At 32.2% G+C, this 57,671-nt stretch carries 56 protein-coding genes and 2 tRNA genes (1 of these 58 running past the window's edge); 34 read left to right on the top strand and 24 right to left on the bottom strand.

All coding sequences use genetic code 11. From position 1 onward, the window contains the following. The 3 genes in view from JBL43_RS17395 to nagB are tightly spaced (at most 42 nt apart) and all read left to right on the top strand, a layout consistent with a single transcriptional unit that may run on beyond the window. Positions 1–782, top strand: partial view of a LacI family DNA-binding transcriptional regulator gene (locus JBL43_RS17395; protein ID WP_198842668.1) — the 3' portion only. The gene continues 238 nt to the left of window position 1, outside the view; only the last 782 of its 1,020 coding nucleotides appear in the window; its start codon lies off the left edge, out of view; the stop codon is at positions 780–782. A gap of 42 nt (positions 783–824) precedes the next feature. Further along, positions 825–1,895 carry a phosphotransferase enzyme family protein gene (locus tag JBL43_RS17390; RefSeq protein WP_233098820.1) on the top strand — a complete coding sequence of 357 codons (1,071 nt, stop codon included), beginning with the start codon at positions 825–827 and terminating at the stop codon, positions 1,893–1,895. A gap of 36 nt (positions 1,896–1,931) precedes the next feature. Beyond that, positions 1,932–3,860 (top strand): glucosamine-6-phosphate deaminase, encoded by a 1,929-nt coding sequence (nagB, locus tag JBL43_RS17385; protein WP_198842667.1) that lies wholly within the window; start codon positions 1,932–1,934, stop codon positions 3,858–3,860. An 87-nt stretch (positions 3,861–3,947) separates the two neighbouring features. On the opposite strand, the gene JBL43_RS17380 is transcribed toward nagB, so the two are convergent. The 6 genes from JBL43_RS17380 to JBL43_RS17355 form a co-directional block, all read right to left on the bottom strand. Further along, complete coding sequence (locus JBL43_RS17380) at positions 3,948–4,451, bottom strand: hypothetical protein (protein WP_198842666.1); 504 nt, start codon at positions 4,449–4,451, stop codon at positions 3,948–3,950. A gap of 266 nt (positions 4,452–4,717) precedes the next feature. Further along, on the bottom strand, positions 4,718–6,178 hold the full coding sequence (locus JBL43_RS17375; protein WP_198842665.1) for a DUF3570 domain-containing protein: 1,461 nt from the start codon (positions 6,176–6,178) through the stop codon (positions 4,718–4,720). A gap of 9 nt (positions 6,179–6,187) precedes the next feature. Beyond that, entirely contained in the window at positions 6,188–6,400 is a 213-nt protein-coding gene (locus JBL43_RS17370; protein WP_117882006.1) for a DUF4266 domain-containing protein, read from the bottom strand. Beyond that, positions 6,400–7,380 (bottom strand): FAD:protein FMN transferase, encoded by a 981-nt coding sequence (locus JBL43_RS17365; RefSeq protein ID WP_198842664.1) that lies wholly within the window; start codon positions 7,378–7,380, stop codon positions 6,400–6,402. The genes JBL43_RS17370 and JBL43_RS17365 overlap by 1 nt, the downstream gene beginning before the upstream one ends. 8 nt (positions 7,381–7,388) lie before the next feature. Beyond that, positions 7,389–7,823, bottom strand: coding sequence for a thioredoxin family protein (locus JBL43_RS17360; RefSeq protein WP_198842663.1), 435 nt, complete (start codon positions 7,821–7,823; stop codon positions 7,389–7,391). A gap of 99 nt (positions 7,824–7,922) precedes the next feature. After that, entirely contained in the window at positions 7,923–9,140 is a 1,218-nt protein-coding gene (locus JBL43_RS17355; RefSeq protein ID WP_198842662.1) for a 3-phosphoshikimate 1-carboxyvinyltransferase, read from the bottom strand. 62 nt (positions 9,141–9,202) lie between these two features. On the opposite strand from JBL43_RS17355, the gene JBL43_RS17350 reads away from it, so the two are divergent. Both JBL43_RS17350 and deoC read left to right on the top strand, forming a co-directional pair. Next, positions 9,203–12,361 (top strand): VPS10 domain-containing protein, encoded by a 3,159-nt coding sequence (locus tag JBL43_RS17350; RefSeq protein WP_198842661.1) that lies wholly within the window; start codon positions 9,203–9,205, stop codon positions 12,359–12,361. 39 nt (positions 12,362–12,400) lie between these two features. Then, entirely contained in the window at positions 12,401–13,108 is a 708-nt protein-coding gene (gene deoC, locus JBL43_RS17345) for a deoxyribose-phosphate aldolase (RefSeq protein ID WP_198842660.1), read from the top strand. 64 nt (positions 13,109–13,172) lie between these two features. Here deoC and JBL43_RS17340 read toward each other — a convergent pair whose 3' ends face one another. The 3 genes from JBL43_RS17340 to aat form a co-directional block, all read right to left on the bottom strand. After that, positions 13,173–13,421 (bottom strand): hypothetical protein, encoded by a 249-nt coding sequence (locus tag JBL43_RS17340; RefSeq protein ID WP_117882018.1) that lies wholly within the window; start codon positions 13,419–13,421, stop codon positions 13,173–13,175. Continuing rightward, positions 13,421–13,747 (bottom strand): nucleotide pyrophosphohydrolase, encoded by a 327-nt coding sequence (locus JBL43_RS17335; protein ID WP_117882019.1) that lies wholly within the window; start codon positions 13,745–13,747, stop codon positions 13,421–13,423. Before JBL43_RS17335 ends, JBL43_RS17340 begins: the two co-directional genes overlap by 1 nt. A 91-nt stretch (positions 13,748–13,838) precedes the next feature. Further along, positions 13,839–14,468, bottom strand: coding sequence for a leucyl/phenylalanyl-tRNA--protein transferase (gene aat / locus JBL43_RS17330; RefSeq protein ID WP_198842659.1), 630 nt, complete (start codon positions 14,466–14,468; stop codon positions 13,839–13,841). A gap of 153 nt (positions 14,469–14,621) precedes the next feature. Here aat and JBL43_RS17325 point away from each other — a divergent pair, with 153 nt between their 5' ends. Further along, positions 14,622–15,065, top strand: a complete 444-nt coding sequence (locus tag JBL43_RS17325; protein ID WP_117882023.1) for a hypothetical protein — start codon at positions 14,622–14,624, stop codon at positions 15,063–15,065. Positions 15,066–15,152: 87 nt separating this feature from the next. On the opposite strand, the gene JBL43_RS17320 is transcribed toward JBL43_RS17325, so the two are convergent. Continuing rightward, a complete protein-coding gene (locus tag JBL43_RS17320) occupies positions 15,153–15,527 on the bottom strand; it encodes a DUF3127 domain-containing protein (protein ID WP_117882025.1) in 375 nt (124 codons plus the stop codon). 11 nt (positions 15,528–15,538) lie between these two features. Then, a complete protein-coding gene (locus tag JBL43_RS17315) occupies positions 15,539–16,399 on the bottom strand; it encodes a flavin reductase family protein (protein WP_198842658.1) in 861 nt (286 codons plus the stop codon). A gap of 96 nt (positions 16,400–16,495) precedes the next feature. Between JBL43_RS17315 and JBL43_RS17310 the strand changes: the two genes are divergently transcribed. Beyond that, complete coding sequence (locus JBL43_RS17310) at positions 16,496–17,695, top strand: sensor histidine kinase (RefSeq protein ID WP_117882029.1); 1,200 nt, start codon at positions 16,496–16,498, stop codon at positions 17,693–17,695. Between the two features lie 39 nt (positions 17,696–17,734). Here the strand turns inward: JBL43_RS17310 and JBL43_RS17305 are convergent, their stop codons facing one another. Both JBL43_RS17305 and greA read right to left on the bottom strand, forming a co-directional pair. Beyond that, positions 17,735–18,124, bottom strand: a complete 390-nt coding sequence (locus JBL43_RS17305; RefSeq protein WP_198842657.1) for an HIT family protein — start codon at positions 18,122–18,124, stop codon at positions 17,735–17,737. A gap of 2 nt (positions 18,125–18,126) precedes the next feature. After that, positions 18,127–18,603 (bottom strand): transcription elongation factor GreA, encoded by a 477-nt coding sequence (greA, locus tag JBL43_RS17300; protein ID WP_198842656.1) that lies wholly within the window; start codon positions 18,601–18,603, stop codon positions 18,127–18,129. Between the two features lie 122 nt (positions 18,604–18,725). Here greA and JBL43_RS17295 point away from each other — a divergent pair, with 122 nt between their 5' ends. From JBL43_RS17295 to JBL43_RS17255, 9 genes are all read left to right on the top strand, one after another. Then, positions 18,726–19,160 carry a hypothetical protein gene (locus JBL43_RS17295; RefSeq protein WP_198842655.1) on the top strand — a complete coding sequence of 145 codons (435 nt, stop codon included), beginning with the start codon at positions 18,726–18,728 and terminating at the stop codon, positions 19,158–19,160. Beyond that, a complete protein-coding gene (locus tag JBL43_RS17290) occupies positions 19,161–20,336 on the top strand; it encodes a 5-(carboxyamino)imidazole ribonucleotide synthase (protein WP_198842654.1) in 1,176 nt (391 codons plus the stop codon). Positions 20,337–20,369: 33 nt separating this feature from the next. Further along, positions 20,370–21,167, top strand: coding sequence for a DUF2797 domain-containing protein (locus tag JBL43_RS17285; protein WP_198842653.1), 798 nt, complete (start codon positions 20,370–20,372; stop codon positions 21,165–21,167). Between the two features lie 20 nt (positions 21,168–21,187). Then, positions 21,188–22,009, top strand: a complete 822-nt coding sequence (locus tag JBL43_RS17280; protein WP_117882041.1) for an AraC family transcriptional regulator — start codon at positions 21,188–21,190, stop codon at positions 22,007–22,009. A gap of 109 nt (positions 22,010–22,118) precedes the next feature. After that, the gene (locus JBL43_RS17275; RefSeq protein ID WP_198842652.1) at positions 22,119–22,661 is read left to right on the top strand and encodes a carboxymuconolactone decarboxylase family protein; all 543 of its coding nucleotides are present in this window, start codon (positions 22,119–22,121) and stop codon (positions 22,659–22,661) included. Positions 22,662–22,677: 16 nt separating this feature from the next. Continuing rightward, on the top strand, positions 22,678–23,067 hold the full coding sequence (locus JBL43_RS17270; RefSeq protein WP_198842651.1) for a DoxX family membrane protein: 390 nt from the start codon (positions 22,678–22,680) through the stop codon (positions 23,065–23,067). Positions 23,068–23,571: 504 nt separating this feature from the next. After that, a complete protein-coding gene (locus JBL43_RS17265) occupies positions 23,572–24,210 on the top strand; it encodes a hypothetical protein (protein ID WP_198842650.1) in 639 nt (212 codons plus the stop codon). Between the two features lie 1,583 nt (positions 24,211–25,793). After that, a complete protein-coding gene (locus tag JBL43_RS17260; protein ID WP_198842649.1) occupies positions 25,794–26,579 on the top strand; it encodes a sensor histidine kinase in 786 nt (261 codons plus the stop codon). Beyond that, positions 26,572–27,207 carry a response regulator gene (locus JBL43_RS17255; RefSeq protein WP_198842648.1) on the top strand — a complete coding sequence of 212 codons (636 nt, stop codon included), beginning with the start codon at positions 26,572–26,574 and terminating at the stop codon, positions 27,205–27,207. The genes JBL43_RS17260 and JBL43_RS17255 overlap by 8 nt, the downstream gene beginning before the upstream one ends. Here JBL43_RS17255 and JBL43_RS17250 read toward each other — a convergent pair. Beyond that, positions 27,204–27,896, bottom strand: coding sequence for a queuosine precursor transporter (locus tag JBL43_RS17250; protein WP_198842647.1), 693 nt, complete (start codon positions 27,894–27,896; stop codon positions 27,204–27,206). The two genes, JBL43_RS17255 and JBL43_RS17250, sit on opposite strands and share 4 nt — an antisense overlap. Before the next feature lie 117 nt (positions 27,897–28,013). Here JBL43_RS17250 and fabD point away from each other — a divergent pair, with 117 nt between their 5' ends. From fabD to lgt, 5 genes are read left to right on the top strand one after another with little or no spacing between them, the layout of a single operon-like run. Beyond that, positions 28,014–28,907 (top strand): ACP S-malonyltransferase, encoded by an 894-nt coding sequence (gene fabD, locus JBL43_RS17245; RefSeq protein WP_198842646.1) that lies wholly within the window; start codon positions 28,014–28,016, stop codon positions 28,905–28,907. Beyond that, positions 28,907–29,659: an enoyl-CoA hydratase/isomerase family protein gene (locus JBL43_RS17240; RefSeq protein ID WP_198842645.1), complete on the top strand. Its 753-nt coding sequence runs from the start codon at positions 28,907–28,909 to the stop codon at positions 29,657–29,659. The genes fabD and JBL43_RS17240 overlap by 1 nt, the downstream gene beginning before the upstream one ends. A 22-nt stretch (positions 29,660–29,681) precedes the next feature. Next, positions 29,682–29,825 (top strand): hypothetical protein, encoded by a 144-nt coding sequence (locus JBL43_RS17235; protein ID WP_198842644.1) that lies wholly within the window; start codon positions 29,682–29,684, stop codon positions 29,823–29,825. 1 nt (position 29,826) lies between these two features. Next, on the top strand, positions 29,827–29,988 hold the full coding sequence (locus tag JBL43_RS17230) for a hypothetical protein (RefSeq protein WP_198842643.1): 162 nt from the start codon (positions 29,827–29,829) through the stop codon (positions 29,986–29,988). Positions 29,989–30,040: 52 nt separating this feature from the next. Then, complete coding sequence (gene lgt / locus JBL43_RS17225) at positions 30,041–30,874, top strand: prolipoprotein diacylglyceryl transferase (RefSeq protein ID WP_198842642.1); 834 nt, start codon at positions 30,041–30,043, stop codon at positions 30,872–30,874. 22 nt (positions 30,875–30,896) lie between these two features. Here lgt and JBL43_RS17220 read toward each other — a convergent pair whose 3' ends face one another. After that, positions 30,897–31,556: a hypothetical protein gene (locus tag JBL43_RS17220; RefSeq protein ID WP_198842641.1), complete on the bottom strand. Its 660-nt coding sequence runs from the start codon at positions 31,554–31,556 to the stop codon at positions 30,897–30,899. A 97-nt stretch (positions 31,557–31,653) separates the two neighbouring features. On the opposite strand from JBL43_RS17220, the gene JBL43_RS17215 reads away from it, so the two are divergent. Beyond that, a complete protein-coding gene (locus tag JBL43_RS17215) occupies positions 31,654–32,985 on the top strand; it encodes an aspartate kinase (protein WP_198842640.1) in 1,332 nt (443 codons plus the stop codon). 52 nt (positions 32,986–33,037) lie between these two features. Here the strand turns inward: JBL43_RS17215 and JBL43_RS17210 are convergent, their stop codons facing one another. The 4 genes from JBL43_RS17210 to JBL43_RS17195 are packed head-to-tail and all read right to left on the bottom strand — an operon-like array spanning position 33,038 to position 37,638. Continuing rightward, the gene (locus JBL43_RS17210; protein WP_198842639.1) at positions 33,038–34,036 is read right to left on the bottom strand and encodes an NAD(P)H-dependent glycerol-3-phosphate dehydrogenase; all 999 of its coding nucleotides are present in this window, start codon (positions 34,034–34,036) and stop codon (positions 33,038–33,040) included. Beyond that, on the bottom strand, positions 34,037–35,845 hold the full coding sequence (locus JBL43_RS17205) for a GNAT family N-acyltransferase (protein WP_198842638.1): 1,809 nt from the start codon (positions 35,843–35,845) through the stop codon (positions 34,037–34,039). A gap of 33 nt (positions 35,846–35,878) precedes the next feature. Next, complete coding sequence (locus tag JBL43_RS17200; RefSeq protein ID WP_198842637.1) at positions 35,879–37,129, bottom strand: aspartate kinase; 1,251 nt, start codon at positions 37,127–37,129, stop codon at positions 35,879–35,881. Positions 37,130–37,155: 26 nt separating this feature from the next. Further along, on the bottom strand, positions 37,156–37,638 hold the full coding sequence (locus JBL43_RS17195) for a GNAT family N-acetyltransferase (RefSeq protein WP_198842636.1): 483 nt from the start codon (positions 37,636–37,638) through the stop codon (positions 37,156–37,158). Positions 37,639–37,712: 74 nt separating this feature from the next. Between JBL43_RS17195 and fbp the strand changes: the two genes are divergently transcribed. Continuing rightward, positions 37,713–38,732 carry a class 1 fructose-bisphosphatase gene (fbp, locus tag JBL43_RS17190; protein ID WP_198842635.1) on the top strand — a complete coding sequence of 340 codons (1,020 nt, stop codon included), beginning with the start codon at positions 37,713–37,715 and terminating at the stop codon, positions 38,730–38,732. A gap of 62 nt (positions 38,733–38,794) precedes the next feature. Here fbp and JBL43_RS17185 read toward each other — a convergent pair whose 3' ends face one another. Beyond that, on the bottom strand, positions 38,795–40,381 hold the full coding sequence (locus JBL43_RS17185; RefSeq protein ID WP_198842634.1) for an FMN-binding glutamate synthase family protein: 1,587 nt from the start codon (positions 40,379–40,381) through the stop codon (positions 38,795–38,797). A gap of 84 nt (positions 40,382–40,465) precedes the next feature. Here JBL43_RS17185 and folB point away from each other — a divergent pair, with 84 nt between their 5' ends. From folB to JBL43_RS17145, 8 genes are all read left to right on the top strand, one after another. After that, complete coding sequence (gene folB / locus JBL43_RS17180) at positions 40,466–40,822, top strand: dihydroneopterin aldolase (protein WP_198842633.1); 357 nt, start codon at positions 40,466–40,468, stop codon at positions 40,820–40,822. Positions 40,823–40,877: 55 nt separating this feature from the next. Further along, positions 40,878–40,948, top strand: a tRNA-Cys gene (locus JBL43_RS17175). Between the two features lie 594 nt (positions 40,949–41,542). Next, positions 41,543–42,403 carry an MBL fold metallo-hydrolase gene (locus JBL43_RS17170; RefSeq protein ID WP_198842632.1) on the top strand — a complete coding sequence of 287 codons (861 nt, stop codon included), beginning with the start codon at positions 41,543–41,545 and terminating at the stop codon, positions 42,401–42,403. Between the two features lie 10 nt (positions 42,404–42,413). Beyond that, positions 42,414–44,105, top strand: coding sequence for a S8 family peptidase (locus JBL43_RS17165; RefSeq protein WP_198842631.1), 1,692 nt, complete (start codon positions 42,414–42,416; stop codon positions 44,103–44,105). A gap of 124 nt (positions 44,106–44,229) precedes the next feature. Further along, positions 44,230–46,056: a M1 family metallopeptidase gene (locus JBL43_RS17160; protein ID WP_198842630.1), complete on the top strand. Its 1,827-nt coding sequence runs from the start codon at positions 44,230–44,232 to the stop codon at positions 46,054–46,056. Between the two features lie 206 nt (positions 46,057–46,262). Beyond that, entirely contained in the window at positions 46,263–47,432 is a 1,170-nt protein-coding gene (locus JBL43_RS17155) for a T3SS (YopN, CesT) and YbjN peptide-binding chaperone 1 (RefSeq protein WP_198842629.1), read from the top strand. 18 nt (positions 47,433–47,450) lie between these two features. Beyond that, positions 47,451–48,518 (top strand): trypsin-like peptidase domain-containing protein, encoded by a 1,068-nt coding sequence (locus tag JBL43_RS17150; protein ID WP_198842628.1) that lies wholly within the window; start codon positions 47,451–47,453, stop codon positions 48,516–48,518. A gap of 168 nt (positions 48,519–48,686) precedes the next feature. Next, positions 48,687–49,337, top strand: coding sequence for a hypothetical protein (locus tag JBL43_RS17145; RefSeq protein ID WP_198842627.1), 651 nt, complete (start codon positions 48,687–48,689; stop codon positions 49,335–49,337). A gap of 81 nt (positions 49,338–49,418) precedes the next feature. Here JBL43_RS17145 and infB read toward each other — a convergent pair whose 3' ends face one another. From infB to rimP, 3 genes are all read right to left on the bottom strand, one after another. Next, the gene (infB, locus tag JBL43_RS17140) at positions 49,419–52,238 is read right to left on the bottom strand and encodes a translation initiation factor IF-2 (RefSeq protein ID WP_198842626.1); all 2,820 of its coding nucleotides are present in this window, start codon (positions 52,236–52,238) and stop codon (positions 49,419–49,421) included. A gap of 62 nt (positions 52,239–52,300) precedes the next feature. Further along, on the bottom strand, positions 52,301–53,548 hold the full coding sequence (nusA, locus tag JBL43_RS17135; protein ID WP_117882098.1) for a transcription termination factor NusA: 1,248 nt from the start codon (positions 53,546–53,548) through the stop codon (positions 52,301–52,303). 10 nt (positions 53,549–53,558) lie between these two features. Next, positions 53,559–54,017 (bottom strand): ribosome assembly cofactor RimP, encoded by a 459-nt coding sequence (gene rimP / locus JBL43_RS17130; protein ID WP_198842625.1) that lies wholly within the window; start codon positions 54,015–54,017, stop codon positions 53,559–53,561. 162 nt (positions 54,018–54,179) lie between these two features. Between rimP and JBL43_RS17125 the strand changes: the two genes are divergently transcribed. The 3 genes from JBL43_RS17125 (at position 54,180) to JBL43_RS17115 (ending at position 57,131) form a co-directional block, all read left to right on the top strand. Next, on the top strand, positions 54,180–55,010 hold the full coding sequence (locus JBL43_RS17125) for a universal stress protein (RefSeq protein WP_198842624.1): 831 nt from the start codon (positions 54,180–54,182) through the stop codon (positions 55,008–55,010). 111 nt (positions 55,011–55,121) lie between these two features. Then, positions 55,122–55,952: a universal stress protein gene (locus JBL43_RS17120; protein WP_198842623.1), complete on the top strand. Its 831-nt coding sequence runs from the start codon at positions 55,122–55,124 to the stop codon at positions 55,950–55,952. 165 nt (positions 55,953–56,117) lie between these two features. Then, complete coding sequence (locus tag JBL43_RS17115; RefSeq protein ID WP_198842622.1) at positions 56,118–57,131, top strand: LacI family DNA-binding transcriptional regulator; 1,014 nt, start codon at positions 56,118–56,120, stop codon at positions 57,129–57,131. A 106-nt stretch (positions 57,132–57,237) separates the two neighbouring features. Here the strand turns inward: JBL43_RS17115 and JBL43_RS17110 are convergent. Continuing rightward, positions 57,238–57,312 (bottom strand) — tRNA-Gln (locus tag JBL43_RS17110). Positions 57,313–57,671: the final 359 nt, after the last annotated feature.

Here is a 57,671-nt window from a genome sequence, read left to right as displayed (position 1 = left end):
CTGTAATTCAAGGTATCGAAGAAACGGCATACCAAGCCGGATTCAGTGTTATCATTTGTCAATCATTAGAACAATTAGAAAGAGAAAAAAACATTTTAGAAACCTTAGCTGCCAACAGAGTAGATGGCGTATTGATTTCAATTTCAATGGAAACAATGGACTATGAGCATTTAGAAGGTTTAAAAAATAGAGGAATTCCGTTGGTTTTTTTTGATAGACATTGTAATATTCCCGGCACTAACAATGTACTTATTGATGATTTTAAAGGCGGGTATGATGCCACTCAGCATTTAATTACCAAAGGATGTAAAAATATTGTACATTTTTCGGGGCCTCAAGAACTCGAAATTTACAAGAACCGTTTTAGAGGCTATAAAGAAGCTCTTAAGAAAAATGGTATTCCTTTTCGAGACGAATATTTAATAAGCTCTAGATTAATGGAGCAAGATGGCATTGATAATGTTAAAAAATTATTAGATAAAGGTGTCGTTTTTGATGCCATATTTTCTGCAAATGACGTCGCTGCGATAGGAGCAATAAAATGTTTAATTGAGAATGAAATTAAAATACCAGATGACGTAGCTATTGTGGGATTTAGCAATGAACCTATTTCAACAGTTATTAACCCCACCTTAACCACAATTAACCAACCCGGATTTGAAATGGGAAAAGCGGCAACAGATTTATTAATAAAAAATATAAAAAATGAAACTGGTTTGTTACGAGAGGAGACTCTAATAATGGACTCTAATTTAATAGAACGTCAATCTTCTCAAAAATAATCGCAATTTTACAGTACCACCTTTTATCTCTAAAACTAAAATATGTTGTTAGTCAAAAAAATAAAAAAAACCTTCGAACAATTTCAACATAATGGCGAATTTCAATCTTTTAAAGAATTAGCATCTGGTCACATCAATGACACTTATTTAGTGATAACTAAAGAGAAGCCATATTTTGTCTTACAACGTATCAATCATGGTGTTTTTAAAGATGTTCCAGGTCTTATTGAAAACAAAGTTGCCGTTAGTAATCATATTCAAGAAAAATTGAAAGACCTCTCTTCAAAAAAACGTAAACGTCGTGTGCTCACGTTCGCAAAAACTAAAACAGGAGGTTCTTACCTCAAAGATGAAGGAGGAAATTTCTGGAACTTGATGTATTTTATCGACAACAGCGTAACTCATGAAATAGTTACTAATAAAGAAATAGCCTATGAAGGCGGGCGTTTACTAGGAAAATTTCTGACACTTACAAGCGACTTTGATCCTTCAAAATTAGTGGAAGTCATTCCTAAATTTCATGATATGTCGTTTCGCTATGAACAGTTTAATGACGCTTTTAAAATAGCTTCATCAGAAAGGTTAGAAAATGCCAAAAAATATATAAAACTTGTTGAAGATTCAAAAGAAGAAATGCATGTTATTCAGAAGCTAAAAGAGTCTGGAGAAATTAAGCTTAGAGTTACTCATAATGACACAAAAATATCAAATGCTTTATTTAATAAAAAAAATAAAGGTTTATGTCTTATTGATACGGATACGGTAATGCCAGGTATTGTACATTATGACTTTGGAGATGCTATTAGAACCATTTGTAATACGGCTGCTGAAGATGAAACTAATTTAGATCTAGTTACGTTTAATCTAGACTATTATAATGCTTATAAAAAAGGCTTTTTAAAACAAATGAAAGCTTCTTTATCTGCAATAGAATTACGATATTTGCCTTTAAGTGCCAAAACTATGATGTTTATAATGGGCTTACGTTTTTTAACAGATTATCTAAATAATGATATCTATTACAAAACAAAATATCCCGAGCACAATTTAGATCGTGCTAAAAATCAATTTAAACTCATTCAAAGTTTTACCGAAAAAACAGAACAGTTATAAAACTAAAATTAATCTTTAAAAACAACCCACATTATTATGTTAAAAAGTAGTATCGACAAAGCAACAGGATTCGAAAAAAGATTTGAAAACATAGGCACCGTTGTTTACGAGAATTCTACTACTGCCTCTAAGGCAGTTGCTCAAGAAATAGCAGATCTAATTCGTGTTAAACAAGCTCAAAAGCAACCTTGTATTTTAGGACTAGCAACAGGTTCTTCACCAAAAAGTTTATATGCGGAATTAGTACGTTTGCATAAAGAAGAAGGCTTAAGTTTTAAAAATGTAGTTTCATTTAATTTAGATGAATACTACCCAATGGAACCTGATTCTGTAAATAGCTATGTCCGTTTTATGAAAGAGCACTTATTTAATCATGTAGATATTTTACCTGAAAATCATCATGTTCCAGATGGCACCTTGTCTAAAGCTGAAATTGCTAATTATTGTGATCAATATGAAAATAAAATTGAAGCTTTAGGTGGTCTTGATTTACAAATTTTAGGTATTGGTGGTAATGGGCATATCGGTTTTAATGAATCTGGATCGCTTCAGAATTCTAAAACACGTTTGGTTGCTTTAGACCATATTACAAGAGTTGCTGCTAGTGGCGATTTTTCTGGATTAGAAAACACACCTAGAACAGCAATTACACTAGGGGTTAAAAAAATAATGGAGGCCAAAAGAGTTATTCTTTTAGCTTGGGGTGAGAGAAAATCTAATATAATAAAGGCTTCTACGGAAAGTGAAGTGACCAGCAGTGTACCTGCATCATTTTTGCAAGAACATGATAATGCTACTTTTGTTTTAGACAAAGAAGCGGCTTCTAAATTAACAAGAATCAATACACCTTGGTTAGTTGAAAAAATTGTTTGGACGGATAGACTTATTAGAAAAGCAGTACTGAGTCTTGCTCTATACTTAAAGAAACCAATTTTAATGTTAACTGATGCCGATTATATAGAGAATGGTATGAGTGATTTATTAGCAGATTCTGGTCCTGCATATGATATCAACATTAAAATATTCAACAAACTACAAAACACCATTACTGGTTGGCCAGGTGGTAAACCCAATGCAGATGATAGCAAAAGACCCGAACGTGCTGAACCTGCTAAAAAACGTGTACTAATTTTTAGTCCACACCCTGATGATGATATTATTAGTATGGGTGGTACATTTAAAAGATTACATGAGCAAGGACACGAAGTTCATGTAGGTTACCAAACCTCAGGAAATATTGCTGTTGCAGATGATGAGGCATTACGTTTTGCTCGTTTTGTATGTGACTATAACGATACGTTTAATATTGAAAACAAAGAGGCGGAAAATATTTATAAAAAAGCTGCAGAATTTTTAAAAAATAAGAAATCTAGTGAAATAGACACGCCAGAAGTTAGATATATAAAAGGGATCATTAGAAAAGGTGAGGCACGAGCGACTTGTCATTTCATCGGTATTCCAGATGAGCAAATTCACTTTATGGAATTGCCTTTTTATGAAACAGGTACCGTAGAAAAAAATCCGCTAGGTAAAGCTGATATCAAAATTACTTCTGATTTAATTGAAAAAATTAAACCACATCAAATATATGCTGCTGGTGATTTAGCAGATCCACATGGCACTCATAAAGTATGTTTAGATTCTGTTTTTGCTGCCTTAAAAGAATTAAAACCTAAAAAATTCATGGAAGATTGTTGGGTTTGGTTATATAGAGGAGCATGGCAAGAATGGGGTATTGACGAGATAGAAATGGCTGTGCCTATGGGACCGGATCAGGTTTTAGAAAAACGTAAAGGTATCTTTAAACATCAATCTCAAAAAGATGGTGTGGTTTTCCAAGGAGCAGATAGTAGAGAGTTTTGGCAACGTGCAGAAGATAGAAATAAAGAGACTGCTAGCTTATACGATGTGCTCGGATTGTCACATTACGCAGCTATGGAAGCATTTGTTAGATATCATTTTTAACACGATCCTGAATAGAAACTTATAGCTTATTAGTAAAATACAAATAACAAAAGTCTTGTGGAGTTATATATCTTTAGATATATAACTCTACTTTCTTCTATAAATATTCTTTACATAAGGTCTCCAAGTCTTACCATTATTCTTGGTATAACCGACAATCAATTCATTTTCATTTTCTGAAAGTGGTTTATAAATCAATTTGAAAGAAACTTCTTCACCCACTTTATCTTTGACCTTAGTCTCCGATTCTAAGTTCGTAAATACTAAGCTTTCATTATCAAATTCGCCTTTATATATTTCTATACTACCCACAGGAATATCCAACGATAATAAACGAAATGCTTTATCACATTCATCACTACCAATAGTATTAGTTAAATTAATAACGTAATTTTCTTTATTCAACTTTACTTTTTCAGTAATAAATGTATCCTCGATTACAAATTCAGAATTTCCTTCTCCGGACTTCACCCAACCTTTTGCATGTATGTAACTAAAAACATCAATGCTATAACTACCTACTAAAAATTTAATAGCACTAAATCTATTAGATATTGCGTCTTCAGTAATAGTTGGCATGTATGATAGCATAATTGGATTTTTGATTAATAAACTCTTCTATGTATTATAGACGATGAAAATTGTAATGTGTTACAAACTTTAACATTTGAATCCATAGTTTTTAACACAAAGACCAAGTGTGTTATATTCAAATAAAATTACTAAAACCATCACTATTATCACCTCAAAGCGATGTTGATTAGAATTTTAATCAATAAAATCACTTATTAATACGAATTATATTTTTATTTAAAATTCAAAAAACACTAATAAATTACTTACAGACCAAACATTTTTTAATCCATCACAAATTTAAAACCTGCCGAAATTATACCAGATTGTAAACCTGTATTTCTTTCGTAATAACTATATCTCAAATCAATAGTTTTTAATCCAAATTTTTGAATTTTTAGTTTCGTGAAAATATCTGTGTATTTAATTCCGAAACTATACTGATTCGCATTAAACTCGGACAAATCATAGTCAGAAGTATAATAGGTTTGCGTAGAAAAATGCTCTTCATAAGGAGCAAAATAATCTGCTGCTGTTTGATTATAATACCTATATGCGGGGTACAGCGTAAACTTATCTCCAATTTTTATAGGCAACTCAACACTAGCCGTGTGAGATGAAACACCCCAATCATCAGAATAATAACGGTAATAAGTCCGTACTGTTAAAAATTCATTTAAGTAATAATTAAACCGCATTCCTATTGGGGTTTTAAATCGTGAATTGGGTAATCTTTCAATATCATCGGCCAACTGAAAAACATCTTTATTTGATTTAGAGGTATAATTATCAATACTACTGGCATTTCCGATATAATAATTGGCTCTATCACCAAAATAAACACGCTGCATTGGATTTGAAAGCCATCCTTCTTGCTTAACCACATCTACAAATACCGATAGTTGAGCATTTTTACTTAAAATTTGAGAAAAACTTAATGACAAGGAGTAGGTATTTCGTTTTTCATCATCGACTAATGTAGTGTTAAAAGCACTCCAACTGTTTGAACTATTTTTATCTATAACATCACCGAATTGATCTAAAATATCAATATTTGAGAAAAAACCATTATTTAGATTTTGATTTGCCTCATTATATGAATCAATTTCAGTTGGATAAACAGGTTTCCATGTATCGAAAAACGCATTTGCTTTGACACTAATTTCCGTATTTTTCTCATTAAAAAGTCGTGCATAACTCCCGCCAAACCCAATAGAGGAGTAATCATATTCTTTGGCCAAACTAACATTAGCTCCCCAAATTTTATTTCTATCATCAGAGCTATGACTATAGCTTGCATTAAGATTAATCCATGTGTCTTTTTGAGAAGCTCCTGATGAAGCAACCCATGGGCTACCATTCGCCTCTGTAGGAAAATTTTCATCATCGTCATCATCATCGTCGTCGTCATCACCTCCTTGTGAGGCTCCAGAACTATCAAAAGGATCTAAGTTACTTGAAGATGCCGACGTATAAGCTGAGATTCCAGCATCGATAGTCAACACATCGTCATCATTTAAAGGAATTGAAATTGTAATCGTTGGTGTAAAATCGGTCAATTTCTCCGTACCAATACCTCCAGTAACCGCAGCATTATCACCATCTTGACTATAATAACTAGATAAGATATCTACTTCAACGTTTTCTAACACCCTCTTTTTATAAGATGTTTCTGGTATTTTTTCTTGAGCAAAAACTAAAACGGATGCAAAGCAACTGACAACTAGTAAAACTATTTTTTTCATAAACTCAATTTAATTACAACCACAACCTCCACCTGTTTTTCCTCCGTTAGCACCAGAAGCCGACTCTCTATACAATTGAAAATTGGTTTCAAAACGGTCAATTTTATTAGCTGACAATACCATGTCAGGATCATTCAAATTGATTTTTTCATATTCCTTTACAGCAACACAAGAACTAAAAACCATCATTACTAAGACTAAAAGGGCAATTTTTTTTAACATTATTTATTGATATTTATATGGTTTGATTTATGAATACTTCCTTTATCATCTATGATGATACACTCTATTTTTGGCAATTGATTGATCCTATTTAACCCCACTTCAATACCCATTACAAAAACAGAAGTTGCCAATGCATCGGCTAATTCAGCTTTGGGTGCAAAAACAGTAACGCTAATTACGCCACTTGATGGATAACCAGTACGCGGATCAATAATATGCGAATATCTTTTACCATTTATAGCCACAAACTTTTCATAATTACCTGAAGTAACCACAGCTCCGTTTTTTATAGGTAATAAACCGAACGCATTTTTTTTATTTAACGGGTTTGTTATTGCAACCTTCCAATAATCACCATTAGGTTGTCTACCCCATGTGTTCATATCTCCAGAGGCATTGATAATACCACCTTTAACACCTTTGTCTATAAGTAATTGCTTGGCTTTATCAGCTGCATAACCTTTACCGATAGCACCAAAACCAATTTTCATTCCTTTTAATTTTAAATATACCGTTTGCTTATTTTTATCGAGTACAATATTCTGATACCCAACTTTCGCAACTGAAGCTTTGATACTCTCTTCGGAAGGCATTTTAGTCATTAGACCATCAAATTTCCATATATGATCCATAGACGCATAACTAATATCAAAAGCTCCATCAGTTAGTTTAGAAATTGCCAAAGCCCTTTCAATTAAATCAAATAATTCTTTATCAACTTTAACAGGATTAATTCCTGCATTTCTATTTATTTCAGAAGTTTGTGAATTAGCATCCCAAGAGGAAATTAATTGCTCAATACGTTTAATCTCTTTTATAGCGGTGGTAATGTAACTATTCCCTTCAAGGGAATCATTCGCGATGACAGAAATATCAAACCTACTACCCATTAATTTTAAGGTTTGTCGGTAAGCAGTCTGTGCCTCTAGCGTTGAAAACACCAGAAGAAAAATACCTATACAGATATACTTGGGCATGTATTATTTTAAATTGAATTAAGGATCTCGATATAATCGGTCACACTCACTTTTTTATAACCAGTTGAACCTAACAATACACCGTTCTTATCTAAAACAGCTACAAAAGGAAAAAAACCTTGTTTATTATATTCTTCGGCTAATTTGTTGTTTTTTTCTTGTTGAGATTTACTTAATTTATTCTTCTTTTTTCTAGGAAAATCAGCAAGTAACATTACGTAATGCCCTTTTGAATAGGCTTTGAATTCATCTGAACTCCAAATCTCATTATCTAATTTTATGCATGGGGCACACCAATCTGATCCTTGAAATACTAAAATTATTTTTTGATTTTCAACAGTGGCTATTTTTTTTGCTTCTTGCAAATCTGATTGCCACTCTTGAGCTGTAGCCTTGAAAGAAAGGCTAATTACCAGACAAACGAGTAGAATTTTTTTGGTCATAATAAAAGGAATACTATTTTAACGAAATATATTTAAGCAAATTGCTCGTAATTAATCAAATAGCCCTTATTTAACTTTACTTTAACTTTGTATCCATTCTTATTGGATACAGCTTTCAAAATCTTCCCAAAAGCTAACATAAGATTTAGTAACCACATCTGCATCTTCAACCGTAAAAGGAACTTTTAGTGCCAACGGAGCAAATGCCATTGCCATTCTGTGATCATTATATGTTTTTAAAGTAACATCTCTATTAAAGGGATTTGCTGAAGCGGTTAGTCGTAAACTTTTATCTGTAATTACAACGGCAGCACCAAACTTACCTAGTTCATTTTGCAGAGCAACTAAACGGTCCGTTTCCTTAATTTTCAGGGTGTGCAATCCAGATAAATCACAACCCATCCCTAAACCAAAACACGTTACTGCAATGGTTTGAGCAATATCTGGAGCTTCCTGCAAGTTTAGCGTTAAAATTTCAGAAGTAGGTGTATTTACCTTGGTTATTGTTATTGAATTATTTTCAAATTCCGTTAGTACACCCAATTTTTGGTATATAGCAGACAAACAACTATCGCCTTGAAGACTTTCTTTATTGTATGAAGATAACGTCAGGGATTTACCAACTTCACTCAACGCAACTAAACTATAAAAGTAAGATGCAGAACTCCAGTCAGATTCTACTGTAATTGTTTTATCTTTTATGGCTTTTTGTGGTTTTATTACAATGGTATTACCTTCCCAAATCGTTGAACCCCCCAATTGATTCAATAAATCTAACGTCATTTCTAAATAAGGTCTAGAAGTAATTTCTTCTAACAATTCTATTTCGAGTCCGTTTTCTAAACTAGGAGCAATCAATACCAAAGCAGAAATATATTGGCTACTTACATTCCCGTTAATAGCCACTTTATGCTTTGACAGTTTTTTCCCTTTAATTGCTATTGGTGGATAGCCCTCTTTATTAACATACGCAATATCTGCACCCAACATTTGCAATGCATCAACCAAAATTTTAATAGGTCTATTTTGCATACGTTCAGAACCCGTTAAAACCACTTCTCTACCCTCTTTTACAGCAAAATATGCTGTTAAAAAACGCATGGCAGTTCCAGCATGCCCAATATCTACTAACTTCTTTGTAGCATGCAAGGCATGTGTTAAATGGACAGAATCATCAGAGTCAGATACATTTTCTAATTCTAAATTAGGAAAAAATTGTTGTAAAATCAACAACCTGTTCGATTCACTTTTAGAACCTGAAATTTTAATTGAACTAGTAACTATTTGTTTATCAGTATAATCTAAAAATAAATCCATCTAACTCGTTTCTAATTTAATTTATTATCCTTAATTTTAGCTACTATCAACAAACCTAAACCATGAAAAAAATATTCTTCCTTGCACTTTGCTTATTATTTGTAACTGCTGACAAAGTTAACGCACAAAAAAGACAAAAAAAACAAAAAACGCAAGAACCTCTCTTTACTGAAAAATATTATGATGCTATGCAATGGCGAAATATAGGTCCATTTCGTGGCGGTAGAAGTGCTGCGGTAACTGGCGTTCCAGGTAAGGCCAACCTTTATTATTTTGGAGCTACAGGTGGCGGTGTTTGGCGTACTACCGATGCCGGTAATACTTGGGAGAACATTTCAGATGGTTTTTTTGGAGGTTCTGTTGGTGCTGTAGCTGTTTCTGAGTGGGATAATAATGTAATCTATGTGGGTATGGGCGAAAAAACTATTCGTGGTAATGTCTCCTCTGGTGATGGTATGTATAAATCTGTCGATGCTGGAAAAACATGGAAACATATGGGGTTAAAAAATTCGAGACACATACCTAGAGTAAGAATTCATCCAAAAAACCCTGATATTGTATATGCTGCTGTTTTGGGAGATTTATATAAGTCTTCCGAAGAACGTGGTGTTTATAAATCTACCGATGGTGGTGAAAATTGGAAAAAAGTACTTTTTGCCAATGCCGACGCTGGAGCAATAGATTTAATACTCGACCCTAACAATCCACGTATCATTTATGCTTCTACTTGGAATGCCAGACGAACACCTTACAGCTTATCTAGTGGAGGTGAAGGTTCTGCGTTGTATAAAAGTACAGATGAAGGCGAAACGTGGACCAACATCAGTGCAAATGAAGGATTACCAAAAGGGATATGGGGTATTAGTGGCGTAACAGTTTCTCCTGTAAATTCTGATATTGTTTGGGCGTTAATAGAAAACAAAGATGGCGGTGTTTATAAATCTACAGATGCTGGTAAAACATGGAAACTTATAAATAAAGAGCGAAAATTACGTCAACGTGCGTGGTATTATACGCGGATATATGCTGACACTCAAGATGAAAACGGATTATATGTCTTAAATGTAAGCTATCATCAATCTAAAGATGGCGGTAAAACATATAAAACCTATGGAGCTCCACACGGAGATCATCATGACTTATGGATGGATCCGAATGACAATCAACGTATGATTATTGGTGATGACGGTGGGGCACAAATTAGTTTTGATGCTGGCGAAAATTGGTCTACATATCACAATCAGCCTACGTCACAATTTTATAGAGTGGTTACAGATAATCACTTTCCGTATAGAATTTATGGTGCTCAACAAGATAATTCGACTGTACGTATTTCGCACAGAACCGACGGCAGATATATTACAGAAAGTGATTGGGAAAGTACTGCAGGTGGTGAAAGTGCTCATATCGCTGTTGATCCAACTAATGACGACATTGTTTATGGTGGAAGTTATGGTGCTTTTTTAACGAGAATTAACCATAAAACGAACGAACGAAGAGCCGTAAATGTTTGGCCAGACGACCCTATGGGACATGGTGCTGAAGATTTTAAATATCGTTTCCAATGGAATTTCCCAGTGTTGTTTTCTCCTAATAATCCTAAAAAATTATATGCAGCCTCAAATCACTTACATGCCACAACAAATGAAGGTCAATCATGGGAAATTATAAGTCCTGATTTAACCAGAAATGACCCTAAAACATTAGGCCCATCAGGCGGACCAATCACCAAAGACAATACAAGTGTAGAATATTATGCAACTATATTTGCCGTAGCAGAATCTCCAATAGAAAATGGATTGATTTGGACGGGTTCTGATGACGGATTGGTACATATTACCAAAGATGGTGGAGTAACTTGGAACAATGTTACGCCTAAGATTATGCCTGAATGGATGATGATAAACTGTATAGAAATTGACCCATTTAAAAAGGGTGGTGCTTACATCGTAGGTACAAAATACAAAACTGGAGATTACAGCCCTTATATCTATAAAACTACTGATTATGGGGTGACTTGGACAAAATTAACCCACGGAATTGGAAATGAATCTTTTACTAGAGCTTTACGTGCCGATCCTAAAAGAAAAGGATTGTTATATGCTGGTACCGAACGCGGAATGTATATCAGTTTTGATGATGGTAATAATTGGACTCAATTTCAATTGAATTTACCTATTGTTCCGATAACAGATTTAACCATTAAAAATGACAATTTAATTGCTGCTACACAAGGTCGTTCTTTTTGGATTATTGATGATTTAACACCGCTGCATCAATTAGATAAAAATATAATATCAAAAGATTTCTATCTATACAAACCAATGGACAGCTATAAAATGGGTGGCGGTAGAGGATCCAAATCTAAAACCAATGGGCAAAATCATTATGGAGGTGTCGCTATCAATTTTTATGTAAAAGATACAGCGAAAACAGATACCATTTCCTTATCATTCTTTGACAACAACAAGCAATTGATAAAAAAATACAGTACACACCCAGACAAAGAGAAAAAGGAAGAAACCTTAAAAGTTAACCCTGGTAACAACATCTTCAATTGGAATATGATGTATGCTGGTGCTGAAAAAGTAGACGGTATGATTTTATGGTGGGCATCTCTAAATGGACCACAAGCAATACCAGGAAATTACAATGTAGTATTGTCAAAAAATAATAAGACTGAAACCAAAGATTTTACAATTTTAAAAGATCCTAGAAGCGAATCTACTCAAGAAGATTTACAAGCTCAATTCGATTTTATTATTGAAGTCCGCGATAAATTGACTGAAATACATAAAGCCTTAAAAAATGTTAAGAAGGTAAAAGATCAGATTACTGTATTAAAAAAGTCAATTACTGATAAGGATAAGCATAAAGTACTTCTAGATTTTGCAAACAAAATTTCGAAAGAAGTAACAGTTATTGAAAATAATCTTTATCAAACAAAAAGCAAAAGCAATCAAGACCCTTTAAATTTTCCAATAAAGCTTAATAATAAGTTAGGACACTTAAACGCATTAACTTCTATGGGAAGTTACCGACCAACAGACCAAGAAGTTCAATTTAAAAAGGAAATTACAATAGCCATTGATAAGGAGTTAAACGCATTATATCAAATCTTTAAAAACGATGTATCTGAACTCAACAAAAAGGTGAAAACGAGCGAAATTGATTTAATTCAGCTTGCCTCACCTCAACCATCCACAGAAACAAGAGAATAAAACTTAACAAATACATATATCAATTAAAATAGTACAAAAATGATTAGCGTAACAAAATTAGAAATTGCCAAAATGATTGATCACTCTCTTTTACACCCCACCATGGATGATAAAATACTAATGGAGGGATGTGAAATTGCAAAAAAATATAATGTAGCTTCAGTTTGTATAAAGCCCTATGCTGTAAAAATGGCAACTGAAATTTTAAAAGGAACAGACGTAATGGTGGGAACGGTAATTGGTTTTCCTCATGGTAGTAATACTGTAAATGTAAAAGTATTTGAAACTGCAGAAGCAATCAAAGATGGAGCTGTAGAAATTGATATGGTTGTTAATATTGGCAAAGTATTGAGCGAAGACTGGACATATATAGAGAATGAAATAAAACAAATTCACACTACTTGCAAAAAAGGAAATGCTGCTTTAAAAGTAATTTTTGAAAATGACTTTTTACCAGAAGACCTTCATAAAATAAAGCTTTGTGAATTATGTAGTAAACTTAAAGTTGATTTTGTAAAAACTTCAACAGGATATGGTATGGTAAAACAACCTGATGGTAGTTACAATTACAAGGGAGCAACAGAGCATGATTTAAAATTAATGCGTAGACATACAGATACTTCAATTGAAGTAAAAGCAGCAGGTGGCGTGCGTACTTTAGAAGACACCTTAAAGGTTAAATCATGGGGCGTTACAAGAATAGGTGCTACAGCGACAGAAGCTATTGTTTCTGCTGTAAACGAATAAAAAATCAGCATTACTGATTCTCAGCGTATTTATTAATAGTCGGCTGTTAAAATATTATATCTAACTATTTAATATTTCTACTGGTAATCCACACGCCATATAAAACACTTACAAAAGATTTTGTTAAAAAGAAATCCTTCCATTTGCCTTGATTAAAATTTTGTTCCATAACCGTAGCTATGTCAGCATTAATGATTGCTGAAAAGCTATTAAACAACAATGATATAATTACCAAAACAATAAAGAAAGGAATTATTATCATTAACGCCCTTTTCCAAAAAAAAGCGGTTTTTATTTTTTCTAAGAATGTCATTATTTTAATTTTTTATTATTGTGGTGACGGTCATGGTCACGTTTTGTTTTAAAATCTAATTTTTTATCAAAAGAGGCTTGTAAATCAATACCTGTTTGGTTGGCCAAACATAATACCACAAACAAAACATCTGCCAGTTCTTCACCTAAATCCTTATTCTTATCTGATTCTTTTTCACTTTGCTCTCCATAACGCCTAGCAATAATACGAGCAACTTCACCAACCTCTTCAGTTAATTGGGCCATATTGGTAAGCTCATTAAAATAACGAACCCCATGTTCTTTTATCCAATTATCAACTTCTAGTTGTGCGTTTTGTATATCCATGACTTTTAATTCGAGATTGAAGATTCAAAATTAAACAATTTCTAGATGAATCTTCATTATTCTTAGAGCTTCTATACATATACAGTAAACATTATAAATACTTTAAAAATTCGTTTCTTGGTATTTCTCTCGCTCCTAAACTAGCTAAATGATCGTTATAGACTTGACAATCTATTAATTTATAATTTTCTCTTTTTAGCTTTTGAACCAAATGTATAAATGCAACTTTAGATGCGTTAGAAACAGTACTAAACATACTTTCACCACAAAAAACGTTACCCAAGTCTATACCGTAAAGTCCACCAACTAATTTGTGATCTAACCAAACTTCAACCGATTTTGCGTGCCCTAATTCATGAAGTTTATTATAAGCCTGTTCCATTTCATCTGTTATCCATGTTCCACCCTGCCCTTCTCTATAAATGGTTTTACAACAACGAATTACTTCCTTAAAATTTTGATTAAAAGTAACTTTGAAACGATCCTTTTTTAGAATTTGTTTCATACTTTTTGATATTTTCAATTCATTAGGAAATAAGACCATTCTTTCAACTGGACTATACCAAACCACTGGTTCTCCTTTATTGAACCAAGGAAAAATCCCACTATTATAAGCAAGCAATAATCGTTTTGGAGACAAATCGCCACCAAAAGCTAACACACCTTCGGTTGAAGCCGTTTCAACGGGTGGAAACCATAATTTATCTGATAATAAAATCATTAATGAGTTTTATATTTTTTTTAAAAATATAACAAAATCTAGATTAAAAATAAATATAGTTAAGAATATAAATTATAATACTTCAAGTATACCTATTGGCTAAATTTTAAGTTATCTTAGCTAGAGAAAAGTATATTTAAAAATGGTAACATAATGGCAAAAATACAATCTGTAGAATTATTATCAATACCCGAAGTTATTAATGCTGGAGACGACATTAGCGACTTAACTGTTATTTTAGATATTGAATTTCATGATTTAGATATTAAACTACAAATGGAATACTGTTTACATATTTTCATTTATGATATTCATGGCAAAGTAGATTCACCATTGGTTATTCCCAACTGGGATGAAAGTACTGTAATTTCGATCTCATCAGATAGGAAAGACGATTTTTTAGGTTCAGCCTCTAAAGTTATAGTTGCTGAAAACAAAAATGAAACTATGGAAATACCCTTGACCTTAAAATTGGGGAGATTTGAGCAAAGAAATACCTATAATTCAAGAAAGTTAGAAGTATTTGCCACCATTGCACCTGCAATTGGAAGAGCTTCAAAATGGTCAGCTCCTTTTGAGTCACGCATTGTTTTTTAAAATAAGAAAAGCCTTTTAGTAAAATACTAAAAGGCTTTTTTTTTAATAAAGTTGTAATGTCTTTATTATTAAAGAATCAATAACTCCTTAAAACGGTAAATCATCTGGTTCATCACTAGACACATTATCTGCTGGTTGAAAAGAATCAACAGCTTCAACTGGAGGAACTGCATTTGGAGCTCCTGCTTGTGCTTTTTCTATTCTCCATCCTACAATAGAGTTAAAATATTTCGCTTCTCCTTCTGGGTTAATCCACTCTCTACCTCGTAAATTGATATTTACTTTTACATCATCACCTTCATTATAAGCATCTAACAAACTGGTCTTATCTTGAACGAATTCAATCATTATCATCTGAGGATATTGCTCATCTGTTGTAACAACCATTTCACGTTTTCTGAAACCGCTAGATCCGAAAGTTTTTGTTTCGTCAATTTTTTTAATTTTTCCTGTAACCTCCATTTTTTTCGTAATTATTTAATTAAAAGTACTTTCCAAGCACTAAACACATCGTTTTTTTCTAAAAATTCTTGTGCAAATTTATGTTTTTCTTCTGTTTCTAAACCTATATAATTTGGATTATCGGCGACAAAGTTATCAACATCGTGTTGATTAGGTATGGATTCTACATTACCCAACATTCCCAAATTATTCCCTGTCAGGATGTTACTTTTTTTAACCTCATCAGGAATTTGATCTACCCCAATTCCTAAATTTTGTAACGGTTTGGGTATTTCAAAAAAACCATCTTTGGCTCTAGAATAATAACTCCCTCCTGCCCGAGCAATTAAATCAAGTTTTTCTTGATCAATCGCACCATCTTCATCCAAAACATTTTTGTCAATGTGTATTTTTAAAACTTCACAAATTATTAAGTTACCTGCTCCACCTTCAGAACCTAGCTCCACTATTTCATTCACCTTACATTCAAATTGCACCGGTGACTCTGCAACTCTAAATGGTTTTATTTCTTCGGATGGTAGCATTGTAAATCCCGCCTTTTCAAATTCATTTACTCCTTTTGCATATTCAGTACTTGATAAAGACATTTGCTGAGCAATAGCATAATTTACCACATTAATAACCACTTCTTTTACCTCTTTTAAATTCTCATACGTATGTTTGGTCGTATTGTCTCTTCCCCGTCGTGCAGGTGAAAAAATAAGTATTGGCGGATTAGCACTAAATACATTAAAAAAACTAAAAGGAGCCAAATTCGGATGGCCATCAGCATCAATGGTACTCGCAAAAGCTATGGGTCTAGGTGCAACCGCACTTAACAAGTATGCATGCAATTTAGCTGTTGGTATATTATTTACGTTTATAGTTATCATCACATTGTTAATAAAAAAACAAAAATACTCAATTAACAAACATAATAACAGTTAAATTTTTGAGTTATATCGACAGATAATTTTATCTTTGTTATAATGAATCTCCCCTTCAGTAAGAATATCATTCGATGGATATTAATAATAGCAGCCTTTTTATTGGTTGCTCTTATTTTATGGAACACTAATACTTTCTTCAAAAACTTTAAGCAAGAAGAGCGTAACAAGATGGAAATTTTGGCAATGGCTCTTGAGAAATTGAATGCAATGGATCTAGAGGATTTGGATGCAGATTTCTCTTTGGAAAATGAAATTATCCAAAGCAATAAGAACATTCCAATGATCTTTACCACAGAAGATAATCTGATAAAAGGTTGGGCAAATTTAAAGGTAGAAGATAAAAATACTTCATATAACGACTTACCAGACAAAGACAGAATGTACCTTGCCGATCAGCTGGCAACAATGAAACAAGAGAACAATCAGTTGATTGTACCTAGAATTTCTAATGAAGGTCCAGCAATTGATTATATTTATTATAGAAACTCTGACCTTTTATACAAATTAAGATATTACCCATTAGCTTTATTACTTATTTTATGTCTTTTTGGCATTGTTATTTATTTAGTATTTAAGTCATCCAAAGTAGCTGAACAAAATAAACTTTGGGCGGGTATGGCTAAAGAAACAGCACATCAAATAGGTACGCCACTTTCTTCATTATTAGGATGGGTAGAAATTCTAAGAATGGACAACACCGATGAAACAACGGTAACGGAAATTGAAAAGGATATTGAACGCCTAAACACTATTGCCAACAGATTTTCTAAAATTGGATCTATCCCTAAATTAACACGACACAACATCGTTTTAGAAACAAAAAAATCTTTTGACTACTACTCTTCAAGAAGCTCAAAACTGATTGATTATCATTTTGATACTGATGAAGATGAGAAAATTTATGCTATGATTAATCAGCAATTATTTTCATGGGTAATAGAAAATTTAGTAAAAAACGCTATTGATGCCATGCAAGGGAAAGGCACCTTGAGAATTAGAGTATTTTCGAAAGATGGTAAATATGTTCATGTTCAAGTAAGTGATACTGGTAAAGGAATACCAAAGAATATTTACCGTAAAATATTTGAACCGGGCTTCACTACAAAAAGACGTGGTTGGGGCTTAGGATTATCGCTCACCAAAAGAATTATGGAAGATTACCACGATGGTAGAATAATTGTGGAAAGGTCAGAAATTGGTGTGGGAACTACTATGACTGTGATGCTAAAAGAATTATAAACAATCCATTGTTTACTACATGTGACAGGACTAAAAAAATTAGTATAATTCTTGTCTTATTTTAGCGGCCACTTCTTCAAATTCTTCTTTACTTAAACTCACTTTATGCTGAAAAGTAGCATCTTTCATCTCATTCAAAGGAATCAAATGAACATGTGCGTGGGGCACTTCTAATCCAACTACAGTCATACCCACCCTTTTACAAGGAATTGCTTTTTCAATGGCAATAGCAATCTTTCTAGAAAATTGCATTAGTTTTCCATAAGTATCTTCATCTAAATCGAAGATTTTATCCACTACCTTTTTAGGCACAACCAATGTATGCCCTATCGTATTCGGGTTAATATCCAAAAACGCAAAATACTCTTCATTTTCAGCTACCTTATAACTTGGTATTTCACCGGCTATTATTTTCGAAAATATTGACATTTTTAAGACCTTGTAATTTCTAAAATTTCAAATTTCATAATACCATTAGGCACATTTACCTCAGCTATTTCACCAACCTTTTTACCTAACAATCCTTTACCTATAGGTGAATCTACAGATATTTTTCCTGATTTAAAATCAGCTTCAGAATTAGCAACCAATGTATAGCTAACTACCGTATTATTGGCAGTATTTTTTATTTTTACAGTAGACAATGCAAGCACCTTTGACGTATCTAATTGTGATTCATCAATCAATCGTGCAGATGCAACCACATTCTTTAATTGGGCAATTTTAAATTCCAACAACGACTGCTCTTCTTTTGCGGCATGATATTCCGCATTCTCACTTAAATCACCTTTATCTCTGGCCTCTGAAATATCATTAGTAACTCTTGGTCTTTCAACGCTTTCTAATTGATCTAGCTCTTCTCTTAATTTTTTTAATCCTTCTGCGGTGTAATAAGAAACTTTACTCATAACTTTATCATTTTTAATAAAATACAAAAATCCCAGCCCTATATAACGGAGTTGAGATTCAACTACAAACATACAAAATATTTATTATTTCAACATAGGATGCCTTATATTTGTATCCAATTATGAAAAATCATATTAAAAATATAGTTGTTGCTTTTTTATTAATATTCACATTAACAAACTGTACAGACTCTGGAACTGAAAGCAATCCTTATTTAGGAGATGTGGCCGTTAATCAAACGGTTTATTTAAATAATCCTTCTAACAATAGCCTTTTATTTACAGGTGGTTATGTAGAAATTCCTGGCGGTATTAAAGGTATTGTGGTTTATCGTGGCAATAGTGATTTGTATTATGCTTTCGATTTGGCCTGTCCCAATTCACCACTAGGTGATTGTTCGAAAATGACGGTGGATGGATTAAATATGATCTGCTCTTGCGATGACTCTAAATATGCTTTGGCTTTGGGAGGTGCTCCGCAAAGTGGCACTAGATACGGAGCAAAGGAATACAAAGTTGTGAATAATGGTCAAACCTTATTAATTCAAAATTTCTAAATGGTAAATTATTTTTCTTCAGATTTTAAATTAGGCATACTCGGTGGCGGACAGTTGGGTAAAATGCTATTGACCGAAACACAAAAATTTGATATTTACACCTGTGTTTTAGATGCGGCGAAAGATGCTCCATGTGCCAATATTTGCGATGAATTTCATGTGGGCAGTCTGCTTGACTTTGACACTGTTTATAATTTCGGAAAACGAGTAAACACGTTAACTATTGAAATTGAAAATGTTAATGTTGATGCTTTAGAAAAGCTAGAGCACGAGGGCATAAAAGTTTATCCGAGCTCTAAAACGATCAGAATTATACAAAATAAGGCAAAACAAAAATTATTTTATGTCGACCATAACATTCCAACAGCTGAATTTTCACGTTTTGCTTATTCGGATGAAATCAAGACCGCTATAGATCATGAATCTATTCATTTTCCTTTTGTTTGGAAAAGTGCTCAATTTGGTTATGATGGTACAGGTGTAAAAATTGTAAGAACACAAGCCGATTTAGATACGCTTCCAAATGTGGAATGCATTACAGAAAAACTGATTCCTTTTAAAAATGAATTGGCGGTTATTGTGTCTAGAAATGTTAATGGCGACTTAAAAACATATCCTGTTGTAGAAATGGAATTTCACCCAGAAGCTAATCAAGTGGAATATGTAATTTGTCCAGCTCGTATTACTGAAGAAGTTGCAATTAAAGCAGAACGCATTGCTTTACAAGTTGCAGAAGCTTTTAAACATGTTGGCTTATTAGCCGTTGAATTATTTTTGACTGAAAATGATGCAATTCTTGTAAACGAAGTTGCTCCTAGACCTCACAACAGCGGACATTATAGTATCGAAGCATCATACACCAGTCAATTTGAACAACACATTAGAGCCATTTTAAACTTGCCGTTAGGTGATACTTCAAGCAAGGTTGGAGGTGTAATGGTCAATTTAGTTGGTGATGAAAATTATACAGGAAATGTGTTGTACGAAAACATGGAATCCATTTTAAAAATGGATGGTGTAACTCCTCATATTTATGGTAAAAAAGTAACAAAGCCCTTCAGAAAAATGGGACACGTCACTATCGTGCATAAAGACATCAATGAAGCCAGAAAAGTTGCGGAAACAGTTAAGAATACCATTCGAGTAATTAGCTCTAAAGAAACAAATAACAGCTAAATCTTAAACCTTTAAAGTAAATAAATTGAACTTATGGAATACCAAGGTGTTTTACGAAAAATGATGACTGAATTAGGATCACCTGTTCAATACTATTTGCAATTAGAAAATGATTTTTTAAATGTCAATCAACTACTTAATAAAACATTAGAAATTTCTTTTGTTAAGTACGAATGTTTGAATTGTCATTTAGATAAACCTATCTTCAGACAGGGCTTTTGTAAAAGTTGCTTTTTTGAAGTGCCACAAGCTGCAGATTGGATTATGAGGCCAGAATTAAGCACGGCACATTTAGGCAAAGAAGATCGCGATTTAGAATATGAAAAAAAGGCACAACTACAACCTCATATTGTTTATTTAGCAAATTCAAGTAACGTAAAGGTTGGTGTTACCAGAAAAAGTCAAATACCCACACGATGGATTGACCAAGGTGCTCATGAGGCTATAGAAATTGTAGAAGTACCAAATAGATATCTGGCAGGAATTACAGAAATAGCTTTAAAAGAATATGTTTCTGACAAAACCAATTGGCGTAAAATGTTAACCAATGACATAACTGATGTGGACTTGCTTAAAGAAAAAGAAAAACTAGCAGTTTATATTCCTGAGGAAGCCAAGCCTTATTATTTAGAAAACCACAGCAAAGAAACAAATATTGAATTTCCGGTATTACAATATCCAACAAAAGTAAAAAGTCTTAATCTTAGTAAAACTCCTAATTTCTCAGGTGTTTTAAAAGGAATAAAAGGGCAATATGTTATTTTTGAAGACAATACAGTCTTTAATATTAGAAGTAGTGAAGGATATTATATACGTCTAAATTTAGGCTAAAACTCACAGAGACATTGCCTATGAAATATTTGAATCAGAATGGAGCGTTTATTGAACTACATGAAATTACTTCAGACAACTGCAATGTATTAAAAAGCTCGAAGAATAGTGAATTATCACTATTGTGGTTTAATTCTGACAACAATATTCTTATTATAGACGCTGTTACATATTCGTTTAATAAAAATGATATAATTAGTCTCACAGAATTTCATAAGATTGAAGTTGTTAAGATTAACACATTAAAACTTATACGCTGGAATAGATCTTTTTATTGTATTGTAGATCACGATAGCGAAGTAGGCTGCAAAGGGATTTTGTATTACGGAGCCTCTAACCTACCCATAATAAAACCTAATAATGAAAATATTGAAATATTACAAACGGTTTTAAAAATGTTACAACTAGAGTTTAACTCTAAAGACAATTTGCAACTCGAAATGCTGCAAATGATGGTTAAACGAATGCTTATATTATGTACAAGAATATATAAGTTACAAAGTAATTATTTTCAAAAAGAAACGAGTAGCATTGATATTATAAGAGAATATAATTACTTAGTTGAAACTCATTTTAAGAAAAAGCACTCCGTTTCCATGTATGCAGAAATGTTAAACAAGTCTCCAAAAACATTAGCAAACCTATTTAAGCAAGCGGGTAACAAAACGCCGTTATATTATATAAAGCATAGAATAATGCTAGAAGCAAGACGCCTCTTAAACTACACAGATAAAACCATTTCAGAAATAGGTTATGAACTGGGCTTTACAGATGTTCAGGTTTTTAGTCGCTTTTTTAAAAATATTGAACACCTTTCACCTTCTGAATTTAGAAATAAATAGCAAATAGGAATAATTGCCAACACACTAGGAATTATAGATAACTAAATGCCCTAAGCCTCGCCATACATTTGTACTGTTAAAATAATATAAATATTAAAAACAGTATAAAATGGAAACAACAACAAAATTTACAGTACCAACAAGAGAAGAAGTATCTTCAAACAACCAAGCAATTTTTGATACTCTTAAAAGCAATTTAGGTTTTGTACCTAATTTATATGCTTACTATGCAAAAAATGAAACTGCATTACCTGATTATCTTGCTTTGCAAAACAGAAAATCTACGTTAAAGGCAAAAGAACGTGAAGTTATTAATTTAGTTGTGAGTCAATATAACGGATGTCGTTATTGTCAATCTGCTCATACAGCATTGGGTAAAATGAATGGTTTTAATGATACTCAAATTTTAGAGCTAAGAAAAGGAACGGCATCTTTTGATGAAAAATTAAATGCATTGGCTGAATTCACATTAGCTGCAGCATCAAATAAAGGTAACGTATCTGAAGAAGTTAAAAATAATTTCTTTAATGCTGGTTATACAGAGTCTAATATGATTGATGCCGTTATTATCATTGGAGATAAGACAATTAGTAACTATATACATAACTTGGCGGGATTCGAAATTGACTTCCCAATAGCCGCAGAACTATAATTAATTAAAAAAGGGTATGGACATGAACATAGGTAATTTAGTAATTAGAATAGGTATTGCACTTTTATTTGTTTGGGGTGGATTAGAAAAATTTTTTGAAGGTTTTCTTGGAGGTGTTGGCTTACAAAACATGGCTAACTTTTTAAAAGGAAGTGGTCTTGCATTTTTAGGAGATACAGGAACTTATGCATTAGGAGCGTTATTAGCAGCTCTAGAACTAATAGCAGGAATTTTAGTATTAGTAAACAAACAGCTATTGTTTGCGTATGCCTTTTTGGCTTTTATAATGCTAATGGCCTTGGTTTTGGTGCATATACCTTCAGGTAACTGGATGAATATAATGATTCATATGATGCTTATTACTACATTAGCTGGCTTAGCTATAAATGAAAAAGAGAATTCTTAAATTAAATTTTAATCATAAAAAGAAAACTTGCACACTCTTAAATAATGAGTTGTGCAAGTTTTTTATATGTTGACAATTACACTATAATGTAATTAATAAATTCATTTTTAATAAAAATTCTCAGACTGTAAACAACTTTCCAATAAAGTAAAAAACTTCTAACCTATTAACCTTAGTCAAATTTTAAAGCTCGTTAACTAAATTCATCCTAAAATGGGCTTTTCATAGCAATTTTCCCGTTTTAACTTTAAATAGTCACTATCTTCACAGCAACTACTTTCATAGCAAATAGAAAGTTTTGTTTACATTGTCTAAGAATTTTCCTTTCAACTATTTTTCTGTTACAAATTTGAGCTTTTAGTAAAGAGCGAGCAAGAGGCAAAACCCTAAAATTACAGGGGTTTTTCCCCTAAACAAAAAAGGGGGAAAACCCCCTTTTAATCCAAACATATTTATTTGTAATTTGCCGTTACATAAAACTGAATTAAACTTAAAACACTAACTATGAAGTATTTTAAATTATTGAAGCAGAAGTTAAAGGCAACAATTACTCTTTTTTTTGCCGCATGCATGTTGTTAATCTCATGCGATGAAAAAAAACCACATAAAGTGGATGAGGGTGCCAGTAAAGATATGTTAGCCCATATTATAAAACCTGAAAAGGCCGTTAACATGTATCAAAATTATGAAAAGGAACGAATTGATATTTTAAAGGACACGCTAAACACTTTGTATGGTAATGACTTTAAAGACACCCGTCGTGTTTGGTTTGACCTAGAAACATTGAAAAATTACATTGCTTACGTAGAAAAAAAATCTGCCGAAAATAAAATTTCTCCAGAGGGCCTTCAATTTTACTTTAGTGTTTATAGCGATAAAGAAGGTAAGCAAAAAAACCAACAAACCTTTTTTATTGCACCTACTACAAAAAATGAAGGTGTGCAATCTGGTTATACGTTAGAACTAATTGATGGCAAAACACAACCACTATACTTAAAATCAATTTTAAGTAATAAAAACTATACTCCTAATCAAACTCAAAAAGTAGATAAAGCGAGTTTCTTTTCATTGGCTCAAGATGGTGATGAACATGGTTTATTATTTAATGATGGAGACAATTCACCCCCAATGGATAATAACTAAATCAACAAAAAGTATATATATTAAGAAGCATTTATGTCTGAAACCGCAATATCATTAATTAAAAGCTCAGTAAGATATTCCGAGTTACTTTCAGCTATTGTAGGTACAGTATATTTTTATAAATATAAGCACACCTGCTTAAAGTATTTTCTTTACTTACTGTGGTACATAACAATAACTGAATTTTTGGGTTGGTATATAAGAATTACCGGAAACTTGGCCTATATCGACGAAAATGGATTAGTTTATAATAAATGGCTTTACAATACAATGTACATTGTTTTATTTAGCACCGTTTATATTATATATTATAAATATCTTAAAACGCAACTATTTAAGAAATGGATAAAAGTATTTTTAATTATATTTTTAATTGTCAATTTCTTTAACTGGTTTTTTATTCAAAATTTCATTAAAGAAGGTGTTGTACTACCGAGAATTCTCGGTTCAATTTTCTTAATTATTTCTATTATATTCTATTTCGTTGAATTACTTCGGTCTGAAAAAATAGTAGTATTTCACAAACTTTTATTGTTTTGGATTAGTGTAGGATTGCTTTTGTTTTTTACAGGAACAATTCCCTTTACTTTAAAATGGAATGGATATATGCTAATTCGTGGAACTCACGAACTGTTTTTAATCCTTTACATATTAGCAATAACTATGTATTTAACATTTACATTTGGTTTTATATGGAGCAAGAAGGAGTAACATTAGTCATTTTAATAACAACTATTATAGTCTTGATTTTTTCCATTGCTATGATAGCATTATTTCTGGTTTTTCAAAACAGAAAAAACAAGTTATTGATTGATAATAAAACCTTAAATGATATAATTAAAGATAATCTATCTTCTTTTGATATTTAACTCCAAAAATAATTTAAAATGTCAATAGATTCTTTCAGGGATTTTATAATATATTCAGAATTATTGTCAGCAATTATGGGTACACTATTTTTTTATAAATATAAACACACCCACCTGAAGTATTTTCTATTTTTACTTTGGTACATTACTGTAACCGAATGTATTGGATGGTACGCAAGAAATAACAGTGTTTTGGTTTTTTTTGATAAAGATGGTGTCGACTACAACCTCTGGTTATTCAACTTATTATATTTTGTACTATTTGTTGTAATTTTAATGATCTATTTAAAATCAATTTATAATTCTAAACAAAAAAAATACATTAAAATATTTATATTCTCTTATGTAATTATTTCTATAATAAACTGGACTTTTATACAGAATTTTGTTTTTGAAATGTCTGAATTGCCCTATGTTTCGGGTTCAATTTTTCTTATTATTACCATCATATTTTATTTTATACAATTACTAAAGTCCGACAGAATAATAATTTTTCATAAAACATTATTATTCTGGATAAGTGTAGGACTCCTAATATTTCATACTGGCACAATACCGTTTTCATTAAAGTACAACGATTACACCGTTTTTCCAGGTATACACAAATTATATTTAATTATTTATATATTGGCTATAACAATGTACCTAATCTTTACATTTGGTTTTATATGGAGTAAAAGAGTGGAAAAGATTGATTAAATTAGTCATACTATTATGGAGCAAGGAGACATAACTATCATTATTTTAATTACAACACTTACCATTGTTTTATTAATTGTTATTATCATAATAATTTTTAGCATTTTTCAAAATAGAAAGGTCAAATTTTTATTTGACCAAGAAGTAGCAAAGCAGCGTTTTGATGAAGAAATTATTAAATCAAAATTAGAAACGCAAGAACAAACCTTGCAAAATATAAGCTGGGAGTTGCATGATAATGTAGGGCAATTACTTTCGGTCGCAAGAATGCAGCTAAATATGGTACAACCTAGTTTAACTGAAGAGCAAAAAACGCTAGTACAAGACACCGGCGATATTATTTCAAAAAGTTTACAAGAAATAAGATCACTGTCAAAATTGTTAAATCCCGAAGTTGTAAAAAATATTGGCTTACATGAGGCCATTCAACTTGAAATTGACCGATTTAACCGACTAAACTATATAAACGCTACCTTTGATGTTAAAGGTAGTATTACACCTATTAATCAAAAAGATGAAATTATTTTATTTAGAATTGTTCAAGAATTTCTTTCCAATTCCATTAAGCATTCTAAATCAAAAAAAATTGAAATAACGGCTAACTGTACTAATGAATTTTTAAAAATTAAAATTCAAGATTACGGGATAGGTTTTGACGAAAATATAGTAAAAAAAGGCTCTGGATTACTCAACATGAAGAGCCGTGCAAAATTGATTAACACCGAGTTTGATTTACAATCTGAAAAAGACAAAGGAGTTTCACTAACATTAACATATCCAAAACAAAAAAAAGATGTCTAAACATACCATTGCTATAATAGATGACCACCTTCTTTTCGCTAAATCTTTAAAAGGATTAATCAATACTTTTAGTGAATTTGAAGTGACACAGCATGCTTTAAATGGAAAGATTTTTATTGACAACCTAAAAAACGAATCTAACCTCCCCGAAATAGCTTTAATGGATTTAAATATGCCCATTATGGACGGCTTAGAAACGACTAAGTTTTTAAATGAAAATTACCCAAGTATAAAAGTGTTAGCTTTATCTATGGACGACAATGAAAGTTCTATTTTAAAAATGATTAAGAATGGGGCGAAAGGGTATTTACTCAAAGACATCCATCCTGACATTTTAAAAGAAGCATTGTTAGCCTTAATTAATGAAGGTTATTACCATTCAAAAAGAGTTTCAGATACCTTAGTACATTCACTACATCCTACTGAAGAACCTAAAATAAAGCTTTTAGATAGAGAATTGGAATTTTTAAAATTGGCGAGTACAGAAATGACGTATAAAGAGATTGCAGATGTGATGCATTTAAGTCCAAAAACAATTGATGGTTACCGAGAGCAACTTTTTAAAAAATTACAAGTAAAAAACAGAATTGGTATGGTTGTTTATGCTTTAAAAAACGAATTGGTTTAAGTATCTAAATCAATCTCTTCTCCTTCTTTCAATTTAAATTTTTTTCTAAAAATCCAAACAAAGAAATAGAGAAATGGAGTGTCAAATAATGCAACCACAATTTTAAATAAAAAACCACTTAACAATAATATATTAAATTTTCCCCATGGCATTGCCCCAAAAGCACAAATTAATGTTACAACTGTTAATGTATCAATGAATTGCGAAGCAAATGTAGAAAAATTATTTCGCAACCATAAATGTTTCCCATTAGTTAATGCTTTCCAAAAATGAAAAATTCTGATATCAATAAACTGAGCTAATAAATAAGCAAGCATAGAAGCTAAGACTCCAACAGGTGACAACCCAAAAACACTTGTAAAAGTTCTGTCATTTACTGGTGAAGTTTCAATGGCCGGAACGTAATTGGCTATTAACACAATTAACATCGAAAAAAAAGCTGCAAACACACCTACAGTAACAACCTGATTAGCCTTTTTCCTTCCATAAATTTCTGAAATTAAATCTGTTATTAAAAATGTTAGTGGATAAGGCAAAATCCCTACAGATATTTCAAAATTAAATAGTCCGAAGGGACTCCATTGAAAAAATTTAAGAAAAATTAAATTAGACACTACCAATGAGGTAATAAAAAGTGCTGCTAAAATTAAGTAAATCTTGTAGCCCAGTAATTTTTTTTCGTGATCCATAGTACAATTACGAAAGTATAAAATATTTGTGAAAGTAGTAAGAAAACTAACTTAGCAATCACAACACTTGTTAGGCTCAAATTTTCTATTTTTGTAAAACAACTTTAAAACCAACTTATGCACGCATATATTTTCCCTGGTCAAGGAGCTCAATTTTCAGGAATGGGTTTAGACATCTATGAAAAATCTAACATTGCTCAAGAATATTTTGAAAAAGCCAATTCAATATTAGGGTTTTCAATAACCGATATTATGTTCGAAGGCACACCTGAACAACTGAAAGAAACCAAAGTTACGCAACCTGCAATATTTTTACATTCTGTAGCCTTAGCAAAAACTTTAGGTGATCGTTTTAAACCAGAGATGGTTGCTGGCCATTCTTTAGGAGAGTTTTCTGCCTTAGTGGCCAACGGCACCTTATCATTTGAAGACGGATTAAAATTAGTATCGCAACGTGCGTTAGCCATGCAAAAAGCATGTGAAATACAACCTTCTACAATGGCTGCAGTTTTAGGCTTAGAAGATGATATTGTAGAAAATATTTGTGCTAAAACACCTGGAATTGTGGTTGCCGCAAACTATAACTGCCCTGGCCAATTGGTAATTTCAGGTGAAGTTTCTGCTATAAACCTAGCCTGCGAAGCCTTAACAGCTGCAGGAGCTAGAAGAGCTTTAGTATTGCCTGTTGGTGGTGCTTTTCACTCTCCATTAATGGAACCTGCTCGTGAAGAATTAGCCGCTGCAATCGAAAACACATTGTTTAGCGAACCTAATTGCCCTATATATCAAAATGTAGCGGCTAACGCAGTAAGTAATGCCACTGATATTAAAAAGAACTTGGTAGCTCAATTAACAGCTCCTGTACGTTGGACACAATCTATTCAGCAAATGATTAAAGATGGTGCTACTGAATTTACCGAAGTTGGACCTGGTAAAGTTTTACAAGGTTTAATGCGAAAAATTGACAGATCTGTTACCGCTAATGGAGCAATATTTGAAGAAAACAACTAATGGAAGGTACTGTACTTACAAGTATTAGAGAAAATATAGCAACACTTACTTTTGGACATCCAGCAAGTAATTCTTTTCCTGCTGAACTTTTAGATAGACTGATAGAAAATATTAATCGATTAAGTGGAGACTCCTCTATTCAAGTCATTATTTTACAGAGCGAGGGTGATAAAACCTTTTGTGCCGGTGCTTCTTTTGACGAATTAATTGCCATTAATAATTTGGAAGAAGGCAAAAAGTTCTTTTCTGGATTTGCCAACTTAATAAATGCCATGCGGACTTGCTCTAAACCAATTATTGGTAGAGTTCAAGGAAAAGCAGTGGGTGGTGGCGTTGGCATTATTGCAGCAACTGACTATTGTTTTGCTACAGAAAAAGCTGATATTAAATTATCTGAACTTACCATTGGTATTGGTCCTTTTGTTATTGAACCTGCCGTAACCCGTAAAACCGGAATTGCAGCGTTTAGTAAACTTTCTTTAGATGCTACCGAATGGCATTCTGCCTATTGGGCAAAAGAGAATAATTTATATGCTAGAGTTTTTGAAAACACTAGAGATATGGATGAATATGTAGAAAGTCTTTCTAAAAAATTAGCGAGCTATAACCCAGATGCTTTAAAAGCAATGAAAAAAGTAATTTGGGAAGGTACAGAAAATTGGAACACCTTATTAATAGAAAGAGCAGAAATTAGTGGACAATTGGTATTGTCAGATTTTACTAAAAAAGCTCTTCAAAAATTTAAAAAATAACTACTAATAAATAATTAAAAGTATGACCTTAACTACCTTAATTTCGAAAATGGCATTTATCAGTCAAGCAGAAGCTGCTGGTGAAAATGTTGGCCAATATCTTTGGTATGTAATTTTAGTAGTGGCAATTTATTTTATTGTCCGAAGAATTAGAAAGAAAAAATAATATGTCTTTTTTATCCATAGTACAACAAGCTAATATTGAACAAAAAATCAAAGACGCTCCTGACGACGGCTATGAAATAGGTATTTTAATTGGTACTTATTTACCATTTGCTGTACTCGTTGTCATTGCCTATATCATGTATCATAGAGCTAAAAAGAAATAAATTTAAAGTATTAAACATTTTGCAGTTAAATCATAATTACTGTATTTAAAATATGAATGACAGAATTGTAACATGGAATCTTGATCCAGTTATTTATTGGATAACTGATTCTTTTCCATTAAAATATTATGGTTTATTTTTTATAACAGGTCTTCTTTTAGCTAATTATGTAGCCAAACGTATTTACATTAAAGAAAATGTCCCCATTAAAAATTTAGAGAAGTTATTTTTTTACATTATTATTGGTATCGTCTTAGGAGCAAGACTCGGACATTGTTTCTTTTATGAGCCTTCCTATTACTTTCAAAACCCTATCGAAATTTTATTGCCAATTCAAAAAATAGGAGGTTCCTATCAATTTACAGGCTTTCAAGGATTAGCAAGTCATGGAGGAGCTATTGGAGCATTAATTGCAATTGGAATTTACTGTAAAAAATATAAAACCAACTTTTTATGGGTCTTAGACAGGATCGCAATTGCCACACCAATAGTCGCCGTCTTCATTCGATTAGGGAATTTTATGAACTCTGAAATTTATGGAAAACCAACAAATGGAAATTGGGGTGTTATTTTTCAAAGAGATGATTTAATACCACGACACCCAACTCAACTTTATGAGGCATTTTCATACCTTTTAATATTTGGAATCTTACTATTTACCTATAAGAAAATGGCCAACAAATTATCGAACGGACAAATTTTTGGACTACTTTTAGTCTTAGTGTTTTCTGCTAGATTTTTGATTGAATTTTTTAAAGAAAACCAAGTGGGGTTTGAAGATACCATGACCATCAATATGGGACAAATTTTAAGTATTCCTTTTATTATTGTTGGACTTATATTGATCTTTATAAAAATAAGCCCAAAACACTCTGAAAAGCTCTAATATAAGAAATGCCCAACTTAGCCTAAGACAACTTCATATCCATCAATATCGAGAATGTCTGCTTAATATCTGTTTCTTTAACTACAATAGTAATTTCATTTGTCGTTGAAATCACTTCTTGTACTGAAATATTTGCCCAAGCCAATTGTTTTAAAATAAAGTAATAAATACCAGACTGCTCAACATTTGTTTTGGGTAATTTTATAGTTAATGAAGCCAAATTTGAAGCCGCCCAAAGCACCTCTTCACCATCAAATATTTTTTCAACTTTTTGTTTTAATTTTTTACTTATTACAATACTTGTTTCAAAAACACCTTGAGATATGGTAAAGAAATTATCACTATCATTACCAATATCATTTAGTAATTTGGTTATTTTCGAAACCAAGGTTGCTGTATTTTTAAAGGTATAATCACACAAGTCCGACCGCATAATAAAGTCGCCAGAAGACAAGGCTATTCGTTTAATATTTTTTCTAACTTTTAAAACACTTGATGGCGACAACCTATTAACTGCCATCATTATAGCACCTTCTTTAATCTCTTTCTTTAATATTTTTTCAACTTCTGGTTTTATAACTCTAGCCAATGACGATACGTTAATTAATTTATCATAAAGAGCCTCTTCAATAAAGGGCGTTTTATTTATAATTGCAGTAACAGCTTCTTGAATGGTTTTCATTTGTTTAAATTTAAACTATTTGTTATAATTTGTAAAAATAAATTAAAAAGTTGCATAACAATGCGAACTAAGCAACTTTTGTGTAAAATTTTAGATTATGATAGTTTTTAAATTTGGAGGAACGTCAGTTGGAAGTGCTGAAAATATAAAAAAAGTAGCAGCCATTATAAATGACTGTGACCGTGATAAAATAGTTGTTTTATCAGCAGTTTCAGGAACCACAAATAGCTTGGTTGCAATAAATAACTGCCTAGCCAATGATAAAAAAGAAGATGCTCTTGCCATAATTAACAAACTAGAGTTAAGTTATGACGAATTGATTTCAGAATTATTTAGTGTAGAAAGTCACCACTTAGATGCACAGCCATTCATTAAAACGAAATTCGAAGAATTAAGATCTTTGACTACTGAAGCGACTAAAAACGAGAAAATTATTTTGGCTCAAGGAGAAATTATTTCTACCAATTTGTTTCAAATGTACCAAAAACAGTTAGGAAATTCGACTGCATTAATTTCAGCTCTTGATTTTATGTCAATTGATATGAATGAAGAACCTGAAAATGAGAAAATAAAAACAAAATTAACTGCTATTTTAGCTAATAACAAAGCTCAAACAATTATTACTCAAGGATTTATTTGCTTGAACCCCGATAACGAGGTTGATAATTTAAAAAGAGGAGGTAGTGATTATAGTGCCTCTTTAATTGGTGCCGCTATTAACGCAGAACAAATACAAATTTGGACAGATATTGACGGGATGCATAATAACGACCCTCGGTATGTTGAAAACACATTTCCAATAGGAGAAATCTCTTTTGACGAAGCCGCAGAGTTAGCGTATTTCGGAGCTAAAATTTTACATCCGCAAAGTATAATTCCTGCTCAAAAAAATAACATTCCCGTTCTATTAAAAAACACCTTTAATCCCGAAGCCAAAGGAACTTTAATTAAAAATTGCCATAATAGCACTGGCGTTAGAGCTATTGCTGCTAAAGATGGTATCATTGCAATAAAAATAAAATCGTACCGAATGCTTATGGCTTATGGTTTTTTAAATAATGTTTTTGCAGTATTTGAAAAATACCATACCCCAATTGATATGATTACCACTTCAGAAATTGCGGTTTCACTTACCATTGACAATCAGAAATATCTGAAAGAAATTGTTGAAGAACTAAATACGATTGGAAAAGTAGAATATGATACTGACATGAGTATTATCTGCCTTGCCGGTAACTTTTCACATAGTGGAAAAGGAATAAGTGCAGCCGTGTTAAATTGTTTAACTGATGTAGCTATTCGTATGATTTCCTACGGCGGAAGCCAATATAACATTTCACTACTCGTTGAAAAGAACGATAAGATTAGGGCTTTAAATTTATTAAATGAAGGATTGTTTGTACAACAAAACAAACCTCAAGAAGCTTAATATAAAATTTGTAGTTGATATTTTATTATGAATTTTCGATTTGATATTTTAGCTAGTCCAAGATATCTGACAATTTTTCAAACTCCTTTTTAGGATCTTTATTTTCGTAAAGAATTTTATAAATGGTATCAATTATTGGTGTTTTAGCACCATTTTCTTGCTTAATTTTATAAGCACTTTTTGTAGCATAATACCCTTCGGCCACCATGCTCATTTCTAGCATTGCAGATTTTACGGTATAGCCTTTACCAATCATGTTACCAAACATTCTGTTCCTACTAAATACAGAATATCCGGTAACTAATAAATCGCCTAAATAGGCTGAATTATTAATATTACGTTTCATTTTATGTACTTTTTTAATGAATCGTTTCATTTCTCTAATGGCATTTGACATAAGTACTGCTTGGAAATTATCTCCATAACCAACACCATGAGCTACTCCAGCGGCAATGGCATAAATATTTTTTAAAACGGCAGCATATTCTGTACCCACAATATCATCAGAAGTCTTGGTTTTGATATAATGACTGGCCAATAATTTACTCATTACGTTCGCCTTTTTTCTATCCTTACAAGCTAAGGTCAAATAGGACAAGCGTTCTAAAGCAACCTCTTCTGCATGGCAAGGCCCAGTGATAACACCTATATCTTCAAAAGGTATATTATATTTTTCATGAAAGTGCTCTCCAACGATCAATCCTGATTCTGGAACAATTCCTTTAATTGCAGAAAATATAATTTTCCCATCAAGTGAAACGTTCAGTTTATCTAACTCTTGACTTAAAAATGCCGAAGGTATGGCAAAAACCAAATAATCAGCATAAGTAACCATTTCGTTAATGTCATTACTCAATAGTAATTGCTCAGTATCAAACTCAACTGAACTAAGGTATTTTGGGTTATGTTGGTCAGATTTAATATACTCAATGGCTGAGGCACTTCGCATATACCAACCTATTTCATCAATATTTTCACTCAACATTTTCACAATAGCCGTGGCCCAACTACCGCCACCAAAAACTGCTATTTTAGGATATTTTTTTTTCATTTACAATTGATTTTCATTCTCGGAAAGCTTTCTTTCTAACTCCGCTTGAAATTCCTCCATAACTGGCTTTACCGTACTTTCAGGTAAGTCGGCAATTCTAATGTACATTAACCCGTCAATAGCGTTATTAAATTTCGGATCTACATTAAAAGCAACTAACCTCGCGTTTTGCTTTACATACTTTTTTAATAATACGGGTAAACGCAAAGCACCTGGCTCTAGTTCATCAATAATTTTATCAAATTTCTGCATATCAGATTTGCTTTCATCAAAAACAAAATCTTTATCGACATCATTTAATTTTACTTTGTATTCTTTTTTAGGATGTATATATTGAGCTAAATACGGATCGTAATAATTAGATTTCATAAACTCAATCATTAATGACTTAGAAAAATTTGAAAACTGATTACTAATACTAACTCCACCCATTAAAAATTTATGATCGGGAAATCTTAACGTTACATGCACTATTCCTTTCCATAGTAAGAACAAAGGCATTGGCTTTTGCTGATAGTCCTTTATAATAAAAGCCCTCCCCATTTCAATAGTTTTCTCCATCATCTTAAACAATTCTGGCTCCATTCTAAACAATGTACTAATGTAAAACCCTTTTATGCCGTGCTTTTTAAAAATTTCTTTACCTAAGCCCATCCGATAAGCTCCTGCAACTATTTTTGCCTCATTATCCCATAAGAACATATGTTGATAGTACTTATCATAAACATCAATATCAATATCATTATTCGTCCCCTCACCTACCTCTCTAAAGGTAATTTCTCTTAGCCTTCCTATTTCACGTAATATATATGGTATTTGATCACTTTCTGCTAAAAAAACTTCATAATTCTTACTTTCTAACAAACGAGCCTCTCCATTTCTTAATTTTTCAATTTCTTTATTAATTTTTTCAATTGAAACCGGTGGAATAACTTCTTTAGGTTGTTTTGGAATTTTTAAAGATGGTGTTTTTATAAGTCTATTATTTACCTCGAACGGATTCGCCAACATGTATGTTTTCTTTCGAAGAAAATTATGAAAATCGTCAATATCTTCATGCTCTTTTTGATCTTTTACCGAAATCACTTTCCCTATCCTAACCTTTATAATTCTGCTTCCTTGACGTAAGGCTTCTGATGGTAGTTTTGCCGTTCTTAAAACACTATTTATTTTGGAAAGAAAATAGAACAAACGGCTATTTTTCGCGTGAAAATAAATAGGAATAACAGGTACATTTGCTTTATAAATTAATTTGATAGCTCCTTCCTCCCAAGGTTTATCTACAATTAATTTTCCATCCTTGTACGTTGAAACTTCCCCTGCAGGAAAAATGCCCAAGGAATTGCCATCTCTTAAATGTTGTAAAGCATTTTTCAGTCCTGTAATACTTGATTTTGCGTCCTTGCGATCTTCGAAAGGATTGACAGGCATTACATAGGGCTTTAATGGTTCAATTCTATGCAATAAAAAATTTCCAATTATTTTATAATCAGGCCTTTTTTCGACTAATAACTTTAATAAGAGTACACCGTCTATACCTCCTAATGGATGATTGGAAATACTTATAAAAGCTCCATCTTTCGGTATGCGTTTTAAATCTTCTTTAGGTATTTCAAATTTTATTTGTAACTCATCTAATATTGCATTTAAAAATACAACATCTTTCTTCTCTTTATGTTTCTGGTAAACCCTATTGAGTTTTGATAACCGCAGAACTTTCATTAATATCCAGCCGAAAAATGTTCCTAAAAAACCATATTTTTCTAGGTGTATTACTTTGGCAATTTCTTTAGAAGATACTAATTCCATGTTGGGTTTTTGACAGCCTCAAATATAGGTAATTTATTGAACAACGATCTGCACCGTTTCTTGAGTTAATTGTTTTAACAATACTTTGTTATTTTTTTCTAATTCCTCAATATCTTTATTTTGAAAATGTCTAACTGTAAATAATGAAACATTTGCAAAACACACTACTTTATAGGTATTACTAAGCTCCGCTAAAAGATTTTTAATCAGATTAAAATTATCTTCTAAACAAATAGAAAAGCTAATTGCTGAGTTTTGAATCAAGTTCACTTTCATTTTGTATCGATGAAACAAATTAAATATTTCACTAATATTATGCTCAACGACAAAAGAAAAATCTAAAGCGGATATAGAAAGAAATAATTGATTTTTTTTAACGATAAAACAAGGTGTTTCAGGGACTAATCTCTTACCGTCACTTACATGTGTTCCCTTTTTTTTAGGATTTAAAAATGATTTAACAAGTAAAGGAATTCCTTTATTCTGCAAAGGTTGTAAGGTTTTAGGATGTATTACAGAAGCACCATAAAAAGCCAATTCTATAGCCTCTGTGTATGATATTTGTTCAAGCAATTGGGTTTCGTTAAAATAACGAGGGTCGGCATTTAAAACACCCTCTACATCTTTCCAAATCGTTAAGCTATCGGCATTAAGACAATACGCAAATATACCTGCCGAATAATCAGAGCCCTCTCTTCCTAAAGTAGTAGTATTACCATGTTCATTCGCCGCAATAAAACCTTGAGTGATGTATAATATTTGTGGATTAACTTTAGTTACAATTGATTTTTCGGTCAGTTTCCAATCCACTTTAGCATCTCGGAAATCACTATTTGTTTTAATGCACTCTCTAACATCTAACCAAGTATTTTCAATGGCGGATATATTTAAATAAAAACTGACAATTTTTGTCGAAATTAGCTCAGCAACACTAACTATTTGATCATAAACAAAATTAAAATCTGTTGATTTATTTTGTATCATAAAACCTGTTAACCCAATAAATAGATTTTGTATTTCTGAATAAACATCATGCTCTTTATTCTCAAATAATTCGTTTACTATATCGTAGTGATAGTCTCTAACTACTTTTATAAAAACTGGTAATTCTTCCTTTTTATAAAAATAAGCGTCTGCAATTTTCTCGAAGGCATTCGTCATTTTGCCCATCGCTGATACCACGATAAGTAGATCTTGGTAATCAACATCGTTTAAAACTTTAACAATGTTTTTTACACCCTCAGCATCTTTTACAGATGCTCCTCCAAATTTAAATACCTTCATTTATTAAATCTGTTACACATGGTAAATTAATTTTCTTTAGATAAATACTCAACTATTTTTTCACGAGGCATTTGACAAATATTCCATTCTTCAAAAACTGTTGCTCCTGTACTTTTATAAAAATTAACGGCTGGTGTATTCCAGTCTAAAACAACCCACTCTACTCTGTTTATATTATTATTTAAGGCAAACTTCAGAACACTATCATATAATGCTTTACCAATACCCTCTTGTCTATGCTTTTGGGTAACAATTAAATCTTCTAAATGTAATGAAGAACCCTTCCACGTTGAAAACCTATGATAAAAAAGAGCCATCCCAACAACCTTATTATCCAATTCAGCTAAATGAAGATAAAACGCAGGATGTTCTCTAAATCCATTTTCAATTAAGTCGTCAATTGTAATTTCAACGGCGTCAGGTTCCTTCTCAAAAACGGCTAATTCATTAATCAACTTTAGTACCGCTTCCATGTCATTTGGCTCGGCTTTTCTTATTTTAAAACTCATATTATAATAATGTTTGCACAAATTTAACGTTATTTGTAGGTATAACAAGTTAGGGTTTAACAAAATCAACACAAATGCAACAGCACAGTACATTAGGTGAGTTTATTATAGAAAACCAAAAACAGTTTAAATATTCTTCAGGAGAGTTATCTCGATTAATAAATTCAATAAGATTAGCGGCAAAAGTGGTAAATCACGAAGTAAACAAAGCAGGTTTAGTCGATATATTGGGTAAAGCAGGAGAAACTAATATTCAAGGTGAAGACCAACAAAAATTAGATGTTTATGCAAACACTATCTTTATGGAAACCCTTACCAATAGAGAAATTGTTTGTGGTATTGCAAGTGAAGAAGAAGATGATTTTGTTACCATTTCTGGTAATGACCACTCGAACGAAAATAAATATGTAGTATTGATTGATCCACTTGACGGATCTTCGAACGTAGATGTAAATGTATCTGTTGGAACCATTTTTTCTATTTATAGACGTGTTACCAAATCTGGAACCCCAGTTCAATTAGAAGATTTTTTACAAGAAGGCAACAAACAAGTTGCTGCAGGATATATTGTTTACGGAACGTCAACCATGTTGGTATTTACTACTGGGCATGGTGTAAATGGATTTACGTTGAATCCAGCTATTGGAACTTTTTATCTATCACACCCTGATATGATGTTTCCTGAAGATGGTACTATTTACTCTATCAATGAAGGGAACTATGTCCATTTTCCACAAGGTGTGAAAGATTATTTGAAATATTGCCAAATGGAAGAGGGAGATAGACCTTACACTTCACGTTATATTGGTTCGTTAGTTTCTGATTTTCATAGAAACATGATAAAAGGTGGCATTTATATTTATCCGACAAGTACCAAAGCCCCTAAAGGGAAATTGCGTTTGCTATATGAATGCAACCCTATGGCATTTTTAGCGGAGCAAGCAGGAGGAAAAGCATCTGATGGTTATATGAGAATTATGGATATTAAACCAACAGAATTGCACCAACGTGTGCCATTTTTCTGTGGCAGTACCAATATGATTGATGTTGCTGAGCGGTTTATGAAAAACTACCCTGCTACTGCGGAATATTAATTATTAAAATATAGTATATAAGTCTCAATTTAAAGTGAGGTTATAACTACTTTTTATTTTATTTATCTCATTCTCGTAAGCTTAAAAAACTTCTGATAATTATCTGGAATTGTTTCTATTTTAAGAAGACATCCCTCTTCCACTGTAGGGTAAATCTCATCATATGTTAAAACATTATACATCCCAGCTCTTTTATTAATGTGCCCACGTCTAAGTTCTTTAGGACTATCAAGACCGGCAGCCGCTATGAGCTCTAAAAAACTGTGTATGGTAGCATCATGATAATTATGTGCTCTTTTTGACTTGTCTTCAACATCTAGTCCTTTTACCAAGGCTTTATTTTGAGTAGCAACACCAACAGGGCAAGTATTTGTATTACATTGCAATGCCTGGATACAACCAATAGACAACATCATTGCTCGTGCACTATTACACGCGTCTGCTCCTAAAGCTAAGGCTCTAGCCATATGAAATCCTGTTATAATTTTACCAGCAACTATTACTTTGATATCTTTTCGTAAGTTAAATCCTCTTAAGGTGTCGTGTACAAAAACAAGCCCTTCACGTAATGGCATACCCATTGAATTTGAAAATTCTACAGGAGCCGCACCTGTGCCTCCTTCACCACCATCAACGGTTATAAAATCCGGTTTTATTCCAGTACTAATCATCGCTTCACAAAAATCCATAAACTCTTGTCTTCTACCAATACAAAGCTTAAATCCAACGGGCTTACCACCACTCAAATCCCTTAATTTTTTTATAAAATGCATAAACTCTATTGGATCTGAAAAGGCAGAATGAGACGGTGGAGAGTGTACAGCAACACCTGGTTCCACATGTCTTATGGCTGCAATTTCTTCTGTATTTTTTGAAGCTGGCAAAATACCTCCATGGCCTGGCTTAGCTCCTTGAGACAATTTTATCTCAATCATTTTAACCTCAGATCTTATGGCATTATCTCTATATGTTTCCTCATTGAATGTTCCATCATTATTTCTACAACCAAAATAGCCAGTACCAACTTGCCAAATTAGATCACCTCCATGCTTCAAATGATATGGACTTATTCCTCCTTCACCAGTATTGTGTGCAAAATTGCCCATTTTTGCTCCTTTGTTTAATGCCATGACAGCATTGGTACTTAAGGATCCAAAACTCATGGCCGAAATATTTAATAAACTAGTTGAGTAAGGCTGTTTACAATCATCACCACCTATTACTAACCTAGGAAATTTACCAATTTCTTGAGGATTTTGTTTTGCATACATTGAATGTTCCATCCACTCATAACCTGAATGGTATAAATTCATTTGCGTTCCAAAAGGTTCCGTATCATTTACCTTTTTAGCACGTCTATATATTAATGATCTTAAAATTCGGTTTAAGGGTCGGCCTTCCGTATCTGTTTCAACAAAATATTGCATTATTTCAGGTCTAACAGACTCTAAAACATATCTAAAACGACCTATCAAAGGAAAATTTCTCCTTATGGTATGACTCTTTTGAAGCATATCAAATACACCCATTAAAACTAACGGAGCTACAAGAATAAAACTCCATAAAATTCCTGGCCAAACAAGTGCAATTAACAAAATTGAAACGACTAGAATAGTACTAATTAGTATAAAATATTTACGAGCCTTCATAGTAAAAAATTAGAAAAATAAATAGTTGATTTTACAATTGAACAAGAAACAATAATATTTTATATTTACCAAAATATTTATTTTATGGGAATTATAAAAGTGAGGAATATAAGAGTCTATGCCTACCATGGATGCTTAGATGAAGAAGGGAAAATTGGTTCTGAATATAGAGTTGACCTCGCTGTTAAAACTGACCTTTCAAAATCAGCCAAAACAGATAATTTAGCAGATACCGTAGATTATGTTCATCTTAATCGGATTGTGAAAGAAGAAATGAGTGTAAGAACAAAGTTATTGGAAACTGTAGCGGATAGAATTCTTACACGAATTATTGATGAAATACCTATCGTTAAAAAGGCAACAGTAGAAGTTTCAAAAGTGAATCCACCCATTGGTGGTAACGTAGCTTTGGTAACTATTATAATGTCTAAGAAAAAATAGTTATTATTTTGTGAAATCACTATTTATTTGTTTAGATTTGTAGCCTTAATTAAAAGGCGTTGTGGCCGAGTGGCTAGGCAGAGCTCTGCAAAAGCTTGTACAGCGGTTCGAATCCGCTCGACGCCTCTTTTTGATTTCATCCCAAAATATTCTATTTATTTTATAATCAATATTCATACAGCGGTTCTCCCGACATTTCGGGACGCTCGACGCCTCTTTTTGATTTCATCTTAAACAATCTATTTATTTTATAATCAATATTCATACAGCGGTTCTCCCGATACTTCGGGACGCTCGACGCCTCTTTTTGATTTCGTCCTAAACATTCTATTTATTTTATAATCAATATTCACACAGCGGTTCTCCCGACATTTCGGGACGCTCGACGCCTCTTTTTGATTTCATCTTAAACAATCTATTTATTTTATAATCAATATTCATACAGCGGTTCTCCCGATACTTCGGGACGCTCGACGCCTCTTTTTGATTTCATCCTAAACAATATATTTATTTTTTAATCAATATTCATACAGCGGTTCTCCCGACACTTCGGGACGCTCGACGCCTCTTTTTGATTTCATGAAAAATCATTATTCTAACGATTAAAAATAGTAGCTGTAAGTGCTAATTAATACACCTACAATTCAACCTCTTTTTTCTCATTTATTTAACATTTATCTGACTTATTTTTAAGACATTTGTAGTCTTTTATCAATAAAAATGAGAATCTACCCAATTGAGACCGGAAATTTTAAGCTAGACGGCGGAGCCATGTTTGGCGTTGTACCAAAAACGTTATGGCAAAAAACAAATCCTGCTGACGCTAAGAACCTTATTGATATGGGTATGCGAAGTATGTTAATTGAAGATGGAGAAAGATTAACATTGATTGACACCGGTTTAGGAAATAAACAGTCTGATAAATTTTTTAGCTATTATGACTTATATGGAGATGCCACACTTGAATCTTCGTTAGCAAAATATGGCTTTCATAGAGATGACATAACTGACGTTTTTTTGACCCATTTACATTTTGACCATTGTGGTGGAAGCATCCAATTTAATAAAGATAAAACGGGTTACGAGCCTGCCTTTAAAAATGCAAAATTCTGGAGCAATGAAGACCATTGGAAATGGGCCACTGAACCTAACGCAAGAGAAAAAGCTTCTTTTTTTAAAGAAAACATAAATCCTATAAAAGAAAGTGGTCAATTAGAATTTATTAAAATGCCTAATTCAAATTTTCGTGAAAATTCTGAATTAGATTTTGACATACTATTTGTTGATGGACATACTGATAAACAAATGATTCCTCATATTAAATACAAGGGACAGACTTTAGTTTTTATGGCAGATTTGCTTCCTACTGTAGGGCATATACCTTTACCTTACGTTATGGGTTATGACACTAGACCCCTATTAACTTTAGACGAAAAACAAGCCTTTTTGAATAGTGCGGCTGATAATAAATATATGCTGTTTTTGGAGCATGATGCACATAATGAAATCTGTACCGTAAAACATACAGAAAAAGGTGTACGATTAGATCAAACTTTTACTTTTAACGATATTTTTAATTAATTTAATAAACATGAGAATTTTAAAACCATTTTCTTTTGTAGCAATTGCTGCAATGCTAATTACAAGTTGTGGTACAACAAAAACAACGACTAGCACAACTTCTAATTCAGTAACAGAAACTATAATTAAGGTAACTACGGATAGCATAGTTCCTAAAACTGCCGAAATGACCGAGGCTGAAATACAAGGATGGCCACATATGGACATTTTTAAGGATTCTATTCCCGGAATGAGTATAGATAAAGCCTATGATTTTGTAAAAAACAAAAAAGGTAAAACGGTAATTGTTGGTATTATCGATTCTGGTATTGACATTGAGCATGAAGATTTAAATGATGTTGCATGGGTAAATGAAGACGAAATAGCGGGTAATGGAAAAGATGATGACAACAATGGATATGTTGATGACATTCATGGTTGGAACTTCTTAGGTGGTGAAAAAGGTTCAACTGCTCCTGAACAACTAGAGATGACTAGAATGGTAAAAAAATGGATGCCAAAATTTGATGGAAAATCAGCTGAAGAAATTGCTGAGTCAGATAAAGCAGATTTTGAATTATTTACCAAACTCAAGAAAACTATAGATGAAAAAAATAAGAGTGCAGAAGCTCAAGTAAATCAATATAAGGCAGTAAAAGATTTGATTGTCAAAGCTAATGATACACTTTCTAAATTATTAGTGGGTAAAGAAATGAATTTAGATAACATAAATTCAGTAAAACTTGATGATCAAATGCTACAACAAGGTAAATTCACTATTATGAGAATTATAAGCAGTGGAGATACCGTTGAAGGTGCTGAAAAACAATTAAACAATATTGTAGACCACTATAGCACTCAATTAAACTCTCAATACAACCTTGAATTTAATGGTCGTGTAACTGGAGATGATCCTTATGATATTACAGATACTAAGTATGGTAATGCTTATACGATAGGGTCTAAAGATGGTGAAATGCACGGAACACATGTTGCTGGTATTGTAGCAGCTGAAAGAAATAATGGTGTTGGTATGAATGGTGTAGCACACAATGTAAAGATCATGTCAATTAGAGCCGTTCCTGATGGTGATGAGTATGATAAAGATGTTGCTTTAGCCATACGTTATGCAGCTGATAACGGAGCTAAAGTAGTAAACATGAGTTTTGGTAAAAGTTATTCACCTAATGCAAAGTGGGTATATGATGCTATAAAATATGCTGAAGAGAAAGATGTATTATTAGTACATGCAGCAGGTAATGATGGAAGTGATATCGATGTTGCTGAAAATTTTCCTAATGATTCTAAAGATAAATTAGTGGAATATGCAGATAATGTAATTACAGTTGGTGCTATGACGAGACATTATGATGATAAACTTGCAGCTTCCTTTTCAAATTACGGAAAAAAGAATGTAGACATATTTGCACCAGGCTTAGAAATATACTCTACAGTACCTAAAGATGAATATGAATCAATACAAGGTACTTCAATGGCTGCTCCAGAAGTTGCAGGTGTTGCGGCCTTGGTAAGATCATATTATCCAAAATTAACAGCTAGTCAAGTTAAAAAAATTATAATGGATTCTGGTATAGAGTTTAACAACCCCGTTATAAAACCTGGAACTGAATCAAACAGAGTCCCATTTAAAGACTTATCAGTTTCTGGTAAAATATTAAATGCTTACAATGCCCTTGTAATGGCAGAAAATATGTCTAATTAATTTTAGAGTACTTAAAATTACTTACTAAAAAAGAGAAATTAATAATAATATTTATTGATTTCTCTTTTTTTTTGGTTTCACCCTTGATCTTAGTATATTGCATTTTATAAAACCACTTAAACAAATGAGAAAAATTACATCTTTTATTGGGATACTGATTACCTTTTCTATTTCAGCACAAAACACTTCGTATTGGCAACAACATGTTGATTACACTATGAGTATTGATATGAATGTAGAAAATTATCAATATGATGGTACGCAGAAATTAATTTACACGAACAACTCCCCTGATGCACTCGGTGAAGTTTTTTATCATTTACAATTTAACGCTTTTCAACCAGGTAGTGATATGGATATTAGGCTACAAAACATAAAAGACCCTGACCGAAGAATGGTCAATAATCTTGGTACTAGGGAAGCTCCAATTTACGAAAGTAGAATTGCTAAATTAAAGCCAGATGAAATTGGATATATAAAAATAAATTCACTTCAGCAAGATGGAGTTACTGTGAAATACGAAGTAATTGGTACTCTTTTAAAGGTAAAATTAAACACACCAATAATGCCTGGTGGTAAAACTGTTTTAGACATGAACTTCAAAGGTCAAGTACCTTTACAAATTAGACGTTCTGGAAGAAACAGCGAAGAAGGTATAGCGTTATCGATGACACAATGGTATCCAAAATTAGCCGAATATGATTTCGAAGGATGGCAAACAAATCAATACATTGCCAGAGAATTTCATGGTGTTTGGGGCGATTTTGATGTAAAAATTACGATTGATAAAGAGTATACGATAGGTGGAACGGGGTACTTACAAAACCCTAACGAAATTGGTCATGGTTATTCAGACACTCCAGTGAAACATAAAAAGAAAGTAAAAAAATTAACTTGGCATTTCAAAGCACCAAACGTGCATGATTTCACATGGGCTGCTGATCCTGATTACATTCATGATAAAATTAAAGGTGAAAATGATGTTACCTTACATTTTTTCTATAAAAATGATAAAGAAATTATTGAGAATTGGAAGAAATTACAACCGAAAACTGCCGAATTATTATCTTATTATAACACGCATATAGGACAATATCCATACAAACAATATTCAGTTATTCAAGGTGGTGATGGCGGAATGGAATATGCTATGTGTACGCTAATAACCGGTGGCCGTAATTTTGGATCATTAGTTGGCGTTACAGCTCATGAATTTGCTCATACATGGTTTCAATTTTTATTGGCAACCAACGAAACTAAGCACGAATGGATGGATGAGGGTTTTACTTCATATATTTCTAGCCAAGCCATGAACGAAATTTTAAATCAAGATAAAGAAAATCCCAATGCGGGTTCTTATAGAGGTTATATCAGATTAGCAAAATCTGGTGTAGAAGAACCATTAACTACATTGGCTGATCATTATACTTTTAACTATTCATATAGTAATTCTGCCTATAGTAAAGGAGCCGTGTTTTTAGCACAATTAGGTTATATAATTGGTAAAGAAAATCTTGAAAAAACCTTAAAAAAATATTTTGAAGACTTTAAATTTAAGCACCCTACGCCAAATGATATTAAGCGTACGGCTGAAAAAGTATCTGGTATACAGTTAGACTGGTATTTGACCTATTTTACCAAAACAACGGCAACAATAGATTATGCTGTTGATAACGTTGACACGAATCAAATAACTTTAAAACGTATTGGAAAAATGCCAATGCCTATAGATTTAAAAGTGACCTATACTGATGGAACTGATGAAAATTTTTATATTCCGCTAAAAATGATGTTAGGCTCAAAACCGACTACAGCAACCCCTTTAAGTAGTTGGTCTTGGACAGCCCCTACCTACTCTTTTAGTGCAAAAAAAGCGGTTAAATCAGTAGAAATAGACCCAAGTCACCTTATGGCAGACATTGATGATACCAATAACAATTTCGGTTTGTAATACAACAACTTTAGCTAAACACCTTTTCAAAAAACCCATCTTTTAAAAATTAAAAAGATGGGTTTTTCTTTGTACCCCAATTTACAGGGGGAGGCATTTTCACTAAATTCGGTTATCAAACACTTTCAAAAACTATTCATCTTTGTATCAAATAAATCATTAAACATCACGTTAAAAATTTAATCATTTAAATAACCTATCAAATTATGAATAACGTACTTCCTAAATTTAAACGTCCTTTAAAAGACTCTAATGATCCTAAAACCAATGTTTCTTATTGGGACAAAGCCTTAGATGCTTTTGACGAAAAAAAATATAATGAATCTTTAACCCATACACTAAATTATATGAACAGCACCTTATTAGAGGGTGTCGACACCAATGGTGATTTTTCAATTGAAAGAGGTCAAGGTTCCGCGTTAATACATTTAGAAGTAACAGATAATATATTTAAAATAAAAGCTCCTTTTCTAAAAATTACAGAAGGCACTAACAAAATAGCCCTATTAAGAAAAGTAGGTGAAGTTAATTTTAGCCCACTTACCTTGGCTCAAATTCATTTAAAAGATGATACGTTGTGGTTTGGTTATGAAATGCCATTAAGTTTGTGTCAACCTTTTAAAGTATATGATGTATTGCGTGATGTTTGCGTATATGCTGATGATTATGATGATGAGTTTGTTGAAAAGTACAAAGCTTCTTTCTATCAAGATTCAAAAACAACACCTCTAACCCCTGAAAATCTAGAAAAAGCATGGCAACAAATAGAAGATATTTTAAAAGATTATAAAAACTACAGTGCATTTTTTAAAGAAAAAAGATGGGACAATTTTCAGTGGGATATTATTTTAATTTCTATTCTAAAATTATCCAACATGCCTTATGTACATGGTACGTTAAGAACAAAATTACAAGAGTATGTAAACAACATGTTAAATGGCGATATTGATTTCCAGTTCAGAATTGATAAAGGCACAAATTTTATGAAAAAACTATGTGCAATGACCAAAGAAGAAATCTTGAAAAATGTTTATAATGCAGATGCTTTAGTTTCTTTAAGATATCGTAGTTCTACTGAAATTGTTCAAGATAATATGAAAAACAGAGAAAGCATAGTTACCAACTATGTTAAAGACAATGACCATTTTTCGCTCTGTTATTATTTACAATTCTCATTCTTACATTTAGTTTACAGTTATAATCTGGAAGAAGGTCAGCTTAATGCAATTTATGATGTTCTTGAAAAAGTATCTGGTTTAGAACCTGATGTCGCTAGTCCAAAATTATTAGACACTTATAATGGCTTATTAAACGGTACAGCTACACCTGTTAGAAAAAAAGCTAAAAAAGGACTTTTTTCAAAATTATTCAGTTAATATAAAAAGATAGAAATTATGCAAAATATAGAAAAATCAATATATAAAATCATCACAGGTTCTGGTACGGGTAGTGGATTTACCATTTCAGGAAACAATCATATAATAACTAATTACCATGTAATAGAAGGCAATAAATCAGTTGCTGTAGAAGATTATAAAAAAGACCGCTACGTTGCCAAAGTAGTTATGGTAAATCGCGATGTAGATCTTGCATTCTTATATATAGAGGGTTACGAAAACAAAGAGGTTGGTATTACTTTAGATGAAGATATCGAAATTTCAAATACTCAAAAGATATATATCAATGGATACCCTTTTGGTATGCCTTATACGGTAACTGAAGGTATCGTATCTTCTGTAAGTCAACCAATGGGCAACAGACACTTTATTCAAACTGACGCTGCTGTAAACCCTGGTAATTCCGGTGGACCAATGCTAAATGAAGCAGGTAATTTAATGGGAGTAACTACCTCTAAATTTACAGACGCTGATAATGTTGGTTTTGGTATTAGACATTTAGACGTAATTAAAGAGATAAAAGATTTTATTAGTCCTGACATTGCTTATCATGTAAAATGTAACTCTTGTGATAGCTATACAATTGAAGAGAGTGAATTTTGCGTTAACTGTGGCAGCGATATTGACATTTCATTATTTGAAGAATTTGAAAAATCGCATTTTGCCAATTTTGTTGAATCTACTTTGGTTGAATTAGGTATGGACCCCGTACTCGGAAGAGCAGGAAGAGACTTTTGGGAATTCCATCAAGGAAGTGCACAAATACGCATTTTTGTATACAATAGAAATTACTTATTTGCCACGTCACCATTAAATAAATTACCAAAACAAAACCTACAAGAAGTAATGGATTATCTATTACAAGATAAGGTGTCTCCATATTCTTTAGGAATCTATAACAACACCATCTTTTTATCTTACCGTACGCATTTGTCTGATATCTATTCTGACCATGCAAATGAAATAAAAGAAAATATTAAAAACTTAGCTTTAAAAGCAGATGAGTTAGATGACTTTTTTGTTGACAATTATGGGTGTGAAATGTCCATTGCAGCAAAAATTTAACTCTCAAAGTTAACCCTATTAAATGCCCTCCATTTCTTGAGGGCATTTTTTATTGCTACCCCCTATATACTGGGGCATTAAATTAACCAAATTCAGTTTAAAAATACATTGCATAATAACTCATCTTTGTAACTTAATAATCAATTAATCATTAACAAAACTAACAGTATGAAAACAATGAAACACTTTTTATTTATTGCAGTATGTGCCATTTCTTTAATGAGTTGTGGACGAGAAATACCAACTGATTTCGATTACGGAAAAGTTGATAAAAACACCTATACCAATGATTTTTTTGGGTTAACTATGGAAATTCCAGATGGATGGCATGTACAAGACCAAGAAACCCAAAAGCAATTGCAAAATGAAGGTGCTAATGCTATTGGTGGTGAAAAGCTTGCAAAAGCTATTAAAGCTGCAGAAATTACTTCTGCCAATTTGTTAATGGCATCTCAATTTGATTTGGCTACATATCAAGATCCTACAGTGTTAAATTCAAATTTCACATTAGTAGCCGAAAATTTAGGTATCTCATCTGCTGCTATAAAAGATGGAGATGCTTATTTAGAAGCGAGTAAAAAACAATTTAGAAATAATAATGTTCCTATCGAAATAAAAGGTGACACTAAAACGATAGATATAGATGGGAAAACATTTCACTATTTTGATGGTGTTTTAACAATGCAGGGCCTAAAAATCAAACAACGTTACATGTCAACAATTTTAAACGGATTTGCCATACTTTATGTGGCGACCTACGGTTCAGATGACCAATTAGAAAAATTAATGCAAGTATTAAATACAACTCGCTTTAAATAATTACATAACTATAAGGCATAAAAAAATCCGCTTAAAAGCGGATTTTTTTCGTTTATATCTATGCTAAAAGAAACTAAACATTTATTTTAATTTCTTTTTAACTGCTACTTCTTGGTAGGCTTCAATAACATCCAACTCTTGAATATCATTATAATTTTTAATTTGAATACCACAATCGTAACCTTTAGCTACCTCTTTAGCATCATCTTTAAATCGTTTTAATGAAGCTAATTCACCGTCAAAAATTACTACACTATCTCTAATGATTCTAATTTTAGAATTTCTAAATATTTTACCATCAGTAACCATACAACCAGCAATTGTACCTACTTTAGAAATTTTATAGGTTTCTCTAATTTCAGCGTTACCCGTAACTTCCTCAATCATTTCAGGAGAAAGCATACCTTCCATAGCATCTTTAATTTCATCTATTACTTTATAAATAATAGAATAATTTCTGATATCTATTTCTTCTCTATCTGCTAAAATTCTAGCATTTCCTGAAGGTCTTACATTAAATCCAATAACGATAGCATCAGAAGCAGAAGCCAATAATACATCAGATTCTGTTATTGCACCAACACCTTTATGTATAATGTTAACTTGAATTTCTTCGGTCGATAATTTCTGTAATGAATCAGTTAATGCTTCTACAGAACCATCTACATCACCTTTAAGAATAATATTAAGCTCTTTAAAGTCACCTAATGCAATTCTACGTCCAATTTCATCTAATGTAATATGACGTTGTGTTCTTACAGATTGCTCACGTTGTAATTGATCTCTTTTTGATGCAATTTGTTTCGCTTCACGTTCATCATCAAATACTCTGAATTTATCACCTGCTTGTGGAGCTCCATCTAAACCTAAAATAGAAACTGGAGTTGATGGTCCTGCTTTTTTAAGGTTTTTACCACGTTCATCATGCATGGCTTTAATTTTACCACTATGCTTACCTGCTAATAGGTAATCTCCAATCTTTAATGTACCTGATTCTACTAAAATTGTAGACACATAACCTTTACCTTTATCTAGTAAAGCTTCAACAACAGTACCAATTGCATTTTTATTAGGATTTGCTTTTAGCTCCAATAATTCAGCCTCTAACATTACTTTTTCTAATAAATCATCTACACCAGTACCAACTTTAGCCGAAATATCATGAGATTGTACTTTACCTCCCCAATCTTCAACTAAAAGATTCATTTGAGCTAATTCTTCTTTAACTTTATCAGGATTAGCATCCGGTTTATCTATTTTGTTAATTGCAAACACTAAAGGAACGCCTGCCGCTTGAGCATGGCTAATTGCCTCTTTTGTTTGTGGCATTATAGAATCATCCGCAGCTATAACAATAATTACGATATCTGTTACTTGAGCACCACGTGCACGCATGGCAGTAAATGCCTCGTGACCTGGTGTATCTAGAAATGTGATTTTTTGTTTGTTAGGAAGTGTAACACTATATGCACCAATATGCTGTGTTATACCACCTGATTCTCCTCCAATAACATTTGCCTTTCTAATGTAATCAAGTAAAGATGTTTTACCATGATCTACGTGACCCATCACCGTAACGATAGGAGCTCTAGGCTCTAAATCTTCAGGATTATCTTCTATTTCTTCAACAGCTTCTTCAACCTCAGCACTTACAAATTCAACTTCATGACCAAATTCTTCAGCAACAATAGTAAGCGTTTCAGCATCTAAACGCTGATTCATTGTTACCATCATTCCTAATGACATACATGCCGAAATAATGTTAGTTACTGAAACATTCATCATAGTAGCCAACTCACTTGCTGTTACAAATTCAGTAACTTTAATTGTTTTACTTTCTGCTGCAGCAATTTCTTGATCGATTTCTGTTTGTTGACGGTGCTGATCTCGTTTCTCTCTACGGTATTTTGCTCCTTTTCCTTTTTTAGATTTACCTTGAAGTTTCTCTAAGGTTTCTCTAATTTGTTTTTGTACGTCTTCTTCTGTAGGCTCAGCTTTTACAACCGCTTTTCTACCTCTACCTTTTGCACCTGGTCTAAAACCTGTGCTACCACTTCCTGAACGTGCAGCTCCACCACTACCAGTTGTAGGTTTATTGATTCTCTTACGCTTTCTTTTACTAGCGTCTCCAACAGGTCTTCTTACTGTATTTTCTTTTTTCTCAGGTTTCTTTTTAGGTTTTTCAAATTGCTTTAAATCAATTTTTTCCCCTACCTGTTTCGGACCTGTTAATTTTTGATATTTAGTTTCAATTTTAATAGGTTCAACTACCTTATCCTCAATCTTTTCTACAACCTTCTCTACAACAACATCTTCAACTTTCTTCTCAACCTTAGGCTCTTCTTTATTAACAGGCTTCTTTTTACCTCCTATTTTATCAATATCTATTTTACCAACTTGTTTTAGACCTGATAATTTCTCTCTCTTTATAACTTCCGGCTCTGCCTTTTTCGGAATTTCTTTTTTAGCTACAGGTTCTTCCACTACTTTTTCAACTTTAGCTTCCTCCTTAACTACTTTTACCGCTTTTTTAACTTCTTTGCCCTCAATATCTATTTTACCAACTGTTTTTACACCAGCTAATTTTTCAGACTCGGTCTTAAAAATTTCCCTTTTCGCTTCTTGTTGTAAACGTTTTTTCTCTTGCTCTTGTTCTTGAACAACACGCAACGCTTCTTTCTCCTTACGTTTTTCTTCACCCACTTCTTTCGAAGCTACTTTTTTACTCTTATCGGTTTGAAATTCGTCCAACAGCACAGAATAAACCTCACCAGAAATCTTAGTTGTAGGTCTTGCATCTACTTCAAAGCCCTTACTGGCAAGATGTTCTACAGCTCTATCTAATGAGATGTTTAATTCTCTTAAAACTTTATTAAGCCTCAATGTTTTATTTTCAGCCATACAATTATTTAAATTACTACTTTACTTTTATTCGTTAAACCGATTACTACATTATTCTAATGCTAATCTTCAAATTCTTCTCTTAATATTTTTTGAACGTCGATTATAGTTTCTTCTTCTAAATCTGTTCTTTTTACTAAGTCACTAACATCTAAGTCTAATACACTTCTCGCTGTATCTAAACCAATATTTTTAAATTCAGCAATAACCCAAGCTTCTATTTCATCAGAAAATTCTGTTAATTCAACATCTTCATCTGCAATACCTTCTCGTTGTACGTCTAGCTCATAACCGGTCAATTGACTTGCTAAACGGATATTTACACCACCTTTACCAATTGCTTTTGATACCTGATCTGGCATCAAAAACACATCAACTCTAGGTTTTTCACCTTCAACAGCTTCTTTAATTACCATAGAAGTAACCTTAGCTGGACTTAATGCTCTTGCAATAAATATTTGATCGTTCTTAGTGTAATTGATAACATCAATATTTTCATTACCTAATTCACGTACTATACCATGAATACGAGATCCTTTCATTCCGACACAAGCTCCAACAGGATCTATTCTATCATCATAAGAATCTACCGCTACTTTTGCTTTTTCACCTGGTATTCTAGCCACACGTTCAATAGTTATTAAACCATCGAAAACTTCCGGAATTTCTTGTTCAAATAATTTAACTAAAAATTCAGGTGCCGTTCTAGACATTATAATAGTTGGTTTGTTTCCACGTAACTCAACTGATTTTATGATACCACGAACAGACTCTCCTTTTCTAAAATAATCAGACCTTATCTGCTCACTCTTTGGCAACACAATCTCATTTCCGTCATCATCGAGTAAAATTACAGCATTATGTCTAATATGATGCACTTCCGCACTATAAATTTCACCTTCTAAATCTTTAAATTGTTTAAAGATGTTTGTATTGTCATGCTCATGAATTTTCGAAATCAAATTTTGACGTAAAGCTAAAATTGCTCTTCTACCTAAATCTTCTAATTTCACTTCCTCGGATACATCTTCCCCAACTTCAAAATCAGGCTCAATTTTACGAGCATCAGATAATGAAATCTCCTCATTTGGCTCTTCTACTTCGCCATCATTAACAACGATTCTGTTTCTCCAAATTTCTAAATCTCCTTTATCGGGATTTATAATAATATCAAAGTTATCATCAGAACCATACTTTCTTTTTAAGGCAGCTCTAAATACATCTTCCAGTATCGCCATAAGCGTTACTCTATCAATACTTTTATCATCTTTAAACTCAGAAAAAGACTCTATTAATGCGATGTTTTCCATCCTCTTTCAATTAAAATTTTAATTTCACTTTTGCTCGTTTTATACTTTCGTATCGTAAAACTGCTGTTTTAACAACAGTAACCTTCCCTTTACCAATTGGTTTTGGCTCTCTAACTTTCCATTCTAAGTTAATCGCTTCGTCATTAACTTCTAAAAGTTTGCCTTCAAATTTATCAGTTTCTGTTAGAACCTCTAAATTTTTACCCAAATTTTTATTGTACTGCCTATTATTAACGAATGGTTCTGACAGTCCTGGTGAAGACACTTCTAATGAAAAGTCTGTAGTTTCTCTATCTAAATTACTATCAACACTTCGACTAATCCTCATACACTCCTTAATCGACACGCCTTCATCTCCATCAACAATAATAGTTATTGTATTATCTGGCGAGATTTTTAAATCAATTAAAAACAATTTAGGGTTTTCTTGAATTGCTTCTTCAACTAGTTTTTCGACTTGTTCTCTCACTTTTTTTATATAAAAAGAGGGGACTTTTCGTCCCCTCCATTCCAAACTATCTCTGTTTTCGACTGCAAATATATAAATTCTAACTCAGAATGACAAGAATCAGCGTTTTTTATCGTTATAAAGTTATAACTTTAAGCTTAACACAATTTAAATCCTATTCTAATGAAAAAAATACTTGTTCCTATCGACTTTTCGGATGAAGCAAAATATGCCTGTAAAGTAGCCGCTTCGATAGCTAAAAAAACAGGAAGTGAAATAATTTTATTGCACATGTTAGACATCCCAACAGATGCTATTGACCCTCTTGAATCAGACATTACCAGAGGTGGTGCTCAAACCATCCTTTTTATGAAAGGTATTCACAGACGTTTTGAAAAATTAAAAAAACAACCTTTCTTTGATGGTGTTAAAATAAATGAAAATGTTAAATTTCATAAGGCTTTTGAAGGCGTAATTGAAGAAAGTAAAGCTAATGATGTTGATCTAATTGTAATGGGATCTCAAGGCTCTACAGGTCTAAAAGAAATGTTAGTGGGCTCAAATACTGAAAAAGTTGTTAGACAATCAGACATTCCAGTATTGGTTATTAAACAAGATATTGAAAATTTTGAAATTAATAATATTATTTTCGCTTCAGACTTTGGGGAAAGCAGTAAAAAATCATTTCAAAATGTAATTGATTTTGCAAATATGTTTAAAGCAAAATTACATTTACTTTTTATCAACACTGCTCGAAACTTTGAACCAACAGAAGTTACGAACACTAAATTGAAAAATTTTGTAACCGATTTTGAAATTAAAAATTTTACCTTAAATACTTATAATGACTACACTATTGAAGAAGGTATCTTAAATTATGGTAAAAAGATTAACGCAGATATTATAGCTATAAACACACATGGAAGAAGTGGGTTAGCACAATTATTTAATGAAAGTATCAGTAAAGAGCTGGCGAATCATGCATTACGACCAGTAGTTACTTTTAAAATTTAAATATAAATTACATATTATTTATGAAAGGCTCTTTTAAATAAAAGGAGCCTTTTTTAATTGAGAAAAATTGATTAAATTAGAGAATTATAATTGATCCATTAACCACTACCTATGAAAACAATTCTTGTACCCATCGATTTTTCTGAAGAAGCGAAATACGCATGTAAAGTTGCAGCCTCAATTGCAAAACAAACTAATAGTCAAATTATCTTACTACACATGTTAGACATCCCGTCTACCTCAGTTGATCCAATGACTGAAAGCAATTTGGGGGGTGGAGCACAAACGATCTTTTATATGAAAACGATTCACAAAAAATTCGCAGAATTTAAAGCGTTTTCTTTTTTTGATGGTATAAAGGTGATTGAGTCGGTTATATTTAAAAAAGCCTTTCAAGGTGTTATTGAAGAAAGCAGCAAAAATAAAGTGGAACTTATTGTTATGGGGTCACAAGGTGCCACGGGAATCAAAGAGATGCTAGTGGGTTCTAACACTGAAAAAGTTGTGAGACAATCTGATATTCCTGTTTTGGTTATCAAACAAGATATTGAGAATTTCAAAATTAGAAACATGATCTTCGCTTCAGATTTTAGCGAAAATAGTAAGAAGAATTTCCAAAAAGTGATTGACTTTGCTACACTTTTTAACGCTAAAATTCATTTTCTTTACATAAACACCATTCATAATTTTGAGTCTACTAGAGATTCAAGAGAAAAAATAAACCACTATATTTCATCTTTTAATCTAGAAGATTACACTGCTAACATTTATAATGACACGAGTATTGAAGAAGGCATATTAAACTATGGTAAAGAAATAGATGCAGACGTTATCGCCATAAACACTCACGGAAGAAGTGGCTTATCACAACTATTCAATGAAAGCATCAGTAAAGAATTAGCCAATCATGCTCTTAGACCAGTTGTGACTTTTAAAATATAAAAACCCCATACGCTGAACCTATTAATTATATTAATCACAAATTATTGGTGATCAAGGTCCGATATTTACACTAAAATACAGATTTAATTATCTTATTTCATCCTATATCATCAAAGTCCTTGTATTTTACTATTTTTGAATAAATTATAAGTCGGAATTTACTTTATGAACAACCATGTTACCTTAAAACAATTAGCCAAAGAGTTAGGCCTATCGATCTCCACAGTATCGAAGGCTTTAAAAAATAGTTATGAAATAAATGACAAAACAATTTTAAGGGTTCAGGCATTAGCTAAAAAACACAATTACCGCCCTAACAGAATGGCGTTAAGCTTGAAAAACAATCAAACAAAAACTATTGGTGTAATTATACCCAACATCTTAAATTATTTTTTCTCTAAAGTACTTTTAGGTATTGAAGACGAAGCTAATAAAAATGGCTATCAAATAATTATTTGTCTTTCTAACAACAAATATGAAAAAGAACTACAAAGTTTAGAATTATTAAGTGATGGTAGTGTTGATGGGTTCATTCTTTCAATTGCAAGAGAAACGCAACGCGAAAAACATCATAACCATTTTAATAAAATAATAAAAGAAGGCTACCCCATTGTAATGTTCGATCGTGTTTCTGAAAATGTAAATTGTGACAAAGTTGTTATTGATGATTTTGAAGCAACATTTAATGCAACAAACTACCTATTAAAACAAGGTCGTAAAAAAATAGCACTCATAAGTACCGTCAGTAATTTAGATATTGGAAAACAACGAACTGATGGTTATACCGAGGCATTAAAAAAATATCAGAATTATCAAAATGATGCTATTGTTGTTCCTATTACGGACAAGACTAAATATGAAAGTACGATAAGTGATCTATTTAAAGAACATAAAAATATAGACGCCATTTTAACTACGAATAATGTTTCTGCTGTAACTGCATTAAAAATGGCTCAACTGAATGGATATGAAGTACCTAAAGATATTTCAGTTATTGGTTTTTCTGACGATCAAATTTCTAGATTATCTCACCCAAAACTAAGTACAATAGATCAAAATGCTTTTGAAATGGGTAAAAAAGCAGTAGAATCACTAATTTCTAGGCTTGCAGAAAAATCAACTACAGCTTTTAAAACACAGGTTGTTAAAACAGACTTATTGGTTAGGGAGACTACTTAACCTATTTAAATTCAAACACGAAATATACATTTTAAGATTTTTTTTGGATAACTGCTGATTATAAAAACAAAAAAACGCCTAATAATCAATAGATTAAAAGACGTTTTGGTTGTCCCACAAGGACTCGAACCTTGAATGTCGGTACCAAAAACCGGTGTGTTACCAATTACACCATGGGACAAAATTCTATTTGCTTCTTTAAAAGCAGGTGCAAATTTAAACCAAACTTTTAAATTGACAAGTTTTTTTTAAGAAATTTTGCATCAAAAATTCTTTACTTCTATATACGATGTATAACGTCTAGATTCAAATACTAAAACAAACATGCCTTTTTAACATATTTTTAATATCAATTCTTTCTTAACATCAGTCCATCTCAAAAGAATATCAATAATAATTTAGTAAATTCGCCCACAAATAACTAATCATAGATGATGTCTTTCAATTTTAAAAAGTGGAATAATATTTTAGGCTGGGTAACATTTGCAATAGCATTATTAACATACACGCTTACTTTAGAACCAACAGTTAGTTATTGGG

The sequence above is a fragment of the Aureibaculum flavum genome (assembly GCF_016406085.1).
Taxonomy (GTDB): domain Bacteria; phylum Bacteroidota; class Bacteroidia; order Flavobacteriales; family Flavobacteriaceae; genus Aureibaculum; species Aureibaculum flavum.
This window is presented reverse-complemented; position numbering and strand designations above follow the sequence as displayed.

What these genes read in the sequence shown, in the direction of transcription:
- JBL43_RS17390 (WP_233098820.1), top strand. Translation starts at nt 825, where the DNA reads ATGTTGTTAGTCAAAAAAATAAAAAAAACCTTCGAACAATTTCAACAT.
- nagB (WP_198842667.1), top strand. Translation starts at nt 1,932, where the DNA reads ATGTTAAAAAGTAGTATCGACAAAGCAACAGGATTCGAAAAAAGATTT.
- JBL43_RS17380 (WP_198842666.1), bottom strand. Translation starts at nt 4,451, where the DNA reads ATGCTATCATACATGCCAACTATTACTGAAGACGCAATATCTAATAGA.
- JBL43_RS17375 (WP_198842665.1), bottom strand. Translation starts at nt 6,178, where the DNA reads ATGAAAAAAATAGTTTTACTAGTTGTCAGTTGCTTTGCATCCGTTTTA.
- JBL43_RS17370 (WP_117882006.1), bottom strand. Translation starts at nt 6,400, where the DNA reads ATGTTAAAAAAAATTGCCCTTTTAGTCTTAGTAATGATGGTTTTTAGT.
- JBL43_RS17365 (WP_198842664.1), bottom strand. Translation starts at nt 7,380, where the DNA reads ATGCCCAAGTATATCTGTATAGGTATTTTTCTTCTGGTGTTTTCAACG.
- JBL43_RS17360 (WP_198842663.1), bottom strand. Translation starts at nt 7,823, where the DNA reads ATGACCAAAAAAATTCTACTCGTTTGTCTGGTAATTAGCCTTTCTTTC.
- JBL43_RS17355 (WP_198842662.1), bottom strand. Translation starts at nt 9,140, where the DNA reads ATGGATTTATTTTTAGATTATACTGATAAACAAATAGTTACTAGTTCA.
- JBL43_RS17350 (WP_198842661.1), top strand. Translation starts at nt 9,203, where the DNA reads ATGAAAAAAATATTCTTCCTTGCACTTTGCTTATTATTTGTAACTGCT.
- deoC (WP_198842660.1), top strand. Translation starts at nt 12,401, where the DNA reads ATGATTAGCGTAACAAAATTAGAAATTGCCAAAATGATTGATCACTCT.
- JBL43_RS17340 (WP_117882018.1), bottom strand. Translation starts at nt 13,421, where the DNA reads ATGACATTCTTAGAAAAAATAAAAACCGCTTTTTTTTGGAAAAGGGCG.
- JBL43_RS17335 (WP_117882019.1), bottom strand. Translation starts at nt 13,747, where the DNA reads ATGGATATACAAAACGCACAACTAGAAGTTGATAATTGGATAAAAGAA.
- aat (WP_198842659.1), bottom strand. Translation starts at nt 14,468, where the DNA reads ATGATTTTATTATCAGATAAATTATGGTTTCCACCCGTTGAAACGGCT.
- JBL43_RS17325 (WP_117882023.1), top strand. Translation starts at nt 14,622, where the DNA reads ATGGCAAAAATACAATCTGTAGAATTATTATCAATACCCGAAGTTATT.
- JBL43_RS17320 (WP_117882025.1), bottom strand. Translation starts at nt 15,527, where the DNA reads ATGGAGGTTACAGGAAAAATTAAAAAAATTGACGAAACAAAAACTTTC.
- JBL43_RS17315 (WP_198842658.1), bottom strand. Translation starts at nt 16,399, where the DNA reads ATGATAACTATAAACGTAAATAATATACCAACAGCTAAATTGCATGCA.
- JBL43_RS17310 (WP_117882029.1), top strand. Translation starts at nt 16,496, where the DNA reads ATGAATCTCCCCTTCAGTAAGAATATCATTCGATGGATATTAATAATA.
- JBL43_RS17305 (WP_198842657.1), bottom strand. Translation starts at nt 18,124, where the DNA reads ATGTCAATATTTTCGAAAATAATAGCCGGTGAAATACCAAGTTATAAG.
- greA (WP_198842656.1), bottom strand. Translation starts at nt 18,603, where the DNA reads ATGAGTAAAGTTTCTTATTACACCGCAGAAGGATTAAAAAAATTAAGA.
- JBL43_RS17295 (WP_198842655.1), top strand. Translation starts at nt 18,726, where the DNA reads ATGAAAAATCATATTAAAAATATAGTTGTTGCTTTTTTATTAATATTC.
- JBL43_RS17290 (WP_198842654.1), top strand. Translation starts at nt 19,161, where the DNA reads ATGGTAAATTATTTTTCTTCAGATTTTAAATTAGGCATACTCGGTGGC.
- JBL43_RS17285 (WP_198842653.1), top strand. Translation starts at nt 20,370, where the DNA reads ATGGAATACCAAGGTGTTTTACGAAAAATGATGACTGAATTAGGATCA.
- JBL43_RS17280 (WP_117882041.1), top strand. Translation starts at nt 21,188, where the DNA reads ATGAAATATTTGAATCAGAATGGAGCGTTTATTGAACTACATGAAATT.
- JBL43_RS17275 (WP_198842652.1), top strand. Translation starts at nt 22,119, where the DNA reads ATGGAAACAACAACAAAATTTACAGTACCAACAAGAGAAGAAGTATCT.
- JBL43_RS17270 (WP_198842651.1), top strand. Translation starts at nt 22,678, where the DNA reads ATGGACATGAACATAGGTAATTTAGTAATTAGAATAGGTATTGCACTT.
- JBL43_RS17265 (WP_198842650.1), top strand. Translation starts at nt 23,572, where the DNA reads ATGAAGTATTTTAAATTATTGAAGCAGAAGTTAAAGGCAACAATTACT.
- JBL43_RS17260 (WP_198842649.1), top strand. Translation starts at nt 25,794, where the DNA reads ATGGAGCAAGGAGACATAACTATCATTATTTTAATTACAACACTTACC.
- JBL43_RS17255 (WP_198842648.1), top strand. Translation starts at nt 26,572, where the DNA reads ATGTCTAAACATACCATTGCTATAATAGATGACCACCTTCTTTTCGCT.
- JBL43_RS17250 (WP_198842647.1), bottom strand. Translation starts at nt 27,896, where the DNA reads ATGGATCACGAAAAAAAATTACTGGGCTACAAGATTTACTTAATTTTA.
- fabD (WP_198842646.1), top strand. Translation starts at nt 28,014, where the DNA reads ATGCACGCATATATTTTCCCTGGTCAAGGAGCTCAATTTTCAGGAATG.
- JBL43_RS17240 (WP_198842645.1), top strand. Translation starts at nt 28,907, where the DNA reads ATGGAAGGTACTGTACTTACAAGTATTAGAGAAAATATAGCAACACTT.
- JBL43_RS17235 (WP_198842644.1), top strand. Translation starts at nt 29,682, where the DNA reads ATGACCTTAACTACCTTAATTTCGAAAATGGCATTTATCAGTCAAGCA.
- JBL43_RS17230 (WP_198842643.1), top strand. Translation starts at nt 29,827, where the DNA reads ATGTCTTTTTTATCCATAGTACAACAAGCTAATATTGAACAAAAAATC.
- lgt (WP_198842642.1), top strand. Translation starts at nt 30,041, where the DNA reads ATGAATGACAGAATTGTAACATGGAATCTTGATCCAGTTATTTATTGG.
- JBL43_RS17220 (WP_198842641.1), bottom strand. Translation starts at nt 31,556, where the DNA reads ATGAAAACCATTCAAGAAGCTGTTACTGCAATTATAAATAAAACGCCC.
- JBL43_RS17215 (WP_198842640.1), top strand. Translation starts at nt 31,654, where the DNA reads ATGATAGTTTTTAAATTTGGAGGAACGTCAGTTGGAAGTGCTGAAAAT.
- JBL43_RS17210 (WP_198842639.1), bottom strand. Translation starts at nt 34,036, where the DNA reads ATGAAAAAAAAATATCCTAAAATAGCAGTTTTTGGTGGCGGTAGTTGG.
- JBL43_RS17205 (WP_198842638.1), bottom strand. Translation starts at nt 35,845, where the DNA reads ATGGAATTAGTATCTTCTAAAGAAATTGCCAAAGTAATACACCTAGAA.
- JBL43_RS17200 (WP_198842637.1), bottom strand. Translation starts at nt 37,129, where the DNA reads ATGAAGGTATTTAAATTTGGAGGAGCATCTGTAAAAGATGCTGAGGGT.
- JBL43_RS17195 (WP_198842636.1), bottom strand. Translation starts at nt 37,638, where the DNA reads ATGAGTTTTAAAATAAGAAAAGCCGAGCCAAATGACATGGAAGCGGTA.
- fbp (WP_198842635.1), top strand. Translation starts at nt 37,713, where the DNA reads ATGCAACAGCACAGTACATTAGGTGAGTTTATTATAGAAAACCAAAAA.
- JBL43_RS17185 (WP_198842634.1), bottom strand. Translation starts at nt 40,381, where the DNA reads ATGAAGGCTCGTAAATATTTTATACTAATTAGTACTATTCTAGTCGTT.
- folB (WP_198842633.1), top strand. Translation starts at nt 40,466, where the DNA reads ATGGGAATTATAAAAGTGAGGAATATAAGAGTCTATGCCTACCATGGA.
- JBL43_RS17170 (WP_198842632.1), top strand. Translation starts at nt 41,543, where the DNA reads ATGAGAATCTACCCAATTGAGACCGGAAATTTTAAGCTAGACGGCGGA.
- JBL43_RS17165 (WP_198842631.1), top strand. Translation starts at nt 42,414, where the DNA reads ATGAGAATTTTAAAACCATTTTCTTTTGTAGCAATTGCTGCAATGCTA.
- JBL43_RS17160 (WP_198842630.1), top strand. Translation starts at nt 44,230, where the DNA reads ATGAGAAAAATTACATCTTTTATTGGGATACTGATTACCTTTTCTATT.
- JBL43_RS17155 (WP_198842629.1), top strand. Translation starts at nt 46,263, where the DNA reads ATGAATAACGTACTTCCTAAATTTAAACGTCCTTTAAAAGACTCTAAT.
- JBL43_RS17150 (WP_198842628.1), top strand. Translation starts at nt 47,451, where the DNA reads ATGCAAAATATAGAAAAATCAATATATAAAATCATCACAGGTTCTGGT.
- JBL43_RS17145 (WP_198842627.1), top strand. Translation starts at nt 48,687, where the DNA reads ATGAAAACAATGAAACACTTTTTATTTATTGCAGTATGTGCCATTTCT.
- infB (WP_198842626.1), bottom strand. Translation starts at nt 52,238, where the DNA reads ATGGCTGAAAATAAAACATTGAGGCTTAATAAAGTTTTAAGAGAATTA.
- nusA (WP_117882098.1), bottom strand. Translation starts at nt 53,548, where the DNA reads ATGGAAAACATCGCATTAATAGAGTCTTTTTCTGAGTTTAAAGATGAT.
- JBL43_RS17125 (WP_198842624.1), top strand. Translation starts at nt 54,180, where the DNA reads ATGAAAAAAATACTTGTTCCTATCGACTTTTCGGATGAAGCAAAATAT.
- JBL43_RS17120 (WP_198842623.1), top strand. Translation starts at nt 55,122, where the DNA reads ATGAAAACAATTCTTGTACCCATCGATTTTTCTGAAGAAGCGAAATAC.
- JBL43_RS17115 (WP_198842622.1), top strand. Translation starts at nt 56,118, where the DNA reads ATGAACAACCATGTTACCTTAAAACAATTAGCCAAAGAGTTAGGCCTA.